49 protein-coding genes (1 of these 49 running past the window's edge) are annotated in these 56562 nt (G+C 72.6%); 19 read left to right on the forward strand and 30 right to left on the reverse strand.

The genetic code is table 11. The features are described 5' to 3' along the window. Positions 1-69: 69 nt before the first annotated feature. On the forward strand, positions 70-735 hold the full coding sequence (locus ABD241_RS17730) for a hypothetical protein (RefSeq protein ID WP_344065799.1): 666 nt from the start codon (positions 70-72) through the stop codon (positions 733-735). A 44-nt stretch (positions 736-779) separates the two neighbouring features. Here the strand turns inward: ABD241_RS17730 and ABD241_RS17735 are convergent, their stop codons facing one another. The 9 genes from ABD241_RS17735 to ABD241_RS17775 form a co-directional block, all read right to left on the reverse strand. Further along, positions 780-1118 carry a VOC family protein gene (locus tag ABD241_RS17735; protein ID WP_344065804.1) on the reverse strand — a complete coding sequence of 113 codons (339 nt, stop codon included), beginning with the start codon at positions 1116-1118 and terminating at the stop codon, positions 780-782. A 57-nt stretch (positions 1119-1175) separates the two neighbouring features. Further along, on the reverse strand, positions 1176-3578 hold the full coding sequence (locus tag ABD241_RS17740; RefSeq protein WP_344065807.1) for a heavy metal translocating P-type ATPase: 2403 nt from the start codon (positions 3576-3578) through the stop codon (positions 1176-1178). Continuing rightward, the gene (locus tag ABD241_RS17745) at positions 3575-3796 is read right to left on the reverse strand and encodes a heavy-metal-associated domain-containing protein (protein ID WP_344065809.1); all 222 of its coding nucleotides are present in this window, start codon (positions 3794-3796) and stop codon (positions 3575-3577) included. Before ABD241_RS17745 ends, ABD241_RS17740 begins: the two co-directional genes overlap by 4 nt. A 63-nt stretch (positions 3797-3859) precedes the next feature. After that, complete coding sequence (locus ABD241_RS17750) at positions 3860-4141, reverse strand: metal-sensing transcriptional repressor (protein WP_142181852.1); 282 nt, start codon at positions 4139-4141, stop codon at positions 3860-3862. Between the two features lie 51 nt (positions 4142-4192). Continuing rightward, on the reverse strand, positions 4193-4618 hold the full coding sequence (locus ABD241_RS17755; protein ID WP_344065816.1) for an MmcQ/YjbR family DNA-binding protein: 426 nt from the start codon (positions 4616-4618) through the stop codon (positions 4193-4195). Between the two features lie 42 nt (positions 4619-4660). Then, positions 4661-6073: an adenylosuccinate lyase gene (purB, locus tag ABD241_RS17760; protein ID WP_344065819.1), complete on the reverse strand. Its 1413-nt coding sequence runs from the start codon at positions 6071-6073 to the stop codon at positions 4661-4663. A 95-nt stretch (positions 6074-6168) separates the two neighbouring features. Further along, a complete protein-coding gene (locus ABD241_RS17765; protein ID WP_344065822.1) occupies positions 6169-6960 on the reverse strand; it encodes a VOC family protein in 792 nt (263 codons plus the stop codon). Between the two features lie 58 nt (positions 6961-7018). Beyond that, the gene (locus tag ABD241_RS17770; RefSeq protein ID WP_344065825.1) at positions 7019-7789 is read right to left on the reverse strand and encodes a VOC family protein; all 771 of its coding nucleotides are present in this window, start codon (positions 7787-7789) and stop codon (positions 7019-7021) included. Positions 7790-7814: 25 nt separating this feature from the next. Then, a complete protein-coding gene (locus ABD241_RS17775; protein ID WP_344065828.1) occupies positions 7815-8360 on the reverse strand; it encodes a low molecular weight protein-tyrosine-phosphatase in 546 nt (181 codons plus the stop codon). A 118-nt stretch (positions 8361-8478) separates the two neighbouring features. Here ABD241_RS17775 and ABD241_RS17780 point away from each other — a divergent pair, with 118 nt between their 5' ends. The 3 genes from ABD241_RS17780 (at position 8479) to ABD241_RS17790 (ending at position 11070) form a co-directional block, all read left to right on the forward strand. Next, positions 8479-8886, forward strand: coding sequence for a YybH family protein (locus ABD241_RS17780; protein WP_344065831.1), 408 nt, complete (start codon positions 8479-8481; stop codon positions 8884-8886). Between the two features lie 9 nt (positions 8887-8895). Continuing rightward, positions 8896-10248, forward strand: coding sequence for an MFS transporter (locus ABD241_RS17785; RefSeq protein ID WP_344065833.1), 1353 nt, complete (start codon positions 8896-8898; stop codon positions 10246-10248). Positions 10249-10314: 66 nt separating this feature from the next. Beyond that, complete coding sequence (locus ABD241_RS17790) at positions 10315-11070, forward strand: class I SAM-dependent methyltransferase (protein WP_344065836.1); 756 nt, start codon at positions 10315-10317, stop codon at positions 11068-11070. A gap of 63 nt (positions 11071-11133) precedes the next feature. Here ABD241_RS17790 and galE read toward each other — a convergent pair whose 3' ends face one another. From galE to ABD241_RS17825, 7 genes are read right to left on the reverse strand one after another with little or no spacing between them, the layout of a single operon-like run. Beyond that, positions 11134-12150 (reverse strand): UDP-glucose 4-epimerase GalE, encoded by a 1017-nt coding sequence (galE, locus tag ABD241_RS17795; protein ID WP_344065839.1) that lies wholly within the window; start codon positions 12148-12150, stop codon positions 11134-11136. Positions 12151-12194: 44 nt separating this feature from the next. Further along, on the reverse strand, positions 12195-13091 hold the full coding sequence (locus ABD241_RS17800) for a M56 family metallopeptidase (protein ID WP_344065842.1): 897 nt from the start codon (positions 13089-13091) through the stop codon (positions 12195-12197). 47 nt (positions 13092-13138) lie between these two features. Next, positions 13139-13549: a BlaI/MecI/CopY family transcriptional regulator gene (locus ABD241_RS17805; RefSeq protein ID WP_344065844.1), complete on the reverse strand. Its 411-nt coding sequence runs from the start codon at positions 13547-13549 to the stop codon at positions 13139-13141. A 12-nt stretch (positions 13550-13561) separates the two neighbouring features. After that, a complete protein-coding gene (cydC, locus tag ABD241_RS17810; RefSeq protein WP_344065846.1) occupies positions 13562-15430 on the reverse strand; it encodes a thiol reductant ABC exporter subunit CydC in 1869 nt (622 codons plus the stop codon). After that, entirely contained in the window at positions 15427-17091 is a 1665-nt protein-coding gene (gene cydD / locus ABD241_RS17815) for a thiol reductant ABC exporter subunit CydD (protein ID WP_344065850.1), read from the reverse strand. The genes cydC and cydD overlap by 4 nt, the downstream gene beginning before the upstream one ends. 51 nt (positions 17092-17142) lie before the next feature. Then, entirely contained in the window at positions 17143-18192 is a 1050-nt protein-coding gene (cydB, locus tag ABD241_RS17820) for a cytochrome d ubiquinol oxidase subunit II (protein WP_344065853.1), read from the reverse strand. Positions 18193-18208: 16 nt separating this feature from the next. Then, complete coding sequence (locus ABD241_RS17825) at positions 18209-19687, reverse strand: cytochrome ubiquinol oxidase subunit I (RefSeq protein ID WP_344065856.1); 1479 nt, start codon at positions 19685-19687, stop codon at positions 18209-18211. A 167-nt stretch (positions 19688-19854) separates the two neighbouring features. On the opposite strand from ABD241_RS17825, the gene ABD241_RS17830 reads away from it, so the two are divergent. After that, entirely contained in the window at positions 19855-20223 is a 369-nt protein-coding gene (locus tag ABD241_RS17830; RefSeq protein WP_344065859.1) for a GntR family transcriptional regulator, read from the forward strand. Positions 20224-20347: 124 nt separating this feature from the next. Here the strand turns inward: ABD241_RS17830 and paaK are convergent, their stop codons facing one another. The 5 genes from paaK to ABD241_RS17855 form a co-directional block, all read right to left on the reverse strand. Further along, the gene (gene paaK, locus ABD241_RS17835; protein ID WP_344065862.1) at positions 20348-21661 is read right to left on the reverse strand and encodes a phenylacetate--CoA ligase PaaK; all 1314 of its coding nucleotides are present in this window, start codon (positions 21659-21661) and stop codon (positions 20348-20350) included. A 109-nt stretch (positions 21662-21770) separates the two neighbouring features. Beyond that, positions 21771-22649, reverse strand: coding sequence for an amino acid ABC transporter ATP-binding protein (locus ABD241_RS17840; protein WP_425580823.1), 879 nt, complete (start codon positions 22647-22649; stop codon positions 21771-21773). Continuing rightward, positions 22649-23641: an amino acid ABC transporter permease gene (locus tag ABD241_RS17845; RefSeq protein ID WP_344065865.1), complete on the reverse strand. Its 993-nt coding sequence runs from the start codon at positions 23639-23641 to the stop codon at positions 22649-22651. The genes ABD241_RS17840 and ABD241_RS17845 overlap by 1 nt, the downstream gene beginning before the upstream one ends. Further along, complete coding sequence (locus ABD241_RS17850; RefSeq protein ID WP_344065868.1) at positions 23638-24549, reverse strand: ABC transporter substrate-binding protein; 912 nt, start codon at positions 24547-24549, stop codon at positions 23638-23640. Before ABD241_RS17850 ends, ABD241_RS17845 begins: the two co-directional genes overlap by 4 nt. A 249-nt stretch (positions 24550-24798) precedes the next feature. Next, positions 24799-25932 (reverse strand): ScyD/ScyE family protein, encoded by a 1134-nt coding sequence (locus tag ABD241_RS17855; protein WP_344065871.1) that lies wholly within the window; start codon positions 25930-25932, stop codon positions 24799-24801. Positions 25933-26328: 396 nt separating this feature from the next. Between ABD241_RS17855 and ABD241_RS17860 the strand changes: the two genes are divergently transcribed. Then, positions 26329-27978 (forward strand): DEAD/DEAH box helicase, encoded by a 1650-nt coding sequence (locus ABD241_RS17860; protein WP_344065873.1) that lies wholly within the window; start codon positions 26329-26331, stop codon positions 27976-27978. Between the two features lie 416 nt (positions 27979-28394). Here ABD241_RS17860 and paaI read toward each other — a convergent pair whose 3' ends face one another. Together paaI and ABD241_RS17870 are read right to left on the reverse strand one after the other, a co-directional pair. Then, positions 28395-28850 (reverse strand): hydroxyphenylacetyl-CoA thioesterase PaaI, encoded by a 456-nt coding sequence (gene paaI, locus ABD241_RS17865; RefSeq protein WP_344065876.1) that lies wholly within the window; start codon positions 28848-28850, stop codon positions 28395-28397. Continuing rightward, positions 28847-30127, reverse strand: coding sequence for a 3-hydroxyacyl-CoA dehydrogenase NAD-binding domain-containing protein (locus tag ABD241_RS17870; RefSeq protein ID WP_344065879.1), 1281 nt, complete (start codon positions 30125-30127; stop codon positions 28847-28849). Before ABD241_RS17870 ends, paaI begins: the two co-directional genes overlap by 4 nt. 103 nt (positions 30128-30230) lie before the next feature. On the opposite strand from ABD241_RS17870, the gene paaN reads away from it, so the two are divergent. Then, positions 30231-31955 carry a phenylacetic acid degradation protein PaaN gene (paaN, locus tag ABD241_RS17875; protein ID WP_344065882.1) on the forward strand — a complete coding sequence of 575 codons (1725 nt, stop codon included), beginning with the start codon at positions 30231-30233 and terminating at the stop codon, positions 31953-31955. A gap of 8 nt (positions 31956-31963) precedes the next feature. Next, positions 31964-33271: an MFS transporter gene (locus tag ABD241_RS17880; protein ID WP_344065885.1), complete on the forward strand. Its 1308-nt coding sequence runs from the start codon at positions 31964-31966 to the stop codon at positions 33269-33271. 88 nt (positions 33272-33359) lie between these two features. On the opposite strand, the gene ABD241_RS17885 is transcribed toward ABD241_RS17880, so the two are convergent. From ABD241_RS17885 to ABD241_RS17900, 4 genes are all read right to left on the reverse strand, one after another. Beyond that, on the reverse strand, positions 33360-36353 hold the full coding sequence (locus tag ABD241_RS17885; protein WP_344065888.1) for an AAA family ATPase: 2994 nt from the start codon (positions 36351-36353) through the stop codon (positions 33360-33362). 1 nt (position 36354) lies between these two features. Beyond that, the gene (locus ABD241_RS17890) at positions 36355-37551 is read right to left on the reverse strand and encodes an exonuclease SbcCD subunit D (RefSeq protein WP_344065891.1); all 1197 of its coding nucleotides are present in this window, start codon (positions 37549-37551) and stop codon (positions 36355-36357) included. Positions 37552-37688: 137 nt separating this feature from the next. Then, a complete protein-coding gene (locus tag ABD241_RS17895) occupies positions 37689-38066 on the reverse strand; it encodes a phage holin family protein (protein ID WP_344065894.1) in 378 nt (125 codons plus the stop codon). Between the two features lie 4 nt (positions 38067-38070). Then, on the reverse strand, positions 38071-39159 hold the full coding sequence (locus ABD241_RS17900) for an ATP-dependent 6-phosphofructokinase (protein WP_142181903.1): 1089 nt from the start codon (positions 39157-39159) through the stop codon (positions 38071-38073). Positions 39160-39437: 278 nt separating this feature from the next. On the opposite strand from ABD241_RS17900, the gene hisC reads away from it, so the two are divergent. The 7 genes from hisC (at position 39438) to ABD241_RS17935 (ending at position 48272) form a co-directional block, all read left to right on the forward strand. Beyond that, positions 39438-40475, forward strand: coding sequence for a histidinol-phosphate transaminase (gene hisC, locus ABD241_RS17905; protein WP_425580846.1), 1038 nt, complete (start codon positions 39438-39440; stop codon positions 40473-40475). A gap of 41 nt (positions 40476-40516) precedes the next feature. Further along, positions 40517-42013, forward strand: a complete 1497-nt coding sequence (locus ABD241_RS17910) for a hypothetical protein (protein ID WP_344065900.1) — start codon at positions 40517-40519, stop codon at positions 42011-42013. A 190-nt stretch (positions 42014-42203) separates the two neighbouring features. After that, on the forward strand, positions 42204-42773 hold the full coding sequence (locus ABD241_RS17915) for a hypothetical protein (protein ID WP_344065903.1): 570 nt from the start codon (positions 42204-42206) through the stop codon (positions 42771-42773). A 122-nt stretch (positions 42774-42895) separates the two neighbouring features. Beyond that, complete coding sequence (locus ABD241_RS17920) at positions 42896-44320, forward strand: AAA family ATPase (protein ID WP_344065906.1); 1425 nt, start codon at positions 42896-42898, stop codon at positions 44318-44320. A gap of 302 nt (positions 44321-44622) precedes the next feature. Further along, the gene (gene pdhA / locus ABD241_RS17925) at positions 44623-45777 is read left to right on the forward strand and encodes a pyruvate dehydrogenase (acetyl-transferring) E1 component subunit alpha (protein ID WP_344065909.1); all 1155 of its coding nucleotides are present in this window, start codon (positions 44623-44625) and stop codon (positions 45775-45777) included. Continuing rightward, on the forward strand, positions 45777-46769 hold the full coding sequence (locus tag ABD241_RS17930; protein ID WP_344065912.1) for an alpha-ketoacid dehydrogenase subunit beta: 993 nt from the start codon (positions 45777-45779) through the stop codon (positions 46767-46769). Before pdhA ends, ABD241_RS17930 begins: the two co-directional genes overlap by 1 nt. Positions 46770-46787: 18 nt before the next feature. After that, a complete protein-coding gene (locus tag ABD241_RS17935; protein WP_344065915.1) occupies positions 46788-48272 on the forward strand; it encodes a dihydrolipoamide acetyltransferase family protein in 1485 nt (494 codons plus the stop codon). 141 nt (positions 48273-48413) lie between these two features. Here ABD241_RS17935 and ABD241_RS17940 read toward each other — a convergent pair whose 3' ends face one another. Both ABD241_RS17940 and ABD241_RS17945 read right to left on the reverse strand, forming a co-directional pair. Beyond that, on the reverse strand, positions 48414-49235 hold the full coding sequence (locus ABD241_RS17940; protein WP_344065918.1) for an oxidoreductase: 822 nt from the start codon (positions 49233-49235) through the stop codon (positions 48414-48416). Between the two features lie 296 nt (positions 49236-49531). Next, positions 49532-51646 carry an MDR family MFS transporter gene (locus ABD241_RS17945; RefSeq protein ID WP_344065921.1) on the reverse strand — a complete coding sequence of 705 codons (2115 nt, stop codon included), beginning with the start codon at positions 51644-51646 and terminating at the stop codon, positions 49532-49534. A 75-nt stretch (positions 51647-51721) separates the two neighbouring features. Between ABD241_RS17945 and ABD241_RS17950 the strand changes: the two genes are divergently transcribed. Next, positions 51722-52330 (forward strand): TetR family transcriptional regulator, encoded by a 609-nt coding sequence (locus tag ABD241_RS17950; RefSeq protein WP_142181926.1) that lies wholly within the window; start codon positions 51722-51724, stop codon positions 52328-52330. Between the two features lie 65 nt (positions 52331-52395). Here the strand turns inward: ABD241_RS17950 and ABD241_RS17955 are convergent, their stop codons facing one another. Beyond that, the gene (locus tag ABD241_RS17955; protein ID WP_344065927.1) at positions 52396-52758 is read right to left on the reverse strand and encodes a TraR/DksA family transcriptional regulator; all 363 of its coding nucleotides are present in this window, start codon (positions 52756-52758) and stop codon (positions 52396-52398) included. Between the two features lie 116 nt (positions 52759-52874). Between ABD241_RS17955 and ABD241_RS17960 the strand changes: the two genes are divergently transcribed. From ABD241_RS17960 to ABD241_RS17970, 3 genes are all read left to right on the forward strand, one after another. Then, positions 52875-54359 carry a hypothetical protein gene (locus ABD241_RS17960; RefSeq protein WP_344065929.1) on the forward strand — a complete coding sequence of 495 codons (1485 nt, stop codon included), beginning with the start codon at positions 52875-52877 and terminating at the stop codon, positions 54357-54359. Between the two features lie 81 nt (positions 54360-54440). Continuing rightward, positions 54441-55721 carry an Nramp family divalent metal transporter gene (locus ABD241_RS17965; protein ID WP_344065932.1) on the forward strand — a complete coding sequence of 427 codons (1281 nt, stop codon included), beginning with the start codon at positions 54441-54443 and terminating at the stop codon, positions 55719-55721. 95 nt (positions 55722-55816) lie between these two features. Continuing rightward, positions 55817-56562 carry the 5' portion of an acyl-CoA dehydrogenase family protein gene (locus ABD241_RS17970; RefSeq protein ID WP_344065935.1) on the forward strand. Its footprint extends 403 nt past the window's final position, so the window shows 746 of its 1149 coding nt (coding positions 1-746); it begins with the start codon at positions 55817-55819; its stop codon lies off the right edge, out of view.

The following is a 56562-nucleotide window of genomic DNA, read 5'->3' on the forward strand; positions in this document are numbered from 1 at the left end:
TGCCGTCCCGCGCGGACTCGTGGCTGCCTCCTGCGCCGCTCACGGGCGCCCCCGGGTTAGGGTGCCGAGATGCCGCATGACCCGGTGCAGGGACGGGACCGCAGGGGCAGGACGCCGACGCTCGACCTGGAGACGCTGCCGCGCGACGTGCGCTCCGCGGTGGAGGCGATGGTCGCCGGGACGGAGGTGACGCTCCGTGCCGGTGGGCGCGAGCTCGGTGTACTCGCCTTCCGGCCGAGCGTGCTCGAGGGAACGGTCGTGGCCTCACCTCAGGCCGGAGCGGAACCGACTGGCACCGGGCGGGTTCCCGACGGGGTGACCGTCGTGGCCACGGCGACGAAGCTGTCCGACGCGGCGCGTCGCCGGCTCTCCGACGAGCTGGGCCCCGACTACATCGTTCTCGACCTGCTCAAGGCGCCACCGACGGCCGACGTGCTGCTGACCCATCCCGTGAGTCCCCAGCTGCTCGGGTCGCTGCGCGGCATGTTCCCCGACGCACGCATCATCGTCACCGAGATCGAGGACGAGGAGCTCGGGGTGAGCCAGCCCGGACCGGTGAGCCGCCTGCTCGACGCCGGTGCCTGCGCGTACCTGCCGCCGCGACCGCTGCGTGAGGTGGCCGCGAGCATGCACGCCTACCTCACCGGTTCGGGAGCCCCCCAGCTCACGGCAGGTGACGGCGTCACCGACCCGGCCGGTCTTCTCCCGGCGGCCCCCGCTGACCGGGCACGCTGAGGACACCACCCTCACAAAGTGGCCGCCGACGGCCGACCTCGGGGTCACGCCTCGACGCAGAACTCGTTGCCCTCCGGGTCGGCCAGCACCACGACGTCGCCGTCCGCGCCGGTCACGGTCGCGCCCAGCGCGACGAGCCGCTGCACCTCGGTCTCGACCGGCCCGACCGCCCGGAGGTCGAAGTGCTGGCGGTTCTTGGCCGTCTTCGGCTCGGGGACGGGTTGGAACCACAGGGTCGGACCGCCCCAGCCGGCCGGCTCGACCCAGGCACGGCGCTCCGTGCTGTCCTCGTCGACGCTGGAGCCGAGGGCCGCCGCCCAGAAGGCCGCCAGCGCGAGGGGGTCGGAGCAGTCGAACGTCACGGACTTGACGAAGGAGACCATGGCGGGGACCTACCCGCGGGCGCGGGTCTCCCGACCGGAGAGCCGCCGAGGCGTGGGTCAGCGCCCGCTGCGCCCCCAGCGCTTGAGGCGCAGGGAGTTGCTGACGACGAGCACCGACGACAGGGCCATGGTGGCCCCGGCGATCATCGGGTTGAGCAGCCCGAACGCCGCGAGCGGGATGGCGGCGGTGTTGTAGCCGAACGCCCAGGCGAGGTTCTGCTTGATGATGCGCAGGGTCTCGCGCGAGAGGCCGATGGCGTCACCGACGGCGTCGAGGTCCGAGCGCACGAGCACGATGTCCGCCGAGTCCATGGCGACGTCGGTGCCCGAGCCCATCGCGAGGCCGAGGTCGGCCTGGGCGAGCGCGGCGGCGTCGTTGACGCCGTCGCCGACCATGGCGACGACGCGGCCGGACTGCTGCAGCTGCGTGACGACCTCGTGCTTCTGTGCCGGCATCACCTCGGCGCGCACGTTCGCCTCGTCGATGCCGACCTGCTCGGCGACGCTGCGGGCGTTGGACAGGCTGTCGCCCGTGAGCAGGTAGGGCGTGAGCCCGAGTGCACGCAGACGCTCGATGGCGGCCTTGGACGAGTCGCGCACGGTGTCCTCCACCGTGAGGGCGGCCTGGGCCACACCGTCCCAGCCGACGAAGACGGTCGTGCCTGCGTTGTCGCGGGCGTGCTCGAGCAGCTCGGGGTCGACGCTCTCGAAGAGGACCGCCTTGCCGACCGTGACCTCGGTGTCCTTGATGCGGGCGGTCGCGCCCTCACCCGGGTTCGCCTCGAAGTCGTGGATGCGGGGGAGCTCGAGCCTGGCCAGCCGGGCGCCCTCGACGACGGCGCGCGCGATCGGGTGCTCGCTGCCCTGCTCGACGGCCGCCGCCGCGGTGAGCGCAGCCTTCTTCGACAGCTTGCCGCGCACCATGATGCTGCGCAGCCGCAGCTCGCCGGTCGTGATGGTGCCGGTCTTGTCGAGGACGACGGTGTCGACGCGGCGGGTGTCCTCGAGCACCTGCGGACCCTTGATCAGGGTGCCGAGCTGGGCGCCCCGGCCCGTGCCGACGAGCAGCGCCGTGGGAGTGGCGAGGCCGAGGGCGCAGGGGCAGGCGATGATCAGGACGGTGACGGCGACGGCGAGCGCAGTGCCCACGTCGTGGCCCGTCGCGAGCCAGCCCACGAAGGTGACGACGGCGAGGACGAGCACGGCGGGCACGAAGACCGCCGAGACCCGGTCGGCCAGCCGCTGCACGTCGGCCTTGCCGGTCTGCGCGCTCTCGACGAGTCGCTGGATGCCCGCCAACATGGTGTCGGCCCCGACCCTGCGGGCCTCGACGACGATGCGTCCGGTGCTGTTGACCGAGCCGCCCGTGACCTCGTCACCCGCGGAGACGTCTACCGGGGTCGACTCGCCGGTGACGAGGCTCGCGTCGACGGCGCTCGAGCCCTCGAGGACCACCCCGTCGGTGGCGACCTTCTCACCCGGTCTCACGATGAAGTGGTCGCCGACCACGAGCTCGTCCACGGGGATACGGACCTCGCCGGTGACCCTCGTCTGCGGGTCGATGCGCAGCACCGACACGTCCTTGGCGCCGAGGTCGAGCAGGGAGCGCAGGGCGTCCCGTCCCGAGTCCTTGGCACGTGCCTCGAGGAAGCGGCCGGTGAGCAGGAACGTCGTCACGACGGCGGCGACCTCGAAGTAGAGGTGCATCCCGCCCTGGAACAGCTCGACGACGGAGTAGCCCCACGCGGCCAGTACTCCCAGGGACACGAGGGTGTCCATGGTGGAGGCGAGGTGTCGCGCGTTGACCGCGGCCGCGCGGTGGAAGGGCCACGCGCACCAGAAGACGACGGGGGTGGCCAGGACGAACTGGAGCCACGGGCTGGCGCCGAACTCGGGCAGAACCATGGCCAGGAGCAGCACCGGGATCGTCAGTGCGACGGCGGTGACGAGCCGGGGCTTGAGGACGTTCTGGGCCGGGGTGTGGTCGAGGTGGCTCTCGCCGTGACCGGCGCCGTGGTCCTGACCGTGGTCGTGGTCCGCACCCGAGGGGTGCGCGCCCCGCGCCGCGGTCCGTTCCTTGCGCCGCTCCAGCTCCTGGGCGCGCAGCTTCTCGAGCAACGCCCCGGCCCCCGGCTTGGCCGAGCTACCCGAGCCGCCCGAGCTGCCCGAGCCGCCCGAGGCGCCGGAGCTGCTGGGGCCGCCCGAGCCGTCGATGACGGTGGCGCCGTAGCCGGTCTTCTTCACCTCGGCGAGGATCTGATCGACCGTGACCGGCGCCGTGAAGGAGACCAGCGCCTTCTCCGTCGCGAGGTTGACGGTGGCCGACTCGACCCCGGCGACCTTGGAGAGCTTGCGCTCGATCCGGGCCGAGCACGAGGCGCAGGTCATGCCGGTGATGGCGAGGCGCACCTCGTCGGGGGTCCGCTCGCCGGTCGTCACCGGTGCCTGGCCGGTGCTCATCGGAGGCTGTAGCCCGCCTCGGCGACGGCGGACGCGACGGCGGCCGGGTCGAGGGGGGCCTCGCTGGTGATGGTGACGGGCGAGTCCTCGCCCGGGTGCAGGTCGACCGCGACCGCGACGACGCCCGGCAGGGAGGAGAGCTCCTCACTGACGGCGGCGGTGCAGTGACCGCACGTCATACCGGCGACGGTGATCTCGGTCTGGGTCGTCTCGCTCATCGGGTGCCTCCTCGGGCGTCGGGGTTCTGGGGGGTCTGGGTGGCGGGCCTCAGGGGCGGTGGCTCAGCTGCGCACGAGCCGGGCGATGGCGTCGGACGCCTCGCGGACCTTCTGGGCCGCAGCCTCGTCGGACTCGCGCGCGGCGTCGACGACGCAGTGGGCGACGTGGTCCTCGAGCAGGCCGAGGCTCACCGCCTGCAGGGCCTTCGTGATGGCGCTGACCTGCGTCAGGATGTCGATGCAGTAGGTGTCGGTGTCGACCATCTTCTGCACGCCGCGGACCTGGCCCTCGATGCGGCGCAGCCGCTTCAGGTAGTCGTCCTTGCTGCCGGTGTATCCAGCCATGGCACCTCCTCGTCGTCGACAGCAGCATACCCCCACAGGGTATTTCCACAACTACCGGGAAGGGTGGTCGCCGGCCCTCGCGAGCCACTCCTTCGCGAGTCGCCGCGGCGCCCTCTGCAGCCAGGCGTCGGTCACGACCTCACGCAGCTCCTCCGCGGTCAGCCGGCCGAGGTCGCGCTCGAGGAGGAGCACTGCGTCGTAGCCGTTCCAGTGCGGCGTCGTGAACCAGGGCGAGTCGGGGTCACCGACCATCGCCTCCTTGTCCTCGGCTGTGCACCGGAACACGAGGACGTCGTCGTACGGCTCCCCGGTCCGGGGGTCGTACGCGTCCTTCCGGGGTCCGCGGGCGAAGGCGAAGGCCTTGCCGCGCACGGAGAAGGCGGGCCGCCCCCCGGTCTCCGGCTCACGCACCACCTCGGGCAGCGCGAGGGCCGCCTCCTCGATGTCGGCGAGCGTGGCCGGGCGTGGGCGGGACATGGCCCCCCACGCTACCGGCGCAACCCGTCGCGGCGGATGCCGTCAGCCCAGGTAGTCCTCGACGAGCCGGCTCGCGAGGGCGGTGTAGGTCTGCGGCGTCAGGGCCACGAACCGGGCCTCGACGTCGGCCGGCAGGCCCAGGCCGCGGACGAACTCGCGCAGGTCGTCGCCGTCGATGCGTCGGCCCCGGGTCAGCTCCTTGAGGCGCTCGTAGGGCTCCTCCATGCCGGGGACGCCCTGGGCGCCGAGAGCCCGCATCGCCGACTGGATCGGCTCGCCGAGCACCTCCCAGTTGGCCTCGAGGTCGGCCGCCATCCGCTCGGGCACGGCGTCGAGCCCGGCGAGGCCGCGCGAGACGTTGTCGAGCGCGAGGAGGCTGTGGCCGAACGCCGTGCCGATGTTGCGCTGCATGCTCGAGTCGGTGAGGTCGCGCTGGAGGCGGCTCTGCACGAGCGTGCCGCCGAGCACGTCGAGCAGGGCGTTGCTCACCTCGAGGTTGGCCTCGGCGTTCTCGAAGCGGATCGGGTTGACCTTGTGCGGCATCGTGCTCGACCCGACGGTGCCCTGGCCGCGCACCTGGGCGAAGTAGCCCATCGAGATATAGGTCCACACGTCGGTGCAGAGGTTGTGCAGGATGCGGTTGAAGCGCGCGACGTCCGCATAGAGCTCGGCCTGCCAGTCGTGGCTCTCGATCTGCGTCGTCAGCGGGTTCCACGTCAGGCCCAGGCCCTCGACGAACGCGCGCGACACGGCAGGCCAGTCGACGTCGGGCAGGGCGAGCGCGTGCGCGCCGTACGTGCCGGTGGCGCCGTTGAACTTGCCGAGGTACTCCTGCCTCTCGATGCGGCGCAGCTGCCGGCCGAGGCGGTGCGCGAGGACGGCGAGCTCCTTGCCCATCGTCGTCGGCGTCGCCGGCTGGCCGTGGGTGTGCGCGAGCAGCGGCACGTCCTTGAGCTCGCGGGCCATGTCGGAGACCTGGGCGACGAGTGCCTGCGCCTTGGGCAGCCACACCTGCTCGACCGCGCCCTTGACCATGAGGGCGTAGGAGAGGTTGTTGATGTCCTCGCTCGTGCAGCCGAAGTGGATGAGCTCGGCGAGGCCCTTGTCCTCCTCGGCCGGGGCGATGACGGTCAGACGCTTCTTGAGGAAGTACTCGACCGCCTTGACGTCGTGGACCGTGACCCGCTCGATCTCGCCGAGCTCGGCGACCTCGTCGGTGCCGAAGTCGTCGACGACCTTCCGCAGCGCGGCCACCTCCCGGTCGCTCAGCTTGCGCACGCCGGGCACGACGCCATTGCTCGTCTGGTGCACGAGCCACTCGATCTCCACGTGCACCCGCTGCCGGTTGAGGGCCGCCTCCGAGAGGTGGTCGACGAGCGGCGCGACGGCGCCGCGGTAGCGCCCGTCGAGCGCCCCGAGCGCGATGGGCGGGGTTGCGTCAGCAAGCGATGCCATGGCGCCATCCTCCCAGAGCACAGCCAGTGCTTCGTATGCCGTCCGGCGCGGTGGCGACGCCCACGTCGAGCCGGGCGGGCGGCATACGCCCTCGGTCAGCCAGCGGGAGCGGCGGCCGGCTGCAGGAGGGAGAACGTCTCGCCCTGCGGCCCGGCGACCACCGCCACCCGCCCGTAGCGGCTGTCGAAGGGCTGCTGCACGACCGTGCCACCCAGGCGCGCGACCTGCTCGGACGCCGCGTCGCAGTCGGCGACGGCGAAGTACGCCATCCAGTGCGACCGCACGTCAGCGGGCGCCTGCGCCGGGATGGCGCCGATGCCCGCGACGGGCCGGTCGCCGTCGAGCGTCGCGACGGCGTAGGAGAACCCCGCGTCGCCGATCTCCTGCAGCCGGTAGCCGAGGACGCCGGAGTAGAAGGCCTTGCTCGCCGCGTAGTCGCGGCTCATCGACTCGGCCCAGACGAGCGTGCCGGGCTCGTCGACGAGGTCCGCGCCGGTGTGCTCCCGGGCCTGCCACAGGCCGTACGCGGCCCCGGCCGGGTCGGCGCCCACGGCGATCCGCCCGACCTCGAGCACGTCCATCGGCTCGAGGAAGAAGACGCCGCCGGCGGTGCGGGCGCGCTCGGCGGTCTCGTCGACGTCGTCGGTGGCGAGGTAGACGGTCCAGGCGTTGGCCTGGCTCGGGTCGTCCGGGTTCTTGGCCATCGCCCCCGCGACGGCGTGACCGTCCTTGCGCGCCATGACGTAGCCGCCGGCCTCGGGCGGCAGGTCCTCGAACGTCCAGCCGAAGAGGCTGCCGTAGAAGTCGCGGGCGCGGTCGAGGTCGTCGACCATGACGTCGGCCCAGCACGGCGTGCCGGGTTCGAAGCTCTCCTCGTGGACGGGCATCGGTCCTCCTGATGGTGAGCCGGCGGCGCCGACGCGATGGGTGGTGGGGTGTCGTGGGTCAGTCGAGGTCGGGGACCAGGAGCGAGAAGACCTCGCCCTCCGGCCCGGCGAGCACCGCGCCGAAGCCGTACGGCCCGTCGAACGGCTCCTGCAGCACGACCCCGCCGAGGTCGACGGCACGCGCGACGTCGGAGACCAGGTCGTGCGTGGCGAACGAGACGACCCAGTGCGACGGGATCTCGGGCGGCCACTCACCGTCGATCTCGGCGAGGCCGTATGCCGGGTTGCCGTCCTCGGTGCGGGCCGTCGCCCACCGCGGGCCGCCGGGCTCGGTCTCGTCGGTGAACGCGTGGCCGAAGACCCGCAGGTGGAAGGCCTGCACGGCGTCGTAGTCGCGGGTCAGCAGCTCGTTCCACGTCAGCGAGCCGGGCTCGTCGAGGACGCCGCTGCCGAGCAGGTCGGCCGGCTCCCACACCCCGAAGTGCGACCCGCCGGGGTCGACCGCGATGAGCGTGCGCGCCAGCGCGCCGATCGCGACCGGCCGCCCCAGGGTGCGGCCGCCGTAGGCGTTGATGGCCCGGGCGGCGACCGCGAGGTCGCCGACGCGAAGGTAGGTCGTCCACTGGCTGGGGACGGGAGCGTTCGAGGGGCGGCGGCTCAGGCCCGCGACCGGCTGCCCGTCGAGCAGCGCCATCGTGTAGCCGCCGGTGGCCGGGTCGCCGACCAGCCACTGCCAGCCGAACAGACCGCCGTAGAACGCCTTGGCCCGTGCCACATCACTGGCGAGCAGGTCGACCCAGCACGGGGAGCCGTAGGGGTAGTCGGGCACGGTGACGTCGAGGCCTCACATCGGGTCAGGGCCGTTCCCAGTCCACCCTGTCGCGAAGGCGGCCGGCCAGCCGGCCGTCCAGCTGGTCCCTGACGTGCGAAAGGATGCCACGGCAGGCGGCCTCCACCTCCGCGAAACACCGGGCGAAGTGGGCGTCGTCGCCGTACCAGGGGTCGTCGGTCTCGAGCGTCCCGGCGGCGAGGGCCTCGGGGTCGAACTCGCGGACCAGTCTGATCTTGGTGCGGTCGTCGGGGGTCCGAGCCAGGCGGCGCAGGGTCCGCACGTGCCCGGCGTCGGAGGCGAGCACGAGGTCGACGTCGTCGAACTCCTCCGGGTCGAACTCCCGGGCCCGGTGCCGGGAGGCGTCGTAGCCGTGCGCGGCGAGGACGGCGACGGTGCGGGGGTCGGCCTGCTCGCCGACGTGCCAGTCGCCGGTGCCGCTCGAGGAGACCCGCACGTGGTCCCCGAGGCCGGCATCCTCGACCATGCTCTGCAGGATGATGTGCCCCATCGGGGACCTGCAGATGTTGCCGCTGCACACGAAGGTGACGTGGAATGGGCGCGGCGACATGATCTCCATTCAACACCCCATATCGGGCAGCGAGACCGGAAGCGCAGAACTGATACGGGTGGATTGTCGGGGCCGACCGTCGGGTCGGTTGTCGGTGGTCGCTGCCACGGTGTGCGGCATGACGACGACACAGCCGCTGACCGTCGGGGCGGGCTCCCCGGAGGACCTCGAGCCGGCCTTCGCCGCAGCCGTGCGCGCCGGCGACCTCGACGGCATCGTGGGGCTGTATGCCGCCGACGCCGTCGTGAGCCTGCCGCGCGGTCGCGAGGCCGCCGGCCACGCCGCGATCCGCGAGGCCTTCGCCGCAGCGCTGGCCGCCGGTGCCTTGGAGGTGGGCGCCGCGAGGGTCCGGGCAGTCGTCAACGGCGACCTCGCCATGACCACGGCGGCCCTCGGCGACGGCAGGGTCCACACCCAGGTGGCACGCCGCACCGCCGCCGGCCGCTGGCTGTGGGTGCGCGACGGTTCGCGGCTGCGTGAGACCGACGCCTGCCTCCCCGCGCTCGCGCGTGACCTCGTGGCGTAGTTTCACTCCGTGACCGACGCATCCTCAGCCCCCGGCGTCGCTGTCGGTGAGGCCGAGACGGCGCGTCGCTCGCACTTCGTCGACCTGACGCCGCTGCGCCGGAGCCCGGCCTTCGCCCGGCTCTGGGCCGGCAACACCCTCGCCGGCATCGGCACCTTCGTCACCAACACGGCCGTCGGGCTGCACATCTACGACCTGACGCACTCGACCTTCATGGTCTCGCTCGTCGCCTGGTTCTCGCTGCTGCCGATGGTCGTCGCCGGCCTCTACGGTGGCGCGATCGCCGACCGCTTCGACCGCCGCTCGGTGGCTCTGGCCGCGAGCACCGTGGCGTGGGGCTCCACCGTGACCCTGGCGACCATCGCCTGGGCGCAGGTCCACGTGGTCTGGGCCTTCTACGTCATCACCACGGTCAACGCCGTCGCGGCCACGATCGCCTCGGCCACGCGCCAGGCCATCACGCCGCGGCTGCTGCCACCGGAGCTTCTCCCCAAGGCGGCCGCCCTGATGGGCATCTCCGGCGGGGTCATGGTGACGGTCGGGCCGGGGGTCGCCGGCGTGCTCGTCGCGCGCGCCGGCTACGCGTGGACCTACACCGTCGACGTCGTGCTCTTCTTCGCCGGGTTCTTCGGGCTCTGGACGCTGCCGCGCATCCGGCCCGAGGGGGAGGTGCCGGCCACCGGAGGGTTCCGGTCGGTCGTCGACGGCCTCGCCCACCTGCGACGCGCACCCAACGTGCGGATGAGCTTCGTCGTCGACATCATCGCGATGACCTTCGGGCAGCCCATGGTGCTGTTTCCCGCCGTGGGGGCGGTCGTCATCGGTGGCGGCCCGGTCACGGCCGGCATCCTGCTGGCCGCCTTCGCCGTCGGCGGCATCGTCTCGAGCCTCTTCTCCGGGCGCGTCACCGGGCTGCGCCGGCAGGGGCTCGCCATCCGCAACGCCATCGTCTCCTACGGCCTGGGCATCCTCGGCTTCGGCGTGGTGCTGGCCGTGACCGAGCTCGGCGGCCACGCCGTCGAGTCCATGGACTTCGCGGCGGTCAACCGCTGGGCACTCGCCCTCGCGGCCCTCTTCCTCGCCGTCGCCGGCGGGTCCGACAACATCAGCGCCATCTTCCGTCAGGCGATCCTGCAGTCGGCCGTGCCCGACCACCTGCGCGGCCGCACCCAGGGGGTCTTCACCGTCGTCGTGACCGGCGGCCCCCGGCTGGGTCAGATGTTCGCCGGCACGCTGGCGACCGTCGCCGCCACCTGGGTGCCCTCCGTCGTGGGCGGTGCGCTGGTCGTGGTCCTCGTCGTGGTCACCGTGGCACGGGTCCCGTCGTTCCGTGACTACGACGCCCTGGACCCGCAGCCGTGACCCGTCCGGGTCCTCCGGCGGGAGCCTGCGAGGATGCGGGACGTGAGCTCGACGAGGTGGTCAGGCGTGGGAGACGCGTACGCACGGTCCTTCGCATCGCTCTGCGAGGGCACGGTCGAGCTGCTCCTCGACCGGACGCGCGGCACGGACCACCTCGACGTCGGCTGCGGGGCCGGCACGCTCGCCCGGGCCGCCGCTGAGCGCGGCCGCCGGGTCCTGGCCGTGGACCCCGACACCGACATGACCGGGCTGACCCGCGCGGCGACGGAGGGACTCGACGTCAGGGTCGCCGAGGCGTCGCTGCCGGCGCTCGGCCTGCCGGACGCTGCGTACGACGCCGTCACGGCGAACTTCGTGGTCAACCACGTGCCCGACCCGAGGGCCGCGGTGCGCGAGCTGGCCCGCGTCGCGCGGCCCGGCGCGCCGGTGGCCGTGACCTCGTGGACCAACGGGCCGACGCTGCAGGCCCGGCTGTTCCGCGACTCCTTCGCCGCCGCGGGCGCGGTCGCCGTCCCCGGCCAGCGCCTGCCGGCGCACCTCGACTACGAACGGTCCGTCGACGGCGTCGCGGGCCTGCTCACCGAGGCGGGCCTCACCGTCACCGCGTCCGGAGAGCACCGCTGGGACTGGCGCGTGTCCTGGGAGGACCTCTGGGCCGGCATCAGCGGCGGCGTCGGGGGAGTCGGCGAGACCTACCTCGCACAGACCGACGAGGTGCGCGCCGACCTCGAGCGCGAGCTGCGCGCCCGCTGCGCCGAGCACGAGACCGGTGGGGTGGTCACGATGCCGAGCGTCGCGGCGTGGGCGGTCGCGGCGCGGTGAGGCTGGGCGCGGCCCACCGGCGCTGACCGCCGAGGCACGCCCGGTGCGCCGCCTCGGGCCCGGTCAGGCGTCGGGGTAGCCCTGCGGGTTGGCGCTCTGCCACCGCCACGTGTCGACGCACATGTCGTCGACCGTGCGGGTCGCACGCCAGCCCAGCTCCTGGTTGGCCTTGGTGGGGTCGGCGAACGAGACGGCGACGTCACCGGCACGACGCGGCACCACCCGGTAGGGCAGCTCGCGACCCACGGCCCGCTCGAAGGCGTGGAGCATCTCGAGCACCGTGGTGCCCTGCCCGGTCCCGAGGTTCCACACCCCGACCGGCTCGTCCATCGTCTCGAGCCTCGCGAGGGCCGCGAGGTGCCCGGCCGCGAGGTCCTCGACGTGGATGTAGTCGCGAGCGCCCGTGCCGTCCTTGGTCGGGTAGTCGTCGCCGTAGACCTGGAGGTACTCGCGGCGGCCGACCGCGACCTGGGAGATGTAGGGCACGAGGTTGTTCGGGATGCCCTGGGGGTCCTCGCCCATCGTGCCGCTGGCATGGGCTCCGACCGGGTTGAAGTAGCGCAGCAGGGCGAAGCGCATCCGCGGGTGTGCCTGCGCGACGTCCCGCAGGATCTGCTCCTGCATCACCTTGGTCCAGCCGTAGGGGTTCGTCGCGGACGTCGGGCGGTCCTCGGTGGCCGCCTCCTGGTCGGTGCCGTAGACCGTCGCGGACGAGCTGAAGACGAGCTTGTCGACCCCGTGGCGCTGCATCGCCCGCACGAGCGAGAAGGTCGAGCCGAGGTTGTTCTCGTAGTACTCGAGCGGCTTCTCGACGCTCTCCCCGACGGCCTTGAGCCCGGCGAAGTGGATGACGGCGTCGATCTTCTCGTGCGTGAAGAGCTGTTCGGTCTTGTCGCGGTCGGTCAGGTCGAAGGCATGGACCGGCACGTGGGTGCCGGTGAGGGCCTCGAGGCGGTTGACGACCGTCGGCTTGCTGTTGGCGAAGTTGTCGACGATGAGCACGTCGTGCCCCGCCGCGACGAGCTGGACGACGGTGTGGGAGCCGATGTAGCCGGCTCCACCGCTCACGAGTACGCGCATGGCGCCACCCTACCCACCCTCACGAGGGCGCCCGAGGAGGCCGGTCAGACGACGCTGAGCCCGGCGATCGCGATGCCGTAGAGCGCGAGCGGCAGGGCGACGAGGAGGCCCGAGACGGCATACATGCCGGCCGCGACGACAGGGACGGGGAGCCCGGCGATGTGCTGCGCGTCGAGCAGCCCGATGCGGGCGGTCGCGACCCGGGTGCCGCCGCCCATCGCCATCGAGCCGGTGGGCCTCGACCCGCCGGCCATGGCGACGATGGCCCGCCCGGTGCTGACGGGTCCGGCGCGGCGCACGGCGGCGCGGTCGGCCAGGACCTCGATGAGCAGGTGCACCTCGACCAGTGCGGCGTCGCACCGGAGGAACCCTGGCATCGCCTCGTGCACGACGGTGAAGAACTCCATGACGAGGTCGTGCCGGGCGGCGAGGTGTGCCCGTTCGTGAGCGAGGACGGCGGACAGCTCGTCGGGCTGCAGGCGCTCGAGGGTGCCCTGGGTCAGGACGACGCGACGGCGTACGCCGGGGACGCAGTAGGCCGTCGGGGTGGTGTGCTCGAGCACGCGCATGTGCCGGTCGGGCCCCTCGCCGGGGACGCCGAGCAGGTCGACGAGGTCCCGGTGGCGACGACGCGCCGAGCGCAGGCCCCGGCCGACGCGGTCGGCCGACAGCAGCAGCCGCACGGCCACCATGCCGCTGAGCGCGGCGGCGACGACGAGCACCGGCCACTGCTCGGCCAGGCGCACCTGCCGACCGACCACCGCGGGGATGGCGGCCGGCGCTGCCAGCAGGGCGGCGAGCACGGCCGCGACAGCGCTCGACTGCCAGAGCACGAGCGCTGCCCGAGGGGCGCGTCGCAGCGCCGTCGCGCGGGCGAGCGCGCGCGGCACGGGCCACGCGAGCACGACGGCGAGGACGACCAAGGACGCGACGATCAGCACGGGATCAGTGTGGAGGGCCGGTGAGGTCCGTGGAGGCGGTTCGCGTGTCAGCCGGCGAGGTCGGGGCGGCGTGCCTCGAGCTCGGCGAGCGCGGCCTTGAGCTCGTCGATCTCCTCGGGGGTCGACTCGTCGAGGAAGTGCAGCAGCGCCGTGCGGCGCTTGTCGCCGGCGAGCTCGCCGAGGGTGTGGTGCAGCGACTCGGAGGTGAGCTCGGCCCGGGTGGAGGCGGCGGTGTAGCGCCAGGCACGGCCGTCGCGCTCGCGCTTGACGAGGTCCTTCTTGGCCATCCGGTCGAGGACCGTCATGAGGGTCGTGTAGGCGAGGCCGCGCTCGACGCCGATGGCGTCGTGGACCTCGCGGACGGTGCGGCCCTCGGGGTGGGCCTCGGCGGTGGTCCAGAGCTCTTCCATGACGGCGCGCTCGAGGTCGCCGAGTCGGTTGCGGGGAGTCGTGGGCATGGCAGTTCCTATCTACCGACGAGGAGGGTCGGGGTGGTGCGTGTCGGGGCGGGGGTGGTCCGCTCCAGGGGCCGTCGGCGCGACCGCGGTCAGGGACATCGTGCCCGACGGACGGCGGATCTCGAAGACCCGGTCGAAGAGGTCGGCGCCGTCGTCGCGGTGGGTGACCATGACGACCGTCGGGCCGGGGCTGTCGGGGGTGTCACCCGCGTCGCCGGCCGTGTCGTCGGGCGGGTGGGTCAGGTCCCGGACCACCGCCCGCGCCGTGGGCGGGTCGAGGTGGGCGACCGGCTCGTCGAGGAGCACGACAGGCCGTGCGCTCGCGTGCGCGCGGGCGATGCCCAGCCGTGCCCGCTCGCCGCCGGAGAGGCCGCGGCCGCCGGCGCCGAGGGTCGTGTCGAGGCCGTCGGGCAGCCCCTCGAGCAGGTCGGCGAGCCCCGCAGCGCGCACCGCCCGCTCGAGCTCGGCGTCGTCGGCGTCCGGGCGGGCGAGTGACAGGTTGTTGCGCAGCGTCGTGGCGAAGACGTGGGTCTCGTCGTCGACCACCGCGATGCGCGAGCGGGCCTCCTCGAGCGGCTGGTCGAGCACGTCGGCGCCGCCGAGGCGGTAGCTGCCCCCGGTCGGGTCGAGGTGCCGGGCGAGGACCGCGAGCAGCGTCGACTTGCCGCTGCCGTTCGGGCCGGTGATCGCGAGCCGGCTGCCGGCGGGGACGTCGAGGTCGGTCGGGGCGAGGTCGGTGCGTCCGCCGGTCCACGACGCCGTCAGGGCCCGGGTCTCGATGTCGCTGCCGAGGACGTCACCGCTTGCGTATGCCGTCTGCTCGGGACTGGCACCGCCGGTGCCCTCGTGCGCGTGGCCCGAATCGTGGCCGGAGGCGTCGGCCACGGCCGGCGCGAGGTCCAGCAGGGCGGCGAGCCGGCGCTCGCTGCCGCGGGCGCGAGCCAGGGCCCGCATGGCGTCGACGAGTGGGGTGATCGCCTCGGACACCGCGACCGGTGTGAGGACGAGCAGCGCCTTGACCGGCGTCGAGACCGTGAGTCCCTGGGCGATGGAGGCGGTCAGGGCGACGGCCGTGCCGACGGCGACCAGGAAGAGCGATGCGGCCGCGGCGCGCCCGGCGCTGATCCGGCGGGTCGCCCGGTCGAGCGCGGCGTGCGCGTCGTCGAGCCAGCTAAGGGCCGTGTCCCACCCGCCGACGGCGCGCAGCTCGGAGGCCTGGCTGGCCATGAGCTCGCTGACGCGCGTCACCTCGGCGCGGGCGCTGAGCAGGTCGGGCAGGGACCGCGCCTCGAGCCGGGCCGCGAGGGCGCTGACGAGGCAGACGGCGACGCCGAGCCCGAGCATGACGAGCCCGACCGGGAGGGCGAGCGCCATGGTGAGGGCGATGACGATGCCGCCGGCGACGGCGGTCGAGATGACGGGCACCGTGACCCGCACCTGCGCGTCGACGACGTCGGTGAGGTCGTCGACGACGCCGGTCAGCACGTCCGAGCGGCGGCGGCGCCCGAGCCGAGCGGGCGTGAGCGGGATGAGCGCCTCGTAGGCGGTGGTGCGGCGCTCGGCGAGCATCGCCAGAGCGGCGTCGTGGCTGGTGAGGCGCTCCCAGTAGCGGAAGAGCGGCCGGGCCATGCCGAAGGCTCGCACGGCGACGATGGCGGTCAGCAGGGTGAGGATCACCGGGCGCTCCGCGGCGCGGACGATGAGCCAGCCGGAGGTCGCCGTGAGGGCCATGCCGCAGGCGGTGGCGACGCCGCCGAGCAGGCCGCCGCGCACGGTCCCGGCGGAGGGCCACCAGACGCGTCGCCGGATGACGCCGGTTCGAGGTGAGGGCGAGGTGTGCTGCGGCTGCGGCGTCCCCTCGAACGCGGTCGTGGCACTCATCGGTCGGTCCCCTCTCGGACGGTTCGAGGTGATCCCGAGTGGGTCCCTTGCATCGGGATCACCTCGAACCGCGAGTCGGCGGCGAGATCGGGGGCGGCGAGGACGAGGTGGTGGTCGGCGTGGGCGAGCAGCTCGTCCCGGTGGGTGACGGCGATGACGACCCGGCGCTCCGCCAGCTCGGCGACGAGCGCGGCCACCTGCTCGGCGCCCTCCGGGTCGAGGTGGGCGGTGGGCTCGTCGAGGAGCAGCACGGTCTCCGGGGCGAGCCAGGCCCGGGCGAGGGCGAGGCGCTGTCGCTGGCCCGCGGACAGGCCGAAGCCGTCGTCGCCCAGGTCGGCCGAGAGCCCACCGGGCAGCGCGGCCACGACCCCGTCGACCTCGACCGCCCGCAGGGCCTCCCACAGCTGGTCGTCGGTGGCCGGGTGGCCGATGGTCAGGGCGGCGCGCACCGATCCGGTGGCGAGGAACGGCCGTTGCGTCACGTAGTGCGAGGCGGGTGCCTCGACGGTGCCGGAGGTCGCGCGGCGCAGCCCAGCCACGAGGTCGAGCAGCGTCGACTTGCCGACGCCTGAGGGGCCGGTGACCACGGTGAGCCCGGGACCGGTCACGAGGTCGAGCTCACGGATGACGGGAGCGGGTGACCCGGCATACGCGTAGGTGACGCCGGCGAGGCGCACCTCGCCGAGGCACTCGCTCATGCCTGCGTTCGCGGAGGTGGTGGCGGGGGAGGGTTCGAGCTGGGCGAGGATGGCGTCGAGGGCCACGGCGCCGTCGGCCGCCGCGTGGTACTCGGCGCCCACCCGGCGCACCGGCCAGTAGGCCTCGGGGGCGAGCAGGATCGCGACGAGCCCGGGGCCCAGCGCCATCGAGCCGGTCGAGAGGCGCAGGCCCACGGTGACCGCGACGATGGCGACCGAGATCGTCGCGAGCAGCTCGAGCGCCGCGGACGAGAGGAACGCGATGCGCAGCGTCTCCATCGTGGCGCGCCGGTGCCGGTCGCTGACCTCGCGGACCGTCGCGGCCTGGCGCCGGGCCCGGCCGTAGGTGACGAGGGTCGGCAGGCCGCGGACCACGTCGAGGAAGTGTCCCGAGAGCGCTGCCAGGGCGGTCCACCGGCGCTCGGTGGAGGTGGCCGTCGCCTTGCCGATGAGCGCGGCGAAGACCGGCAGCAGCGGCAGGGTCAGCACGACGACGACGGCGCTCGGCCAGTCGACGACGACGAGCGTGCCGATGGCGAGGGCGGGCACGACGGCGGCGGTCACGAGGGTCGGCAGGTAGCGGGCGGCATACGGCTCCACCGCTGCGGTGCCGGCGGTGGCGAGGGAGACGGCGGCGCCGGGCTCGAGGCGCGAGTCGGCGTCGGTGCTGCCCCACTGGCGCAGCAGCGCCGCCCGCAGCGCGGACGACACCGAGACGCCCGACCAGGCGGCGACCCGCTCGGTGACGGCCGCGAGCACGGCGCGTACGCCGAAGAGCCCGAGCAGCCAGCCGAGCGCGGTGCCGAGGTCCGAGCCGTCGACGACGCCGACGACGACCGCCGACAGCGCGAAGGCGGTGGCGATCGTCGCGACCCCGGTGGCGATGCCGGTCGCGGCCAGGACGGCGACCGGCCTCCGGGCGGCGGGTACCGCCCGGAGGAGTCGCGGGTCGAAGGGCTTCACGTGAGTCGGGCTCTCTTCACGGTCGTCGGGCGTCGAGGGCGCGCATCGCGCTCACTGCGGCACGGTCTCGAGCGGGGCGTCCTCGGGGATGTGCTTGACCGTCAGGCGCTTGCGGAACACCCAGTACGTCCAGCCCTGGTAGACCAGCACGATCGGCGTGAAGACGAGCGCCACGATGGTCATGACCTTGAGCGTGTAGTCGGTGCTCGACGCGTTGGCGACCGTGAGGTTCCAGGCCGGGTTGGTCGAGCTCGGCATGACGTTGGGGAACAGCACCAGGAAGTACGTCGCGACGGCCATGGCGATGGTCACGGCGGTCCCGATGAAGGCCCAGCCCTCACGCCCGGCTCGGTTGGCGGCGAGCCCGCCCAGGAGCGCGGCCGCAGCGACGACGGTCGTGACCCAGGAGGCGAGCTTGCCGTCGGTCAGGCCGATCCAGAGGAGCAGCGCCACGGCCAGCACGGCCGCGATGACACCGACGCGCTCGGCGATCTGCCTGGCCTCCAGGCGGATCTTCCCGTCGGTCTTGAGCGCGACGAAGATCGCGCCGTGCGTGAGGAACAGCGCCACGAAGACGAGGCCGCCGAGCAGGCCGGCCGGGTTGAGCAGCGTGAACAGGTTGCCGGTGTACTCCTTGGCCGCGTTGATGGGCACGCCGCGGACGATGTTGGTCAGCGCGACCCCCCAGAGCAGGGCGGGCACGAGCGAGCCCCAGAAGATCGCCTGGTCCCAGCGGGCCTTCCACCGCGCCTCCGGCCGCTTGTGGCGGTACTCGAAGCCGAGGTTGCGCACGATGAGCGCGACGAGGATGAGCAGCAGCGGCAGGTAGAACCCGCTGAACAGCGTCGCGTACCAGTGCGGGAAGGCCGCGAAGGTGGCGCCGCCGGCCGTGAGCACCCACACCTCGTTGCCGTCCCAGACCGGCCCGATGGTGTTGAGCAGGACGCGACGGCGCTTCTCGGCGTCGGCCGCGTCGGACGCGTACCGCTTGCCACCGAGGACCGGCAGGAGCATCCCGACCCCGAAGTCGAAGCCCTCGAGGACGAGGTACCCGGTCCACAGGACTCCGAGGACGATGAACCAGAAGGTTGCGAGATCCATTGCAGCCCAGTCCTTCTCAGTAGGCGAAGACGAGGGGTGCGTCCTCGTCCCGGTCGGCGGGGTCCTGCGGCTGCTCGAAGGGCTCGGCGCCCTTGCGGACGTAGTGCAGGAAGAGCTTGATCTCGACCACGGCGAGCGCGCCGTAGAGGAGGGTGAAGACGACCATCGAGGTGATGACCTCGCCCATGGAGACGCTCGGCGAGACACCGGACGCGGTCGTCATCAGGCCGAAGACGATCCACGGCTGGCGCCCGACCTCGGTGAAGATCCACCCGAAGCTGTTGGCGAAGACGGGAAGGAGCGGAGCGGCCACGGCGGCATACGTGAGCCACCGAGCGGTCGGGTGCGCGTCCTTGCGGGTCATCCACAGCACGGCCAGCGCGATGAGCGCGGTGGCGATCCCGAGGCCGATCATGAGCCGGAAGGTCCAGTACGTCGTCGGGATGTTGGGCACGTACGCCGTCGCGGCGTCGGCCACGAGCTTGTTGCCGCTCGCGCCGTAGGTCTGGGCGTACTGCGCCTTGAGGTCGTTGATGCCCTTGACCGCGCCGTTGACGTTGCCGGTGGCGAGGAAGCTGAGCAGGCCCGGGATCTCGATGAGCGCGTTCGCGTGCGAGCCGTCGAGCGAGCCGACGGTCAGCACCGAGAAGGGTGCTCCCTGACCGGCCGGCACGGAGCCGTAGAGCGCCTCGGCGGCAGCCATCTTCATCGGCTGCACCTCGGTCATGATCTTGCCCTGCGCGTCGCCCGAGACGACGACGCCGACAGCCGCGACGAGCGTGAGGACGGCGCCGATGCGCGTCGCCCGGCGGTACATCGGGGCGTCCGTCCGCGCGATCTCCAGCGCGTCGTCGTGGGCGCGCCTGGCCTCCCGGCGCATGAGCCACAGCGCCACGCCCATGATGACGCCGGCGCCGGTCATGTAGGCCGAGAAGATGACGTGCGGGAACGTGACGAGCTGGACCTTGTTGGTCAGCACGGCCCAGAAGTCGGTCAGCTCCGCGCGGCCGATCACCGGGTTGAACCGGTAGCCGACCGGGTGCTGCATGAACGAGTTCGCGGCGAGGATGAAGTACGCCGAGAGCACCGTCCCGATGTGCACCAGCCACATCGTCGTGGCGTGCAGCTTCTCCGGCAGGCGTCCCCAGCCGAAGATCCACAGACCCAGGAAGGTCGACTCGAGGAAGAAGGCGAGCAGCGCCTCGATCGCCAGCGGTGCGCCGAAGATGTCACCGACGAAGCGCGAGTAGTCGCTCCAGTTCATCCCGAACTGGAACTCCTGCACGATGCCGGTCACGAGCCCGAGCGCGAAGTTGATGAGGAAGAGCTTGCCGAAGAACTTCGCCAGCCTCATCCACTGCGGGTTGTGCGTCCGCACCCACGCGGTGTGGAAGACAGCGACGACGAGGGACATGCCGATCGTGATCGGCACGAAGAGGAAGTGGTACACGGTGGTGATGGCGAACTGCCACCGTGCCAGGTCCGTTGCATCCATGTTGGCTCCGCGAGGGTCGCGCCAAAACTACATTACGTAGTAGATGCTAGCGGGCGCTCGAACCGGGAACCGTCAGGGTGTGCAGGGTTGGGGCGTGACGCCGGTCACGCGGGATGTCGGGCGTGAGCGCCGTTGACACGGCCCCTCGTCGCTGCCTTACTTCCCGGGTGACCGAACTGGACGTCGCCGTCGACCCCACCTCGCCCGAGCCGCCCTTCGAGCAGGTGCGCGCCCAGGTGGAGGCGCTGATCCGCGGTGGCCGGCTCGTGCCCGGCGACCGGCTGCCGACCGTCCGGGGTCTCGCCACCGACCTCGGTCTCGCGGCGAACACGGTGGCGCGGGCCTACAAGGAGCTCGAGGCGGCGGGTCTCGTCGAGACCCGAAGGCGCGCCGGCACGGTCGTGGCCTCGGGGGAGCACGCCGCCGAGGCGGCGCTGGCGGCCCTGGCGGCCCGCTACGTCGCGGCGGCGCGGGAGGCCGGCGTCGCCGACGCCGCAGCCCTCGAGATCGTCAGCCGCGCCCAGCGCCGCGTCTGAAACGAGGCAGGGCCCGCCGAACGCACGAAGTCGGCGATCCGGGTGGGTCCCTCGCTGGGCCGGTTCACGGGCGGACCACTTGGTGTGTCGAGAGGCGCGGTCCGGGACACCCGGCCGGTCGCGCTCAGGCCTTCGGACGCTCGTCGACGATGCGGCGGGCCTTGCCGATGGAGCGCTCGATCGAGCCGGGCTCGCGGACCTCGACGCGGGCCGTCGTGCCGATGTGGGTCTTGATCGCGTGCTGCAGGGTGCGCGCGATGTCGTCGGCCGCCCCCGGCTCCAGGCGCGAGAGCGGCTCCACGAGCACCGTCAGCTCGACCATCCGGCCGGGCTGCGTCAGGACGCACTGGAAGTAGGGCGACAGGCGCGGCTCGGCGAGCACGTGCTCCTCGATCTGCGTCGGGAAGACGTTGACGCCGCGGATGATCATCATGTCGTCGGTGCGGCCGGTGACCTTCTCGATGCGCCGCATCGACGGCACGGCGGTGCCGGGCAGCAAGCGGGTGAGGTCGCGGGTGCGGTAGCGGATGACCGGCATGGCCTCCTTGGTCAGCGACGTGAGCACCAGCTCGCCGACCTCACCGTCGGGCAGCACCTCCTCGGTCACCGGGTCGATGACCTCGGGGTAGAAGTGGTCCTCCCACAGGTGCAGCCCGTCCTTGGTCGTCGCCGCCTCCTGCGCGACGCCGGGACCCATGATCTCGGACAGCCCGTAGATGTCGACGGCGTCCATGCCGGTGCGGCGCTCGATCTCCTGGCGCATCGACTCGGTCCACGGCTCGGCCCCGAAGATCCCGACCTCGAGGCTCGTGTCGGCCGGGTCGATGCCCTCGCGCTCCATCTGGTCGAGCAGGCTGAGGAAGTAGCTCGGCGTCACCATGATGACCCGCGGCCGGAAGTCCCGGATGAGCTGGACCTGCCGCTCGGTCATGCCGCCGCTGACGGGCACCACGGTCGCGCCGAGCCGCTCGACGCCGTAGTGGGCGCCGAGACCGCCGGTGAAGAGGCCGTAGCCGTAGGCGACGTGGACGATGTCGCCCGGGTGGCCGCCCGCGAGGCGGATCGAGCGGGCCATGAGGTCGGCCCACGTGTCGATGTCGCGCTTGGTGTAGCCGACCACCGTGGGGCGGCCGGTGGTCCCGGAGCTGGCGTGGACGCGTACGACCTGCTCTCGGGGGACCGCGAACATCCCGAAGGGGTAGTTGTCGCGCAGGTCGGCCTTGGTGGTGAACGGCAGGCGGCTGACGTCCTCGAGCGAGCGGAGGTCGTCGGGGTGGAAACCCTTGCCCTCGAACGCTGTCCGGTAGTGCGGCACGTTGTCGTATGCCGCCCGCACCGTCCGCTGGAGCCGCTCGAGCTGGGTGCCCCGCAGCTCGTCCAGCCCGACGGTCGGGATCTCGTGGTCGGGCAGGGAGGGGCGGGGTGACTCCGTCGTCATGGGCCCATTGTGCCCATCCGTGACCTGGTGCACTCCCGTGTGCCCGTGAACGTCGAGTGGGCACCGTCCCCGGGGGGAAGGTGCCCACCTGGCGTGGACGGAGGGAGGCTCAGGCGTCGGGGACCGCAGGGGCCTCGGCGTCGGACGCGGCCTCCTCGTCCTCGGTGCGCATCCGCTGGAGGAACGACCTGGTCCGCTCGTGCTTCGGGTTGACGATGACGTCGCGGGGCTTGCCCTCCTCGACGACGATGCCGCCGTCCATGAAGACGACGTGGTCGGCGACGTCCCGGGCGAAGCCCATCTCGTGCGTGACGACGATCATCGTCATGCCCTGGTTGGCCAGCTCGCGCATGACGCGAAGCACCTCGCCGACGAGCTCCGGGTCGAGGGCCGAGGTCGGCTCGTCGAAGAGCATGAGCTTCGGGTCCATCGCGAGGGCCCGCGCGATGGCGACCCGCTGTTGCTGGCCGCCGGAGAGCTGGGCAGGGTAGGAGTCGGGCTTGTCACCGAGACCGACCTGCTCGAGCAGCTCGAGCGCCCGGGCCTTGGCCTCCTTCTTGCCGACGCCCTTGACCTGGATCGGCGCCTCCATGACGTTCTGCACGGCTGTCATGTGCGGGAAGAGGTTGAAGCGCTGGAACACCATGCCGATGTCACGGCGCTGCGCGGCGACCTGCTTGTCGGTGAGGTGGTGCAGGTGCCCGCCGTCCTCGCGGAAGCCGACGAGGTCGCCGTCGACCCAGATGCGGCCGCCGTCGATCTCCTCCAGCTGGTTGATGCAGCGCAGGAAGGTCGTCTTGCCCGAGCCGGAGGGCCCGAGCAGGACGACCACCTCACCGCGGTGCACGTCGAGGTCGATGCCCTTGAGCACCTCGACGCCGTGGAAGCTCTTCATCACGTTGACCGCCCGGACGAGCGGCAGCTCCTCGCCGGTGCGGGAGCGCTCGTGCGGCTGGGCCTGCGGGCTCGTGGTGGTGGTCTCTGACATCAGGCGCCTCCTGCCCCTGCCGGCCGTGCGAACCGCTTGTTGCTCGGGGTGCCGAAGCCGCGCCCGAACCGCTTCTCCAGGAAGTACTGCCCGACCATGAGCACCGACCCGACGATGAGGTACCACGCCGTGACGGCGACGAACGCCGGCATGATGAGCAGCGTCCGGGTGCCGATGGCGCTGGTCTGGTAGAAGAGCTCGGTGATGACGGGGATCGCCGAGAGCAGCGAGGTGTCCTTCACCATCGCGATCGTCTCGTTGCCGGTCGGCGGCACGATGACGCGCATCGCCTGGGGCAGCACGATGCGCCGCATGGCCTTGCCCCGGTCCATGCCGAGGGCCGCGGCCGCCTCGGCCTGGCCCTTGTCGACCGAGAGGATGCCCGCGCGGGCGATCTCTGCCATGTAGGCGGCCTCGGACAGGCCCAGGCCGATGATGCCGGCGATGAGCGTGCTCGAGAACTGGTTGACGTTGAGCGTGAAGAAGGTGAAGTTGCTCGACAGCCCCATGAACGAGGCGACCTGCTGCCCGAACGGCACCCCGAAGTCGATCTTGTTGTAGAGGAAGCCGAGGCCGCTGCCGATCATCGCGAGCAGCACGAGGCGGGGGATGCCGCGGAAGAACCACGTGTAGACGAACGAGACGCCGCGCAGGATGGGGTTCTGGGACAGGCGGAGGACGGCGATGATGATGCCGCCCACGATGCCGATCACCATCGAGCCGACGGTGCCGATGATCGTGCCCTTCCAGAGCCCCTCGAGCACGGGGGTCTGCTGCATGATCTCGAGGGCCTTGGGGAAGTTCCAGCGCTCGTTGGTCAGGAACGAGCTGACCAGCATGCCGATGAGCACGAGGATCACGGCGAGCGCGACCCACCGTCCCGGGTGCCGCACCGGCTTGGCGTCGATGATGCCCGGTCGCTCCGTGTCCGCACTGGTGGCGCCGCCTGGCGTCACTCCTGTCGTCGTCGTGCCGGCCACGGGATCACTCACGGGTTGACGGCGAAGTTGTCGATGGCGCCCTTCTCGACCGCGTACTTCTTCAAGGCCGCGTCGTAGGTGCCGTCGGCCTTGGTGGCCTTGAGCGCCTCGACGAGGAGGTTGGCGAAGTCGGTCTGGTCCTTGGGCACGACGTAGCCGTAGGGGGCGGAGTCGTAGATGTCACCGAGCGGCTCGAGCTGGCCGGTCTGCTTGATGGCGTAGAGGCCGACGGGCGAGTCGGCGAGCATCGCGACGGTCTTGCCGCTGGCGACGTCGGCCGTCACCTGGTCCTGCCCCGTCTGGATCACCTGCGTGATCGCGGGCTTGCCTGCGTCGGTGCACTTCTTGCTCCGCGCGGCGAGGTCGTCGGCCTGGACGGTGCCCTTCTGGGCGCCGACGCTCTTGCCGCAGACATCGTCGATGTTGACCTTCTCCGGGTTGCCCTTGGCGACGACCCACAGGGTGCCGGCCTTGTAGTAGCTCACCATGTTGACCTGCTTCTTGCGGTCGGGGTTGATGGTGAAGCTCGAGACCCCCATGTCGTACTTGCCGCTGGTGACGCCGAGGATGATCGTGGGGAAGCCGGCCGGGACGTACTCGGTCTTGAGGCCGAGCTTGGCCGCGACGGCGTTGAACAGGTCGATGTCGAAGCCCTCGACGGTCTTGCCGTCGGTCGCCAGCATCTCGTTGGGCGCATACGTCGGGTCGGTGCCGACGACGATCTTGCCGGCGGACTTCAGCTTGGCCGGGACCTTCGCCGCCAGGGCCTGGTCGACGCCGCCGCCCGCGGACGTCCCCGACGCGGCGGGGGTGCTGCCTGCTCCCGGCGAGGAGTTGGACATCGAGTTCGAGCCGCACGCAGACAGCGCGAGGCCCGCGACGGCGACGCCGGTGGCGGCGATGAGGGACATGCGACGCATGGGAGGTCCTTCCAGGACAGGCGCAGTGTTCAATCGATCAGGCGCAAGCATGCGCCGCTGATTGAGGGATCCTTTCACTTTTCGCTGAACGTTCGCACGGATGCGACCGAACCGTTAGCCGGGACACGGTGCACGCCGGACAGCGCCGGACACGCCGGACACGCTTGGCCGACAGGCGCCCCGGGCCGGATCGCCAGGGGCGCCTGTCGTCCACCCTCGGTCGGCGGTGGACGTATGCCGCGGGTCAGGTCAGAGGTGGTACCTCGTGATGCTGCCCGGGGCCTTGACCGTCGGCGCGCCCGGGCCGAAGGAGATGTCCGCCAGAGTGCCGACGTAGAGCCAGTCGCCCTGGACCTCGACCGAGAGCGGGCGGGCGGTGGTCACGACGGTGGACCGGTGCCCGTGGTTGAGCCTCGTGACCTTGCCGGCGAACAGCTCGGCGACGTAGACGGCGCCGTCGTCACCGAGAGCGAGGTTGGTGGCGCCCAGGAAGCCGGTGGCAACCCGGTTGGTCGAGTGCTTCCACGGGTTGACTGTGTAGACCGAGCCGCGCGCCCCGAGGCTCGGGTCCTCCGGACCGCCGGGAAGCGTCGAGACCCAGAGCCGGCCGTCCTCGCCGCGTTGCACGTCCGTGGGGACCGCCTCGAAGTTGAACCTCGCCCCGGCGAGGCACGAGGGTCCGCCGAGGGCGGCGACCTGCTTGGCCGTGAGGGTCACCGGCTGGGGCGGCAGGACGGCGATCGTCGAGACGTGTCCCCGGCTGTCGACACGGAGGATGTCGTTGCCCCCCGCATCGGCCACGGCCCACGCCCCGTCGCCGAGGTAGGCGACGGCATACGGGTGGGAGTCGACCTGTCCTCGGTACGTCGCGGGGACTCCGCCCATCTTCATGAAGTACGCATCGAGCTCGCCCGGTGCGCAGCTCTTCCCGCCGGCGACCACGCCGTAGGTGTAGCGCTTGTCGGGGTTGACTCTCTTCTCGTATCCGCTGAGGTCGGCGACGACGTCGGGCCGTCCCTTGCTCCGGATCGTCAGCGAGGTGGCGCTGTGGTCGTCGTTCGACGAGGTGAAGGCATAGGTGTTGCCTCCGCGGATCACGGCGATGCCGGCGACCTCCGACTGCGGTCCCTTCGTGACGACGGTGTCGGTCCCCTTCGAGATCTTGTTGACGGTTCCGAGGAAACCGTCGGTGTACCAGACGTCCTGCCCCGAGATCGACATCCCGAAGGGCGCGATGACCTTGTTGTTGAGCACCTTCGGCGAGTGCGCCGGTCCGTCCCCGGAGGCGTGGGCGGAGGCGCTGGATGCCGTCACGGCGCTGAGCGCGACGGCCGTCGTGCAGGAGGCTACGACCGCGGTGATGGTGTGCAGCTTGCTCGTCATGAGTGTCCTTTGTGTCTTGTCCCTTGAGAGCGCCGGTTCGGTGCGCTCTCGCGGCGTCGCGGCGACGTCGACCTTTCGACGCTACGGACCGGGGTGAGGACCGTCACAGGATTACGCGAACTGGCGAGGCGGTTGACGGCGTATGACCGGGAACGCTCGGAAAGTCCTTGCGCCCACCCCCGCGCCCACCCCCGGCCGGGGGGTGTGTACGCGTCGGGCGCCGAAGCCGGGTACCATGGTCATCAGCGGCCCGCCCAGTTCTGCCTCGGGTCGCTTCTTCTTGGCCTGGCGCAGTCTCGCCGGCCCCGTCGATTCGCTCTTGCGCCGCGACCCCTCACCGCTGAGGCCCCTCGCGCCGGGCAGAACGACCTCTTCCACTTATTGGAGTGCCTGCCTGTGTCCACTGACACGAACTTCGCCGTTCTCGGCGTCCCTGCCAGCGTCGTCTCGATCCTCGACGGCCTCGGCATCACCACCCCCACGCCCATCCAGGCAGCGACGCTGCCCGACTCCATGGCCGGGCGCGACGTCCTCGGTCGTGGACGCACCGGCTCCGGCAAGACGTACGCGTTCCTGCTCCCGCTGCTGACCCGGCTGTCGGAGTCGGGGCGGCGTCGCCAGCCTCGGCGTCCCCGTGCGCTGATCCTCGCGCCGACGCGTGAGCTCGCGACGCAGATCGACGCGGCCCTGGCGCCGCTCGCCCAGCCGCTCGGCCTCACGTCGCTCACGATCTTCGGGGGCGTCGGCCAGAACCCCCAGGTCCAGGGCCTTCGAGCCGGTGTCGACGTCGTCGTCGCCTGCCCGGGGCGGCTCGAGGACCTCATGCAGCAGGGCCACGTCTTCCTCGACGACATCGAGATCACGGTCCTCGACGAGGCCGACCACATGGCCGACCTCGGCTTCCTGCCCGGCGTGCGCCGGATCATGGAGAAGACGCCCCAGAAGGGCCAGCGATTGCTCTTCTCGGCGACGCTCGACGGCGCGATCAACGTGCTCGTCAAGCGCTTCCTCACCAATCCCGTGACGCACGAGGCCGATTCGGCCCAGTCGCCGGTCTCGACGATGAGCCACCACGTGCTCCACGTCGACAACGGCTCGCACCTGCCGGTCATCCTCGACCTCACCGCGGCCCCCGGTCGCAAGGTCGTCTTCACGCGCACCAAGCACCGGGCCAAGAAGCTCGCCAAGCAGCTCAACGCCTCGGGAGTTCCGGCCGTCGAGCTGCACGGCAACCTCAGCCAGGGTGCCCGCACGCGCAACATGGACGACTTCCACTCGGGCCGGGCCCAGACGCTCGTCGCGACCGACATCGCGGCCCGCGGCATCCACGTCGACGACGTCGCGCTCGTGATCCACGCCGACCCGCCGGTCGAGCACAAGGCGTACCTCCACCGCTCGGGCCGCACCGCCCGCGCCGGCAACGACGGCACGGTCGTCACGATGATGCTCGACGAGCAGGTGCGCGACGTGCGCGACCTGACGCGCAAGGCCGGCATCAAGCCGACCACGACGCGCGTGCAGCTCGGCCACCCGCTGCTCACGGAGCTGGCCCCCGGTGAGCGGTCGTATGCCGGTGGCCTCGTCCGCGAGGAGGCTCCGGCCCGCGGTGGCTCGCGTGCCGGCTCCGGCAGTGCGTCGGGCAGCGCGTCCGGCGGCGGTGCGGGCGGCGGCTCCGGTCGCGGCCGTGGCCGTGGTCGTGGCCGTGGCAGCAGCAGCAGCGGCGCCGGTGGCTCCGGTCGGCCGGCTCCCGAGAGCGGACGCGGCCCGAGCGAGGGTGGCCGCGGTCGTGGTCGTGGTGACCAGGGCTCCGACGCGCAGGGCGGTGGCGCCCGCGGCGCCGGTCGCTCCGGCGGACGCGGCGCGGGCCGCGGCCGCGCCGGTCAGGGCGGCGAGGGCCAGACCGGCGGTCGCCGGTCCGGCGGCGCCGGCAGTGGTGGCGGCTCCGGCCGCCGTGGCGGCTCCACCACCGTCTACTCGACGAGCAGCGGCGGAAGCGCCGCGGCGTTCTCCGCTGGCACCCGCGCCGGCAGCCGCCGCTCCCGCTGACCCCAACCCCTCAACCGTCGAGAGGCCACGTGTGGCCGCCCCTCAACCGTCGAGAGGCCACGTGTGGCCGCCCCTCAACCGTCGAGAGGCCACGTGTGGCCGCCTCGTAAAGGTCGAGAGGCCACGTGTGGCCGCCTCGTAAAGGTCGAGGGGCCAACTCTCGTCGCGAGGTTTGGCCTCTCGACGGTGGGCACCTGACCACGCGTGGCCTTTCGACGGTGGGCACCTGACCACGCGTGGCCTTTCGACGGTGTGCACCCGACCACAGGTGGCCTCTCGACGGTGTGTACCTGACCACGCGTGGCCTTTCGACGGTGTGCACCCGACCACAGGTGGCCTTTCGACGGTGCGCACCCGACCACTCGTGGCCTTTCGACGGTGTGCACCCGACCACAGCTGGCCTTTCGACGGGTGGGTCAGGGGCGGGTGAGGGTGCGGCTGCGGCCGCGGAACTCGGCGATGATCTGGCCGTCGGACTCGCGCTTCACCGTGACGTCGGTGATCCCGCTGCGGCCGAACGCCGAGCGGACCTGTCCCTCGGCCACGAGCACGTCACCGAGCCGGCCCGGCGCGGTGAACGAGATGTCGGCCCCGGCTGCCACCGTGAGGCGCCCCCGCGAGTTGCAGGCGAGCGCGAAGCACGAGTCGGCCAGGGTGAAGATGTAGCCGCCGTGACAGATGGCGTGCCCGTTGACCATGTCGTCGCGGATCGCCATCCGCACCACGGCGTGGTCCTGCTCGACGAGGACGGCCGCCATGCCGAGGCGGCGGGAGGCCTCGTCGTCGGCCCACATCTGCCGGGCGAAGGCGACACCGGCCCCCGGGTCGTCGCCCTCGCCACCCGTGCCGTCCGCCACCGAGGTCTCGCTCACGTGAGGCTCCCGTCGGTCAGGGCGGGACTCGGCCGGTAGCGGCCGCCCGGGTAGGCCGCGTCGAGCTCGGCGACCCACCGCGCCACGCGGTCGAACCCGAGCTCCCGTCCCCAGGCGATCGGGCCCTTCGGGTAGCGGGTGCCGAGCCGCATCGCGGTGTCGACGTCGTCGGCACTCGCCTCGCCCCGAGCCACGAGGTCGACGGCCTCGTTGACGAGCATCGCCAGGGTCCGGGCCAGTGGGTCCGTGGCGACCGGGCCCCCGACGAGGCGCTCCGCCAGCTCGAGGTCGGGCTGCGCACCCTCGACCGAGCCGTCGGCGGCGTACGCGTAGACGCCCCGGCCCGACTTCCGGCCGAGGCGGCCGGCCTCGACCAGCCCCCGCTGGAACTCCGTGGGCGCGTAGCGCTCGTCGCGGCCGGTCTGCTCCCACACGGAGGTGCCGACGGCGAGGTTCACGTCCTGGCCGATGAAGTCGGTCAGCTCGAGCGGGCCCATCGGGAAGCCACCACGCTCGCGCAGGATCCAGTCGACCGTCGCGGGATCGGCGATGCCGCTCTCGACGATGCGCTGCGCCTCTCCGTAGAAGGGCCGCGCGACCCGGTTGACGATGAAGCCGGGCGTCGAGCTGCACCGCACCGGCGTCTTGCCCCACGCGGCGACCAGCGCCACGGCGTGCTCGACGTAGGCCGGCGCGGTGCGCTCGCCGTGGACGACCTCGACGAGCGCCATGACGGGCGGCGGGTTGAAGAAGTGCAGCCCGAGCACGCGCTCGGGGTCGGCGACGTCGGCGGCGATGTCGTCGATGTCGATGCTCGAGGTGTTCGTCGCGAGCACCGTCGTCGAGGGCTGCAGATCGGCCAGCTCGGCGAAGATGCCGCGTTTGAGCCCGAGGTCCTCGGGCACGGCCTCGATGACCAGGCCGCAGTTCGGCAGGTCCCGCAGCGACTGAGCGGCGGTGATGCGGGCGAGCACCGCCGTGGCGTGGTCGGCCGGCATCCGGCCCTTGTCGACGAGCCGGGAGAGCGCGCCCCCGACCTTCTCGACGGCGGCTGCGGCCGCACCCGGCGCCACGTCGACGAGGGTCACCGCGTGCCCGGCGGTGGCCGCGACCTGGGCGATGCCGGCGCCCATGGCCCCGGCGCCGATGACGCCGACGGGTCCGAAGGCCGACGCCGCTCTCATCGCATCGTCGTGCCGCGCGGCCTCCTCGTCGGTGTGCCCGTCCGTGCGCTCGGCGGCTCGTGACCCGCCGGGTTCCCTGACGTCCGTGTCCATGCCCGCCATCCTGCCTGCTGCCCGCGCGGGTGTGCGCGGTGGGCGACGGGGAGCCTGCGCCACGGCATACGGCAGCGGCGCGTCCGGGGCTTAGCATCGTCGCGTGACTGCACCGGCAACGACGCCCACCCACCCCCTGCTCGACGCGCACGCGGGAGTCCTCGACGAGATCCGTCAGGCCCTGGCGAGTCGCTCCTGGTACTCCCGCTACCCCGAGTCCCCGAGCCCCCGCGTCTACGGCGAGTCGGCCGCCGCCGAGGGCCTGAAGGCCCACGAGGCGCACCTCGGGAGGCCGTATGCCGCCCTGTCGAGCCAGCCCACCGACGGCACCTTCGTGGGCAGCGAGGTCTCGCCCTACGGCCCAGAGCTCGGCGTCACCTACCCGGCACTGGACCTCGACGCGGGCCTGGCGGCGGCGCGCGCCGCGATCCCGGCCTGGCGCGACGCCGGTCCCCAGGTGCGGGCCGCGGTGTGCGTCGAGGTCGTCGACCGCATCAACAAGCGCAGCTTCGAGCTGGCCAACGCCGTCATGCACACGTCGGGCCAGCCGTTCGTCATGTCGTTCCAGGCCGGCGGGCCGCACGCCCAGGACCGGGCGGTCGAGGCGATCGCGGCCGGCCTCGTCGAGCAGGAGCGCGTGCCGGAGTCGGTCGTGTGGGAGAAGCCCGGGCGTGACCGCGAGGGCAAGCCGGCGCCGACCCGGATGCAGAAGGACTACCGCATCGTGCCGCGCGGCGTGGCGCTCGTCATCGGCTGCAACACCTTCCCGACGTGGAACGCCTACCCCGGCATCTTCGCCTCGCTCGTCACCGGCAACCCGGTCGTGATCAAGCCGCACCCGCGCGCCGTGCTGCCGCTCGCCATCTCGGTCGAGGTCGCGCGTGAGGTGCTCGCCGAGGCCGGCTTCGACCCGGCGCTCGTGCAGCTGGCGGCCGAGGCGGACGGGCAGGGCCTGGCCAGGACGCTCGCCGAGCGCGACGAGGTCGCGATCATCGACTACACCGGCGGCCCTGCCTTCGGCGCCTGGCTCGAGGAGTCGGCGGCGGCGCACGGCAAGCTCGTCTACACCGAGAAGGCCGGCCTCAACTCGATCGTCGTCGACTCCACCGACGACCTGAGGGGGACGTTGGGCAACCTCGCCTTCAGCCTCACCCTCTACTCCGGGCAGATGTGCACGGCGCCGCAGAACCTCTACGTCCCCGAGGGCGGCATCGACACCGACGAGGGGCACCTGTCCTTCGACGAGTTCGGCGACCGCCTCGCCGCTGCTGTGGGCCGGCTCACCGGCGACGACGCAAAGGCGGTCGAGCTGCTCGGCGCGACGGTCAACGACCAGGTGCGCGGCAACGCCGACGCGCTGGCCACCATCGCCGAGGACGCAGGCGGCCGGGTCGTCCTCGACTCGCGCCGTGTGTCGCACCCCGGCTGGCCTGACGCCGTCGTGCGCGCACCCGGCCTCGTCGCCGTCGACGTGGCCCGCGAGGACGTCTACACCCGGGAGTGCTTCGGCCCGGTCGGCTTCCTCATCAGGACCGCGTCGACCGAGCAGTCGCTCGCGCAGCTCGCCGACACGGTGCGCGAGCACGGCGCCATGACAGCCGCTGTCTACTCGACGAGCGAGGACGTGCTAGAGGCGGCCAGGGAGGCCGCCGCCGCGGGCGGGGTAGCGCTGTCCGAGAACCTCACGGGGCAGATCTTCGTCAACCAGACGGCCGCCTTCTCCGACTTCCACGGCACGGGGGCCAACCCCGCCGCGAACGCCGCCTACACCGACGCGGCCTTCGTCGCGAACCGCTTCCGCGTCATCACGTCGCGCCGTCACGTGTGAGCCGGATGATGACCCCCGCTCCTGGCGCCGTGGAGCGGGCCACCGTCCAGCGCAAGGTCGTGCGCACGCTGGTCCTGTCGCAGGTCCTCGGCGGCGTGGGCATGGCCAGCGGCATCGCCGTCGGCGCCCTGCTCGCCGAGGACCTGAGCGGCACGGAGGCGCTGGCCGGCTTCGGCACGACCTCGCAGGTGCTCGGCACGGCGTTGCTGACGATCCCGGTCGCGCGGGCGACGGCCGCCAGGGGCCGCCGCGTCGGGCTGCGGCTGGGGCTCTCGGTCGCCTTCGTCGGCGCGGGCCTCGTGCTCGCCGCCGCCGTGGTGCGGTCGTTCCCGCTCTTCGTCGTCGGGATGTTCCTCTTCGGCGGGGGCACGACCGCCAACAACCAGACGAGGTATGCCGCCGCCGACCTCGCGAGCCCCGCCCACCGTGGGCGTGACCTCTCCATCGTGGTGTGGGCCACGACGATCGGCTCCGTCGCCGGCCCGAACCTCGTGGGGCCGGGCAAGGCCCTGGCCCAGGCCGTCGGGCTGCCCGAGCTCGCGGGCACCTTCGTCTTCTCGCTCGTCGGGTTCATGCTGGCGTGGCTCGTGGTCGACCGGCTGCTGCGGCCCGACCCGCTGCTGACCGCGCGGGCGTTCGACGCCGCCGACCTCGAGGAAAGCAGGCTCGCCGGCGGCGTCCACGAGGCACCGAACCACGACGGCTCGATGCGGCGCGGCCTGGCGGTCGTCCGCGCCAACCCCGCCGCGCTCCGGGCGATGCTCGTCATGGCCCTGGGCCACCTCGTCATGGTGAGCGTCATGGTGATGACGCCGATCCACATGCAGCACGGTCACGCCGAGCTCGAGGTGATCGGCTTCGTCATCTCGGTGCACATCCTCGGCATGTACGCCCTGTCGCCGCTCGTCGGCTCGGCCGTCGACCGGTGGGGCGCCCCGCCCGTGGCGATGACCGGTGGTGTCGTGCTGACCCTGGCCGCGTCGCTCGCGGCCCGGTCGCAGGCCGGCTGGTCGGGCCTGTTGCTCGTGGCGCTCTTCCTGCTCGGGGTCGGCTGGTCGTGCACGCTCGTCTCGGGCTCGACGCTGCTGACCGCGGTCGTGACGACCGACGAACGCCCGGCGGCGCAGGGGTTGGCCGACGTGCTGATGGGGCTCGCCGGTGCCGCCGGCGGGGTGGTCGCCGGGATCGTCGTCGGCTCCCTCGGCTACGCCGACCTCGCGGCCGGCGCGGCGCTGGTCGGCGTCGTCATCGTCGTGGTCGGCGCGGCCCGGCGTCGCGTGCGCCGCAAGCCTCGGCTCGGCACGGACGCCGGCTGAGATCCTCGCGGACGCCGGCCCGCTCGGCGCGCCCTCGCGGTCGGCGCGGCCGGCGGCTGGCTCCGCACCGACTCCGGCTGCCGCACGCTCAGGCGGTGATGCGCAGCGTGCTGGTGCGGTCGGGCTTGACCACGACCTCGATGCGGTCGGCGACGCGGGACTTCAGCTCGCTGACGTGGCTGACGATGCCGACGGTCCGGCCACCCTCGCGCAGGCCCTCGAGGGTGTGCATGACGTCGTCGAGGACGTCGGGGTCGAGGGTGCCGAAGCCCTCGTCGACGAAGAGGGTGCCGAGGTCGACGCCGCCGGACTCGGCGCGGACGACCTCGGCCAGGGCCAGGGCGAGGGACAGGGAGACGTAGAAGGTCTCGCCGCCGGAGAGGGTGCCGACCTCGCGGACCTGGTTGGTGTGCATGTCGTGGACCCGCACGCCGAGACCCGACTTGGCGTTGCCCTTCTTGGCGTCGGTGTGCTCGAGGGTGTAGCGGCCGCCCGAGAACCGGGCGAGCTCGGTGTTGGCGGCCGAGAGCACCTCGGTGAAGCGGCGGATGAGGACGTACTTGGCCAGGTCGAGGTTGAGCTGGTTGTCGCCGTTGCCGGCGACGAGCTGGCCCACACGGACGGCGTCGGCGGTCTCGGCGATGACCGCGGCGTTGCGGGCGAGCGCCTCGCGGATGTCGGACACCCGGCTCTTGGTGCGTGCCACCTGGTCGCGCAGACTGCCGTGCTCGTTGCTGGCCGCCTCCATGTCCTTCTTGGCGGCGGCGGCCAGGGCCTCGAGCTGGTCGATGTCGTCGAAGAGCGCGTCGAGCTGCACGTCGGCCAGCTCGGGACCGCTCAGCCCCGCACGCACCTGGGTGCAGGCGCGCTCGAACTCGGCGATCTCGCGCGTCTTGGCGCTGATCCACTCGGTGCCGCGGTTGGCCGCCATCCACTCCTCGACGTCGGCGAAGCCGAACTGTGCCAGGTCGGCGTCGCGCGCGGCGGTGTCCTCGGCCACGGCCGCGGCGGCGACGTCACGCTGGCCGAGCGCCTCGACGAGGTCGTCGATACGGGCGGCGGTCGTGACGAGGACGTCGCGCCGCGCCGCGACGCTCGGGTGACCGTCGCGGGCCTGCTCGACGAGCCGCATCTCCTCGGCGGTGCGGGTGTCGAGGTCGACGACCGACTGCTCCGTGCGGGCGAGCTCGGCGCCGAGCCGGCTCGCCTCCGCGGTGAGGTCGTCGACGCGGGCGCGCAGCTCGGCCACCCGGGCCACGACGGCCCCGACGTCGGATCTGGCCCGCACGGACTCCGCGAGGTCGCGGGCCGCGGTCTCGGCCCGGCTGCGCGCGGTGGAGACGTCGAGCCCGTCGCAGCGGGCCGCCAGCTCGCGGACCTCCGAGCGCAGCGTCGCCAGCGCGTCGGTGGTGCGGGCGGCCCGGTCACGCAGGCCGGTGACCCGAAGCTCCTCGGCCTCGATCTGCTCGGGTGTGACGGCGTCGAGTGTGGGACGGGCGGGGGACGGGTGCTCGACGGAGCCGCACACCGGGCACGGGTCGCCGTCGGCGAGGGAGAGCCCGAGCTCGCCGGCGATGCCCTCGATGCGCGCCCGTCGCAGTGCAGCGAGCGACGTCTCGGCCGTGGCCACGGCCGACAGTGCCTCGGCGGCAGCAGCCTCCGCGCCCGGCACGCGCGTCGCTGCCGCCTCGTGCGCCACGGCGGCCTCGAGCCGGTCTCGCGCACGCTCGCCCTCGCTCGTGCGCCCGTCGAGCAGGGCCGCGACCCGCCGAGCCTCGGTCAGCGCCGCCTCGTGCGTCGCGATCGTCTGGGGGAGGGCCTGCAGCTCGGTCGTCACGACTCCCGCCGACTGGCGGAGTCGCCCGAGCCGGTCGCGCAGCTGCGCCAGCTCGGCGACGCGGCCGGCAAGAGCACCCTCGAGCGCGATGGCGCCGGTGAGGGAGCCGACCACCTCGCGGGCCTGGGCCGCGGCCTCGCGCAGGGCGGCTGGGCCACGGTCGCGCAGCGCCGGGTCGACGACTTCGCGAGCCCGGCGCAGCCTCGTCTCGGCAGCGCGCAGGTGCGCCTCGGACTGGGCCAGGGTGCGCACGGCCCCGGCGACCGGCTGGGCCTGGTTGGCCCGCTCGACCTCGGCGCGCAGCTCGGCGAAGCGCACGGCCTGCTTGCCGAGGTCGTGCTCCTGCTGCTGCAGCTGCTGGAGGCGCTCGCGGCGCTGCATGCGCAGCCGGGCGTCGCCCACCATGTCGGCCATCTGCTTGTGGGTCTCGATGGCCTCGCGGCTCGCCTTGCGCGCGTGCCGCTCGCGGGTGGTCAGCTCGTCGACGACCTGCGCCAGCTCGGCCTCGAGGGCCTCGGGGGAGGTGCGGCTGAGCGACTCGAGCGCCTCACGGCGCTCGGCCTCGAGCCCGGCCGAGACGGCGAGGGCGTGCACGGCCATCCGGATCTCGTCGACGGCCGACTGGCGCCGGGCCTGGGCGAGGCGTCCGGCCTCGACGACCTGCTCCTGGACGCGGCGGAAGAAGGCGGTACCGAAGACCTTCTCGAGGAGCTTGCCCTTGTCCTCGGAGCGGGCCCGCAGGAAGGTGGCGAACTCGCCCTGCGGCAGGATCACGGTCTGCACGAACTGGTCGCGGGTCAGGCCCACGGCGCGGGTGATCTCGTCGTCGCAGTCGCCGATGTTGGTCGAGAGCAGCTCGCCGCCCTCGAGGTCGTCGGGGGTCTGCAGCCGCCACAGCTTGATCGTCGGCTGCTGCACGGTGGTGCCGGCGCCTCGGGACTTCGGTCGCTCGAAGCGCGGCGTGCGCTGCACGCGGTAGATGCCCGACTGGGTCTCGAAGACGAGGACGACGACGGGCACGGCGCGCGGGTCGGCGTGGTGGGAGTGGATGCGCTCGACGTCGGCGGAGGCCTGGGCCACCTTGCCGTAGAGGGCGAAGGTGATGGCGTCGATGATCGTCGACTTGCCCGCTCCGGTGGGGCCCTCGAGCAGGAAGAGCCCGGCGCGCCCGACGGTGGTGAAGTCGATGACCTCGGTGCCGGCATACGGTCCGATGGCCGTCATGGACAGGTGGTGCAGCTGCACGTCACGCCACCTCCTGCGCCTCGGCCAGGTGCTGGGCCCTGACCGCGGACTCGTAGCCGGCCTCGAAGACGTCGACCTCGCCGGTGCTGGCCTCGGTCTTGGTGACGTAGGCGATGAAGTCGGCGCCGAGCTCTCTCGCGTCGCGCTCGCTCACCGCGGTCGTGCCGGCTCGGCCGCGCTCGACGGCACCCTCGGGCTCGTGGAAGACCTGCAGGGCGTGGGGGAACCGGGACTTGAGGCGGTCCATCAGGGAGTCGGGCCGCACCCGATCGGTGACGGTGACCCGGACCCAGCACTCCTCGGCACCCGCGAAGTGGGGCGACTCGAGCAGCTCCTCGAGGCGTCCGCGCAGCGTGGCCATGGCCCGCGGCTGGGCGATCTCGACCGGGGTGACGCGGGCCGGGCCCGAGTCGTCGAGGTCGACGAGGAGCACGACCTTGGTGTGGTCCTGCTCGGAGAAGGAGTAGCGCAGCGGCGAGCCGGAGTAGCGCACGACCGAGCCCTCCGCCGACTCCGGCGCCTGCGGGCCGTGGAGGTGGCCGAGCGCGGCGTAGTCGATGCCGGCGAAGACGGTGCCGGCCACGCGGTCGACGCCGCCGACCATGATCGACCGCTCCGAGTCGCTCGGCTCGGCACCGGCGACGAACGCGTGCGCGAGCACGACCGAGCGCACCCCCGGCCGCTCGGCGAGGTCGGCCCGGATGCGCTCGCACGCGGCGCCCACGACCGCCTGGTGCGACCGCGGCAGCGGCGCGCCCCCGCCCGCCAGCGCGACGCGCGCGTGGTCGGGGTCGAGGTAGGGGATGCCGTAGACGGCGGCCCGCACCCCGTCGGTGCCCTCGAGGAGCACCGGCAGGTCGAGCTGGCCGAGGTCGGTGACCATGCGGATGCTGTCGCGGAAGAGGCCGGCGCCGTAGCCGAGGCGGATGGCCGAGTCGTGGTTGCCCGACGTGACGACCACCGTGGTCACCGCGGACAGGCGCGACAGCGTCCACTCGAATAGCTGCACCGACTCCACCGGCGGGACGCCCCGGTCGTAGACGTCACCTGCGATGAGCACGGCATCGACGGGGATGCCGTCGGGTGGGTCCTCGACGAGCTCGCAGATGCGCTCGAGCACGGCCGTCTGCGCCTCGTGGAGGTTCACGCCGTGGAGCGTGCGCCCGAGGTGCCAGTCGGAGGTGTGGAGCAACCGCATGCCACGACGGTAGGACGAGGCGCCGACAGCGCCACAGCCGACACCCCGACGAGGCTGGAGCGGGCGCCGCCCGCTGCGGTATGCCGTGAGCCCGCCTTCCGCGCGGAAGGCGGGCTCACGGCCCCAGCCGAGGCCGCTCAGTCGGTCTTGATGAAGCTCAGCAGCATCGAGACGAAGGTGACGATGAGCGCGCCGAAGATCGCGTCCCAGAAGAAGTGCTCCACGTGGAAGGCGAGGTCTAGCTTGCCCGCCAGCCACGACGTCAGCTCGAGCACCAGGGCATTGACGATGAAGACGAACAGCCCGAGCGTCAGGATGATCAGCGGCAGCGAGATCAGCTTGAGGAGCGGCTTGATGAAGACGTTCACGATGCCGAAGATCAGCGCCACGATGATGACGGTCTTGAGGACCTGAGCGGTCGACCCACCGCCGAAGGTGATGCCCGGGATGGCCCACGCCGCCACCCAGAGGGCGACGGCGTTGATGACCGTCTGCAACGCGAAGTTGATGAGCATGCGCTCAGTGTTCCACGCGGGCAGCCGAATCCACGGGAAGGCCGGGGTGCTCGTCGCCGGGGATGCGCGGCTGGAACATGTCGTTGAGGCGCAGCAGGTCCGGCTCGACCGTCTTGAGTGAGCTGATGGCGTCGCCGATCGGCACGCGCTCGATGCGACCCCGCTGCAGCGCGACCATCTGGCCCCATGCGCCGTCGAGCGCGGCCTCGACGGCGGCGACGCCGAAGCGGGTCCCGAGCACCCGGTCGAACGCGACGGGGGAGCCGCCGCGCTGGATGTGGCCGAGCGCGGTCATGCGGCTCTCGATGCCGGTGCGGCCCTGGATCTCGCGCGCCAGGAGCGAGCCGATGCCGCCGAGGATCTGGTGGCCGTACTTGTCGACCTCGGGCGCCGGGATGACGAAGCTCCCGGGTCGCGGCAGGGCGCCCTCCGCCACGACGACGATCGTGGCGAACCGCCCCTTCTTGTGCCGGTGGACGATCCGCTCGCACACCTCCTCGATGTCGAACGGGTCCTCGGGCACGAGGGTGATCGCGGCGCCGCCGGCGAGGCCCGACCAGGTGGCGATGTGGCCGACGTGGCGGCCCATCACCTCGACGACGAGGACGCGGTGGTGCGACTCGGCGGTGGTGTGGAGCCGGTCGATGGCGTCGGTGCAGATCTGCACGGCCGTCTGGAAGCCGAACGTCATCTCGGTCAGGGAGATGTCGTTGTCGATCGTCTTCGGCACGCCGACGACGGGAAAACCGTTCTCGTGCAGGCGGTTCAGCACACCCATCGAGCCCTCACCGCCGATGCCGATGATGGCGTCGAGGCCGTGCCGGTCGTAGGCCTTGCGGACCCGCTTGAGCCCGTCCTCGTGCGCGAAGGGCTGGTCGCGGCTCGTGCCGAGGATCGTGCCGCCGAGGGGCAGGATGCCCCGGCACCGGTCGACGTCGAGGATCTCGTAGTCGTTGTCCATGACTCCGCGCCAGGCGTTGCGGAAGCCGATGACGGTGCTGTCGTAGGTGACCTCGGCGGCGCGGGTCGCGCCCCGGATGACGGCGTTGAGGCCGGGACAGTCCCCGCCCCCGGTGAGGATGCCGATGCGCATGATCTGACTTTCGAGAGAGTGGGCAGGCAGAAGGTGTCGAGGCGGCTCTGACGCGACGATGTGAGCCTAGCCACACGGTGGGGTCTGCGTCAGTGAAGTGTCCATGGGCCGGTCGTGCGCATGGACACTGCCTCTACAGTGCGGGTATGAGCGACACCGCCGACGCCACGGCCGACAACCTCCCCGACAGCGTGACCGAGGACGCGACCCCGCGCGAGTCGTATGCCGTCCCGCAGGCCGGCGAGGCCACCGTCCGCCTCCGTGACGTCCTGGCGCAGATGCCCGACTACAAGCCCGGCAAGCCCGCGTCGGCGCCGGCGGGCGTGACGGCATACAAGCTCTCCTCCAACGAGAACCCCTACGGTCCGCTCCCGTCGGTGCTCGCGGCGATCGAGGACGCGGCGACGACGGTGAACCGCTACCCCGACATGGCGGTGACGGCGCTGACCGAGAGGCTGGCCAAGGCGCTCGACGTGCCGGCCGAGTGCCTCGCGACGGGCACCGGCTCGGTGGCGGTGCTCGCCCAGATCGTCAACGCGGCCTGCGACGCCGGCGACGAGGTCGTCTTCGCGTGGCGCTCCTTCGAGGCCTACCCGATCGTCACGCTGCTGGCCGGCGCCCAGCCCGTGATGGTCGGCCTCGACGACCAGGCCCGTCACCGCCTCGACGCGATGCTCGCCGCCATCACGGAGCGCACCCGCGTCGTCCTCGTCTGCACCCCGAACAACCCGACCGGGCCGTGCGTCCACCAGGCCGAGCTCGAGGCGTTCCTCGACCGCGTCCCGCGGGACGTCATCGTCGTGGTGGACGAGGCGTACGTCGAGTTCGTCCGCGACCCCGAGGCGGTGCGGGGGCTGGAGGTCTGGCGGGACCGCCCCAACGTCGTGGTCCTGCGCACCTTCTCCAAGGCGTACGGCCTCGCCGGCCTGCGCGTCGGGTATGCCGTCGCGCACCCGCCGGTCGCCGCTGCCCTGCGCAAGACGGCCACGCCCTTCGGCGTGAACTCGGTCGCGCAGGTGGCCGCCATCGCCTCGCTCGACGCCTTCGACGAGCTCGAGGAGCGCGTCGAGAGCCTTGTCGCCGAGCGCGAGCGGGTGGCTCAGGCGCTCGCCGACCAGGGGTGGCAGCTGCCGCGCTCGGACGCGAACTTCGTCTGGTTCCCGCTGGGCGCCGAGTCGACGGCGTTCTCGCAGGCCTGTGGCGAGGCCGGGCTGACCGTCCGGCAGTACGGCGACGACGGCGTGCGGGTCACGATCGGCGAGGTCGAGGCCAACTCACGCCTCATCGAGGTGGCGGGGCGCTTCGGGCCCCGCTGACACACCAGGGCCGCGCGAGGGTGCGCGGCGGGGGAGGGCGCATGGCGCTGCAGCGCGAACGGGTCCCGGCCGGCGCGGCCGCGCTCCTCGCCGTGCTCCTCACGGTGCCGTCGGTGCTCGCGCCGACGTGGCACCTGACGACGCTCGACAGCCAGCGGGGCGTGGTCCTCTTCGACCAGCAGTTCTGGAGCTGGGGCCGCTCGCAGGTCCTCGGTGCCGGTGGCGTGGTGGTGCAGGACCTGTGGGATCCTCTCGGGCTCGTCGTCCTGGTCACGCTCCTCCTGCTCGCGGCGGGGGCTGCCGTCGCCTGGCTGCTGCTTCGGGCGGCGTGGGTCCCGGTCGTCGCGCCGCTCGCGTGGGCGGCCCTGCTCGGGCACCTGGTGACGTCGAGTGCGCAGCGGCACGGCCGTCCGGTTCGCGACGACGTGCACGGGCTGGCGGCCTCCGGCGCCTCCACGGTCGTGGGCTGGCTCGAGTCCACTGCAGCGCTCGTGGGGGTCGTGGCGGTCGCGCTCGTCGTCCTGTCGCTGACCGGCGTACGTATGCCGTCCGCCTGGGTCGCGCGGGTCCGCGCACTCGGGAGGCCGGACGACGCCGACGGCCCGGTGAGGGTCGCGGCGCCGGGGGCCCGGTCGGGCGCACGCGCGGCGGCGTCGGCGTCGTGGCGCTCGGTCGACCTGCCGGTTGCGGCGCCGCGTGAAGCGGCTGAGGAGCAGTCGGTGCCCGAGCCCGGGGCCGAGCAGCCGGCGCCCGGGCCGGTTGCGGATGGTGCTGTCTCGGACGGCGCGGTCGGCGGTCGGGAGGCGCTGCTGGTGCGACGTGCCGGGGCGACGCTCGGAGCCGTGGGGGTGCTGCTCGCGGCGACCACCGCGGTCTGGCCGACGACGGTCGTGGCGGTGCGCGCCCCCGAGGTCGGGGACTTCACCAAGGGCTACGAGCAGCGCATCTGGTCCTGGGGACGGCAGGTGGTCTACTCCTCCGACGGCGTGCTGCTCGACGCGTACGGCGGCCCGAACCCCGTGGCTCGGCTCGTGCTGCTCGTCGCCGTGCTCGCCTGCGCGGCGGCGGGGCTGGCGTGGTGGCTGCGAAGGCCGGGGCGTCTCGGGGAGCTGACGGCGGCTGCCGGGCTCGCGTTGGCTCTCGCGACGGTGGGTGGCTCGCTCGTCGAGCGCCTGTCGTTCGACGAGCGGTCGATCGGCCTGCAACCCGGGCTGGTGCGTTGGACGACCCCCACGGGCCGGCTCGAGGTCGCCGCGGTCGTCGTCCTCGCGCTGGCCCTCGTGCTCGTGGCCGCGACGGTGCTGCCCGGACCGGCCGGCGCGCTCGCCGGCCGCCTGTCCGCCGCCTCGACCCGGCTGGCCGGGCCGAGACGGAGCAGGTCGTCGGCCGGGGTGCTCACGCCCGGTCCCAGCGGCGTCACCGAGCGGCCGACGACCCAGCGTGCCGCGAGGCTGCGGGATGCCACGCCGACGGGCACGACGCGTACGACCTCGGTCGGGTTCAGCGACGACGACGACGAGGGGCGGGGCCGGGGCTGAGCGTGGCCGTGCAGCCTCAAGGTTTCGGGGCGGCACGGCTGGCGCAACCCCGCGGAGCGCCGCGCCACCCGCGTAGGGGCCACGCGACCGCGAACGGCTCCTGTGGTGGGCGGAACGGCCTAGGGTCTGGCCATGGAGACGAGCCTCGGGCTGCGCGCCGGTTCTTCCGGCGCCCACGACGCCGGGCAGCGTGCCTGACGTGCGGCGCCTGGTGGCACCGCTGCTCGCCGCCGGGGCGGTGCTCGTCGTCGCGGCCCTGGTCTGGCCCACCCAGCGGATGGAGCTGGCCACTCAGCAGGGGACCGTCCCGCTGCTCGAGGTCTGGCTGTGGGGCCGGGTCCGGTCGCTCAGCGCGCAGTCGTCCACCGACCTCGCCGGCTCCTTCGGGACGCTCGCGGTGCTCGGCTTCTCCGCCGTGCTCGCGCTGGTCGCAGCGGGCCTCTGGCTGTGGGCCGTCCGGCGTCGCCGGACGAGGCGCCGTCCGGGAACCGTCGCGGCGGGGGCCGTCGGTGCGGCGCTGGCCGTGGCCGCGGTGGGGCTCACCATCATGACCGCGGGCCTCGGTTTCGGCTGGTACGCGCCCGGCGTGCCGACCGTCACGCGCACCGCCGTGGCCGTCTTCCCGCAGGTCGCCGTCGGCCTGTGGTTCGTGGCGCTCGTCCTCATGCTGGCGCTGCTCCTGCGCGGCCGTGGCGGCCCCGATGCGGCGCCGGACGGCTCGCCGAACGGCTCGCCGAACGGCTCGCCGGGCGGCGACTGACCTTCCCGTCCTGTCTCGGACCTCCGGGACGGTCCCGGATCGGCCTCGCACCGGCCTCGGACCGGCCTCGGACCGGCCGCGCACCGGCCGCGGCTGTCGGGGGCCCGTCCTATCGTCGGGGCATGCTCACCGCCGTCGCCGTGTCCGGCTACCGCTCGCTGCGCGACGTCGTGGTGCCGCTGCACGGGCTCGACGTCGTGACCGGCGCCAACGGCAGCGGCAAGTCCAGCCTCTACCGGTCGCTGCGGTTGCTCGCCGGGTGCGGGCGCGGTGACGTCGTGGGCACGCTGGCGCGCGAGGGCGGCCTCGAGTCCGCCCTCTGGGCCGGGCCGGCGACCTTGGGTGGGGCCCGTGCGCGGGGCCACGCCGTGCAGGGCACCCGGCGCAAGGGGCCGATCAGCCTGCAGCTGGGCTTCGCGTCCGACGAGTTCGGCTACCTCGTCGACCTCGGCCTGCCGCAGCAGTCGTCGGGCATGGACGCCGGCTCGCCCTCGGCCTTCCTGCGCGACCCCGAGATCAAGCGCGAGGTCGTGTGGTCGGGCCCGGTGATGCGACCGGGCTCGGTGCTCGTGCGCCGGCGCTGGAACGTCGTCGAGACCCGGTCGGGTCTCGATGCGGACGATGCCTGGGACGCCGGCTGGGGCGACGAGGGCGGTGCCGACGGCGCCGAGTGGGAGTCCGACCCCGTCGAGGAGTCGGGCCCGGGCCGCGGGGGACGCCGCGCCGCCTACCGCGACGACGGGGGACCGGGGGGCGCTGCCGGGTCGTCGGGCAGCTCCTCGGCCCGCGGCCGGGGTGCCACGCCCGGGTGGACGCAGCTGACCCGGTCCCTCTCCCCGTGGGAGAGCATGCTCACCGAGCTGGCCGACCCCGAACGGGCGCCCGAGCTGCTCCGGGTCCGGCGGATGATCCGGGGCTGGCGGTTCTACGACGGGTTCCGGGCCGACGCGGGCGCCCCGGCACGCACCCCGCAGGTCGGCACCCGCACCCCTGTCCTCGCCGACGACGGCCGCGACCTCGCCGCGGCCCTGCAGACCATCCGCGAGAACGGCCGCTCCGAGCTCGACCGCGCCGTGGCCGACGCCTTCGACGGGGCGATCCTCGACGTGACGGTCGAGGGCGGCCGCTTCGACGTCGCCCTGCACCAGCCGGGCATGCTCCGACCGCTGAGCAGCGCCGAGCTGTCCGACGGCACCCTGCGCTACCTGCTCCTCGTCGCGGCGCTGCTGACCACCGACCCGCCGCCGCTCATGGTCCTCAACGAGCCCGAGACCTCGCTGCACCCCGACCTGCTCGCGCCGCTGGCCCGGCTCGTCCGCGCGGCGGCGGAGCGCAGCCAGATCCTGCTCGTCTCCCACTCCGGGGCCCTGGTGCGCGAGCTCGGCGTCGCGGCCGGCGACGGGGACGCCGACGACGATGACGACGCCCCGGTCGGTCTCGGCTCATCGGCCCGCGGCATCACGCTCGTCAAGGACCTCGGCGAGACGGTGGTGCAGGGCCAGGGCCTGCTCACCACCCCGCCGTGGAACTGGGGCACCCGCCGCTGACCCCGCCGCTAACGCCGCCGCTGACGCCGCCGCTGACGCCGCCGTGGGTGCGGACCCGACGACACGGCATACGCCATCGGCACACCTCGCTGGGGGGGCCGGGACCCGGGAATCGGCACCTCACCTGCGGCGTCGTCCCGCATTGTGAGATTTGCAGGGCTCTCCGGTAAGTTCCGGGTCGAGGACCAAGCACGTGTCCGTCGTCACGAACGGCGGCCCTGCGCCCCCAGAAGCCGACGAGCGGGTGACCCCCGTCCGCGGGCCGAACGAGAAGGCCGGTCTCACCGGCGAAGGAGCCCCACGTGAGCGACAAGGTTGTCGCCGAGCTGCACCAGCCGACCCCCGCGGTCGGTGACGGCGGCCCGGACATGATCCAGCTGCTGACCCCGGAAGGGCAGCGCGTGTCCCACCCCGACTACGACAAGTACGTCGCGGACCTGACGCCCGAGGACCTGCGGAGCTTCTACCGCGATCTCGTCCTCATCCGCCGGCTCGACGCCGAGGGCTACGCCCTGCAGCGCCAGGGCGAGCTCGGCCTGTGGCCGAGCCTGCTCGGCCAGGAGGCCGCCCAGGTCGGCTCCGGCCGCGCGCTCAAGCCGCACGACTTCGTCTTCCCGACCTACCGCGAGCACGGCGTGGGCTTCGTCCGCGGTATGGACCCGCAGAGCTCGCTGCAGCTCTTCCGTGGCGTCAGCCAGGGCGGGTGGGACCCGAAGGAGAACAACTTCCACCTCTACACGATCGTCATCGGGGCCCAGGCGCTGCACGCCACCGGCTACGCGATGGGCGTGCGGATGGACGGCAACGTCGGCACCGGCGACCCCGAGCGCGACACCGCGGTCATCTGCTACTTCGGCGACGGCGCGTCCTCGCAGGGTGACGTCAACGAGGCGTTCGTCTACGCGGCGAGCTTCGACGCCCCGGTCGTCTTCTTCTGCCAGAACAACCAGTGGGCCATCTCCGAGCCTGTCGAGAAGCAGACCCGTATCCCGCTCTTCCAGCGCGCCGCGGGCTTCGGCTTCCCGGGCGTGCGCGTCGACGGCAACGACATCCTCGCGACGTATGCCGTGACGCAGCACTGCCTCGACGAGGCCCGCAACGGCAACGGCCCGCTGCTCGTCGAGGCCTACACCTACCGCATGGGTGCCCACACCACCGCCGACGACCCGACGAAGTACCGCGTGTCGGCCGAGGTCGAGGAGTGGAAGTTCCGCGACCCGATCCTGCGCCTCAAGACCTACCTCGCCCACGAGGGGATGGCCGACGACGCCTTCTTCACGGCCGTCGACGAGGAGGCCGACCGGTTCGCCGCCGAGCTGCGCGAGGGCTGCGTCACCATGGCGACGATGCCCGGCGAGACGATGTGGGACCACATCTACGCCGAGGACCACCCCGTCATGGAGGCGGAGCGTGCCGCCTACCTTGCCTACAAGGCGAGCTTCGAGGAGGCGAACTGATGGCCGCGCAGCTGGAGAAGGTCACGCTCGGCAAGAGCATCACCAACGGCCTGCGCAAGGCCATGGAGGCCGACCCCAAGGTCGTGCTCATCGGTGAGGACATCGGCAAGCTCGGTGGCGTCTTCCGCATCACCGAGGGCCTGCAGAAGGACTTCGGCGAGGACCGCGTCATCGACAGCCCGCTCGCCGAGTCCGGCATCGTCGGCACCGCGGTCGGCATGGCGCTGCGCGGCTACCGGCCCGTCTGCGAGATCCAGTTCGACGGCTTCGTCTACCCGGCCTTCGACCAGATCGTCAGCCAGGTCGCCAAGATGCACGCCCGCTCGCTCGGCACCGTCAAGATCCCGATGGTCATCCGCATCCCGTTCGGCGGCGGCATCGGCAGCCCCGAGCACCACTCCGAGAGCCCCGAGGCGTACTTCGCCCACACGGCGGGCCTGCGCGTCGTCGCGTGCAGCAACCCCGAGGACGCCCACTGGATGATCCAGCAGGCCGTCGCCTGCGACGACCCGGTGATCTTCTTCGAGCCGAAGCGGCGCTACCACGACCGCGCCGAGTACGACACCGCCGCCACGACCGCGCCCCGAGGGCTCTTCGAGGCCAACGTCGTCCGCGAGGGCACCGACGTGACGCTGCTCGGCTACGGCCCGGTCGTCAAGACGATGGTCGAGTCGGCCGCCGCTGCCGAGGCCGAGGGCACGAGCATCGAGGTCATCGACCTGCGCTCGCTCTCGCCGCTGCCGATCGACACCATCGTGAAGTCCGTGCGCAAGACCGGGCGGCTCGTCGTCGTCCACGAGGCGAGCAGCTTCCTCGGCATGGCGTCCGAGATCGCCGCCCAGGTCACCGAGCAGTGCTTCTACGAGCTCGAGGCCCCGGTCATCCGCGTCAACGGCGCCAACATCCCGTACCCGCCGAGCCGGATGGAGGAGGAGTTCCTCCCCGACCTCGACCGGATCCTCGACGGCGTCGACCGCGCACTCGCGTACTGACGAAAGGCGCTGGCACACATGGCAATCAAGACGTTCAACCTGCCCGACCCCGGTGAGGGCCTCGTCGAGGCCGAGATCGTCGAGTGGAAGGTCGCCCCCGGCGACACCGTCAAGGTCAACGACATGGTCCTCGAGATCGAGACGGCCAAGTCGCTCGTCGAGCTGCCCATCCCGTGGGCCGGCACCGTCAAGGAGCTGCTCGTCGAGGTCGGCCAGACCATCGACGTCGGCACCCCGATCATCTCGATCGACGACGGCCTGGGCGGCGACGAGGCTCCGGCGACGCCGTCGATCCCGGGCGAGAAGGCCGCGCCGGCAGAGGGCGCGGCGGGCGGTGGCGCCGGCGAGGCGATCCTCGTCGGCTACGGCGCCAAGGCCGGAGCCACGGCCCGTCGTCCGCGCAAGACGACTGCGGTCCCGGCCGCGGCCGGGGTGGTGAAGACCCCGACCGAGACCGAGCAGATCGCGGCTGCGGCACCCGTCGCGGAGCCGGCAACCCCTGCGGCCCGGGTCGAGTCCCCGGCCCCCGCAGTCCCGGCTGTCTCGGCGGTCTCGGGAGTGGGCGCTGCCGGTGGCCGTCCGAAGGCCAAGCCTCCGGTGCGCAAGCTCGCCAAGGACCTGGGCATCGACCTGGCTGCCGTCACCCCGACGGGGCCCGACGGCATCATCACCCGTGACGACGTCACCGGCCACGCGAGCGGAGCCGTCAACGGGTCCGTGCAGGCAGAGGCGCCGGCCGCCGCTGTCGCCGCACCGGCGGCCCCGCGTATGCCGTTCGGAACGGGTGAGCGCGAGGAGCGCGTCCCGATCAAGGGCGTCCGCAAGATGACGGCCCAGGCGATGGTGGGCTCGGCCTTCACCGCGCCGCACGTCACCGAGTGGGTCACGGTCGACGTCACCAAGACGATGGAGCTCGTCGACCGGCTCAAGGGCAGCCGCGAGTTCAGGGACGTCAAGGTCACGCCGCTGCTGGTCCTCGCCAAGGCGCTCGTCCTCGCCGTCAAGCGCAACCCGGGCATGAACGCCACGTGGGACGAGGCCAACCAGCAGATCGTCCAGAAGAACTACGTCAACCTCGGCATCGCCGCCGCGACCCCGCGTGGCCTGATCGTCCCGAACATCAAGGACGCGCACGCCCTGTCGATGCTCGAGATGGCGCAGGCGATCGGGCAGCTGACGGCGACGGCCCGCGAGGGTCGCACCCAGCCGGCCGAGATGTCCGGCGGCACGATGACGATCACCAACGTCGGCGTCTTCGGCGTCGACAGCGGCACGCCGATCATCAACCCGGGGGAGTCGGCGATCGTGTGCTTCGGCGCGATCCGCAAGCAGCCCTGGGTCCTCACCGACGCCGCCGGCAACGACGAGATCGCGATCCGGCACGTCACGCAGCTCGCGGTCAGCTTCGACCACCGCCTCATCGACGGCGAGCTCGGCTCGAGGTTCCTCAGCGACCTGGCCGCCATCATGGAGGACCCGGCCCAGGCGCTCGTCTGGGGCTGACCCGTCGAAAGGCCACGAACGGCCCACTGACACCAGTCGAAAGGCCAGCTCTCGTCGCGAGGGCTGGCCTTTCGACGTGTCGGGAGCGGCCAGTCGTGGCCTCTCGACGGTGCACGCAGTCGGGGCGGACCCCGCCCCCGGTCAGCGCGAGTAGGCGCGCTTCAGAACGACGTCCAGCGCCCGGTCGGGCAGCAGGCGCCGGGCCGTGACGATGGCGCGGGCGCCCCGGCCCGCGGGGTAGCGGGTCGCGGGGTTCGCGGCCTCCAACGCCTTGAGCACCTTCTCGGCGACGGCCTCGGGGCCGGAGCTCATCCGCGGGGTGTCGATCCGCTCGAACATGACGGCCATCCGGCGCGCGAGGTCCTCGTAGACCGTGCCGACGGAGTGCTCGACCATGTTGTCGCGCGCAATCGTGTTCCACTCCGAGATGATCGGGCCGGGCTCGACGATGACGACGTCGATGCCGAACGGCGCGAGCTCGACGCGCAGGCTGTCGCTGAAGCCCTCGACCGCGAACTTCGTCGCGTGGTACCACGCGCCCAGCGGCTCGTAGATCTTGCCGCCGATGCTCGATATGTTGACGATCCGACCCCGCCGACGGGTGCGCATGTGCGGGCTCACGAGCTGCGTCAGCCGCGCGAGCCCGAAGACGTTGACCTCGAACTGGCGGCGTGCCTCGTCGATCGGCACGTGCTCGACCGGACCGTAGGAGCCGTAGCCGGCGTTGTTGACCAGGGCGTCGATCTGCCCCTGCTCGGTGATGATCCGGTCGATGCCGGCCACCATCGAGGCGTCGTCGGTGACGTCCATGGCGAACGTGATGACCCCGCGCGCCTCGAGCGCGGCCATCCGCTCGACCCGGCGGGCGACGGCATACACCGTCCACCCGGACTCGACGAGGTGCAGGGCGATGGACTCACCGATGCCGGACGACGCGCCGGTGACGAGGGCAACCTTGGTCATGCCGTCACCGTATGCGGCCACGCCCGTCTCGCAAGCCCCGCTCCTCCCAGCCCTCCCGCCGCCACCCCCTCAACCGTCGAGAGGCCACGTGTGGCCGCCTACCGAACGTCGAAAGGCCACGTGTGGCCGCCCGCCGAACGCCAAGAGACCACTTCTCGGTGTCAGAAGTGGCCTCTCGACCATTGCGAGGCGGCCGTTCGTGGCCTTTCGACGGTGTCAAGGCGGCCGTTCGTGGCCTTTCGACGGTGTCAAGGCGGCCAGACGTGGCCTTTCGACGGTGTCGGCGGGGCGGCGGGTCAGCGCACCGCGGCCTCGGCCTGCTCGGCGAGCCGCGCCTTCTGACGGTCCACGAGGTAGGCGGCCGTCAGGTCGTCCCCGACGCTCGAGAGCAGCCGGATGTCGACGGCCTCGTGGCGCTGGGCGATGGTCGGCTCGACCGTGGTCAGCACCGTCCGGGCGTCGCGCTCGGCCACGGCGGTGGCCAGCTCGCGCTTGAGCGCCTCGTCGAGGACTCCGCCCTCGGCCCTGGCCCGGGCCGCGACCTCCACCGCGAACCGCTCGGTCTCGGCCGCCAGGGCCGGGTCCTCGGTCGTCAGCATCCGGGAGGTCCGGTGCAGCAGGGCCGCGCCGGCGTCGAGGTCACCGTCGCCCAGCCGGGCGACGGCGCGGGTCAGCAGCGGGCGGTCGCCGCGCAGCGCCGAGTCGGCGAGCAGGCCCAGGCGCAGGCCGAGCAGGCGCTCGTGGGTACGCGTGTTGCCGGCCTCGCGGCCCAGCGGCACCTTGAGCTCCTCGTCGGACGACTGCGAGAGCGTGTCGAGCAGCTCGGCCCCGGCCTCGTCGGCGGTGTGGACGGTGTCGCGCAGCGGCACCTCCTTGATGAAGAGGGTGACGACCAGCGCGAGCACGAACGGCACGAGGCCCCAGACGAACACGGTGTGCAGCGAGTCGGCGAGCCCCTGCTGGACGCCGCTGGCGATCTGCGGCGGCAGCTTCGCCAGGGCCGCGGGGTCCAGGACCGAGCCGGCGCTGATCTCCTGGCCGGAGGACTGCATCTGCTTGACCACCGACACCGGCAGGTGCGAGGCGATGTTCCCGGCGAGACCGCTCGTCATGATGGTGCCGAACACGGCCGTGCCCACGGTCGAGCCGACGTTGCGGAAGAACTGCGTCGACGCGGTGGCCACGCCGAGGTCCTTGCGCTGGGCCGAGTTCTGGATGATCAGGGTGAAGACCTGCAGCGCCATGCCGAGGCCCACGCCGAAGACGATCATCGACAGGGTCAGCTCGGCCTGGCTCGAGCCGTAGTGCAGCTGGGTGAGCAGCCAGAAGCCGACGCCCATGAGGAGGATGCCCGCGATGGTCTGCAGCTTGTAGCGGCCGGTCTTGGTGATGACGAGGCCGGCGACGATCGACAGGCCGATCATGGCCACCGACATCGGCATGAGGATCAGGCCCGAGTTGGTGGCCGAGGCCCCGAGCACGCCCTGCGCGTAGACGGGCAGGTAGATCATCGCGCCGAACATCATGACCGAGACCATGAAGGCCGCGATGTTGCTCAGGGTGAACAGCGAGCTCCTGAAGAGGCGCAGCGGCAGCACCGGCTCGACGGCCCGGCGCTCGATGGCGATGAAGGCGCCGAGCGCGACGATGCCCGCGGCATACATCCCGATGATGGCGGGGGAGCCCCAGTCGAGGGTCGTGCCGCCGAGCGAGGTGGGCACGAGCAGCAGGATGAGCGTCAGCGAGAGCACGCCGATGCCGGCCTTGTCGACGACGGTCTCGCGCGGGTTGTGCTCGAGGTGCAGGAAGCGGCTGATCCCGAAGAAGGCGAAGACGCCGACCGGCAGCGTGATGAAGAAGAGGTAGCGCCAGCCCCAGTTGTCGGTGACGAAGCCGCCGACGAGCGGGCCGAGGATCGAGGAGAGGCCGAAGACGCCACCCATGAGGCCCTGGTACTTGCCGCGCTGACGCGGCGGGATGATGTCGCCGATGATCGTCTGCGACAGCGGCATCAGGGTGCCCATGCCGGCGCCCTGGATGGCGCGGGCCCCGATCAGCCACCAGAAGTTCTGCGCGAAGCCCGACAGGATCGAGCCGGCCATGAAGACCACGAGGCCGCCGAGGTAGAACCCGCGCCGGCCGTAGAGGTCGCTCATCTTGCCGACGATCGGCACGGTGATCGCGCTGACGAGCATGGCGGCGGTGGCGAGCCACGAGTAGTGGTCGATGCCGCCGAGCTCGGCGACGATGCGCGGCATGGCCGGCCCCACGATCGTCTGGCTGATCGAGGCGACGAGCATGCCGAGCATGAGCGCGATGAAGATGTTGCGGGTCGAGGCGTCGAGGCCGGGCTTGGCGGCTGGACGGTCGACCCCGGCGGTGGCGGGGACGCGCAGGGATGACTGGGGCATGTCGAGCAGGGTACGCCGATTGTGCAGTCACTGCAAAATTGCAGCGACTGCACTTGGGTGTGGCACCATGGAGGCATGAGCACGGACCTGCTGCCCGACGAGGCGTGCGGCCTGCGTGAGCGCAAGAAGCGCGAGACCCGCCGCGCGCTCAACCTCGCCGCCCTCGACCTCGTCGAGGAGAAGGGCTTCGCCGCCGTCACCACCGAGGAGATCGCGGCCCGCGCGGGCGTCAGCGCCCGCACCTTCTTCAACTACTTCCCCTCCAAGGAGGCGGCCGTCATCGGCACCTCCGGCGAGGAGCTCGAGTCGTATGCCGCCGCGGTCGAGGAGGACGTCCCCGGCGAGTCGCCGCTCGAGTCCCTCCACCGCATCATCGCCGGGATGCTCGCGCCCGCGTCGGTCGACCCGGAGGTGCGGGCCAAGCGGCGCCGCATCCTGCTCGGCGAGCCGTCGCTGGCGCCGGCCCTCGTCGGCAACAACATCCGCATCGAGAACGCCCTGACGGCCGCGCTCGAGCGCCGGCTCGGCGTCGAGCCGGGTGCCTCGCTCGAGCCGCGGCTCACGGTCGCCCTCGCCATCGCCGCCGTGCGCGCCTGCATCGAGCACCAGCAGAACGGCGGCGCCGGGCAGCTGGAGCGCAACATCGACGCCGCCTTCGAGCGCGTCGCGACCGGCCTTCGCTGACGGCTGGCCCCGCCCGCCGCCCCGACCGCCGCCCCGACCGCCGCCCCGGTCGTCAGCGCTGACTATCAGGTCCGCAGCGCGGCCCCCGCGTGCGCGATGCAGGTGCGAGCGGCCGGCCTCGCGCGCAGCCGCCCGTCGGGGATCTCCTCGCCGCACACCTCGCACCTGCCGTAGGTGCCCTCCTCGATCCGCGACAGGGCCGCGTCGATCTCGGCCAGGTGCTGCTCCGCCTGCGTGATGAGGGCGGCGATCTGGGTGCGTTCGTACGCGATGGTCGAGCCCTCGGGGTCGTGCTCGTCGTCCCCGATGTTGGCCTCAGACGCCTCGACGACCTCGGCGAACTCGCGGCGCAGGCCGGCGATCCGCTCCACCTCGTTGGCCCGGTCCGACGCCAGCTCCGCCGCCAGTGCGGTCGTTCTCGTACTCATGTCGCCATCGTCCTCCGATCGCGCGGTTTCGGCGGGGACTCGTGCCACAACCCACCCCGTACCGGGCGTGACGTCGGCCTCACCGACCCGGGCCGCGGCTCGGGCAGGATGGGGCCATGAGCGACCCCAGCGGAGTGGTCTTCCCACTCGATCCGACGTCCGGACGCCGCAGCACGACCGCCACCGGGCGTGCCGTCGTCGCCGACGCGCTTCGCGGGGTCGACCGGGTGGGTGCCGCCTCCGCCGAGCGCGAGACCAACTGGCGCCAGGGCTACCTGCCGCACTTCCGCCGGCTCGTCGAGGCGGGGCTGACCTCGCCCGGGGCGGCGCACGACATCGCCCGGCGCGGTCTGGTCTCGCTGCACGAGCGGATGTGCTGGACCGGGAGCGATGGGGACCGGCCCCTCGCCGAGGCGTTCGCCGTCCGCGAGGAGCCCACCGACCGCGGGGAGCCCGCGGAGCCGCTCGGCTCGGAGACCGTCCGCGGCGAGGGGACGCCCGACCGGGTCCTGTCGGTGCCGTATGCCGGTGAGCGCCTCTCCGGGGACGACCTCCGCCGCCGCCTCGACCTCTGGGTGCAGGCCGGCGTCGTCGAGCCGACGTGCGCCGAGGCCGTCGGCCGGGTCGTCGACAACCCCGACTGGCTCGACCTGTCCGACCGCACCGTCGTCGTGCTGGGCGCCGCCGCCGAGATGGGCCCGCTGCGCTCCCTGCTGCGCTGGGGCGCCGACGTCGCGGCGGTCGACCTCCCACGACGCGACCTGTGGGACCGCCTGCTCGGCGAGACCCGGAGGCTCGCCGGGTCTCTCACGGTCCCCGCCCGCCCGGGCACCGACCCGCTTCACGCCCGCGCCGGCGGCGACCTCGTGCACGACCTCGGCGCCGTGACCGAATGGGTCGCGGGCCTCGAGGGGCCGCTCGTCCTCGGCAACTACGTCTACGCCGACGGCGAGACCAACGTCCGGGTGTCCACGGCCGTCGACGCCCTGACCCAGCAGGTCGTGCGGGCGAAGGGCACGGACCACGTCGCCCTTGCCTTCCTCGCCACCCCGACCGACGTCTTCGCCGTGCCCGGCGCGGCCGTCGAGCGCTCCGTCGACAGCTACGCGAACCGGCGCACCTCCAAGGTCCTGCGCGTCCCGCTCCGCACCGTCAGCGGCGGCCGCCTGCTGCGGCGCAACTACGTGCCCGGCCAGGACCCCGGCATCAACGACAGCGTGGTGCTCCAGCAGGGACCCAACTACCTGCTCGCCAAGCGGCTCCAGCGGTGGCGCGCGACGGCATACCGCGCCGACGGCGGGCTCGTGTCGTTCAAGGTCGCGCCGCCCACCCGGACGCGGTCGGTGCTGAAGAACCGGGCGCTCGCGGCCGCGTACGCCGGCGCGCACCGCTTCGGCGTCGAGGTCTTCGAGCCGGGCACCGCCAACACCCTCATGGCCGCGCTGCTCGTCCACGACCTGCGCACCGGCTCGCCGGCGCTGCCCGCCCCGTGGCAGGACGAGGCGTATGCCGCCGCGCACGGAGGGCTGTGGACGGCCGCCTACGACCCGCGCAGCGCCCTCGGGATCGCTGCACTGCTGGGGCTCGGCTCCGCCCGCTGACGACGGATGCGGACCGTCGCGAGCCGCCCCTATTTGCACGGCAGTTGGACGGGAGCTCCGCGAGGATCGATGCTGTCCTCCATGGGTGAGCGAGTGGCGCAGGAGCCGCGCGTCGACCGCCGGCCGCCGGAGCGCGGCCTCGGCGGCCCGCGCGTCGGCCCGCGCACGCTCGTCCCGGCGCTGCTGGCCGCGATCGCCTACGTCGACCCCGGCAACTTCGGCGTCAACATCACCTCCGGCTCCGAGCACGGCTACACGCTGGTGTGGGTCGTGGTGTTCGCGAGCTGCTCGGCGATGGTCATCCAGTACCTCGCCGCCAAGCTCGGCATGGCCACGGGCAAGAGCCTCGCCGAGCACAGCTCCGAGCGCTTCCCCGGCGTCGGGCGCCTGCTGCTGTGGGCCCAGGCCGAGCTCGTCGTCGTCATGACCGACCTCGCCGAGATCGTCGGCGGCGCGATCGCGCTGCGACTGCTCTTCGGGATGCCCATCGTGGCCGGGGCGGTCTGCGTGACGGCCTTCAGCCTCGTCGTGCTCGCGCTGAGGTTCCGCGGGCGCAGCCAGTTCGAGTCGGTCGTGCTCGTGCTGCTCGTCGTCGTCCTCGCCTCGCTGGCCTGGCAGGTGGGCGTCGCCGACGTCGACAGCGCGGCCCTGCTGCGCTCACTCCTGCCGAGCCCTCTCGACTCCTCGGCCGCGCTGCTGGCCGTCGGCATCGTCGGGGCGACGGTCATGCCGCACGCGCTGCACTTCCACTCCGCGGCCTCCCGCGGCCACGACGGCACCGCCGGTGCCGGCCCCGCGGCCGACGACGGGGCGCGCCAGCGGCAGCGGCTGCTCGCCGGGCGCCGCACCGTCCGCAGCGTCGTCATCGCGATGACCGTCGCCGGCGTCGCCAACGTCAGCCTCGTCGTCTTCTCCGCCGCCCTGCCGCCGGGCGCCGGCGCCAGCATCGAGAGCGCGTATGCCGCCCTGACCGCCCACGCGGGCCAGCTCGCCGCGACGATGCTCGCGGTCGCGCTGCTGGCCTCGGGCCTGGCGTCCACCCTGGTCGGTGTCCAGACCGGCGACGTCGTCATGCAGGGCTTCGGCCGCCGGCCCATCGCGCCGCTGCTGCGCCGGCTGCTGGCCGTCGTGCCGGCCCTGCTCCTGCTCTGGCTCGGCATCGAGCCGACCGACGCGCTGGTCTGGAGCCAGGTGGTCCTCTCGTTCGCCCTGCCCGGCACCCTCGTGCCGCTGCTGCTCTTCACCCGCGACCGCGGCGTCATGGGAGCCCTCGTCAACCACCGTGTGACCACGGCCGCCGCGGCCCTCATCACCGCGGTCATCGTGGGGCTCTGCGCCTACCTGGTGGCCACCGGCCTCTGAGCGCCGGCCGGACGGCATACGCCCTCGCGCCCCCGTCAGGAGCGTGTGGGAGAGTGGCGCACGAACCGCTGCGACGTCGCACGAGGAAGGTGGGCATGTCGGCTCGACTCGTCCCCCCGGGAGCCAGGGAGCTGCCCGCGCTGACCGAGCTGCGCCACGAGGTGCGCGCGTTCCTGGCCGAGCAGGTCGAGGCGGGTGCCTTCGTCCCGCACGTCGACACCTGGCTGACGCGGTGGGACCGCGACTTCACCCGCGAGCTCGGGAGGCGCGGCTGGCTCGGCATGGTCGTCCCCACCGATTACGGCGGCCAGGGACGCACCTACCTCGAGCGGTTCGTCATCACCGAGGAGCTGCTCGTCGTCGGCGCACCGGTGGCCGCGCACTGGATCGCCGAGCGCCAGATCGGGCCCTCGCTGCTGCGCTACGGCACCGAGGAGCAGAAGCAGGCGTTCCTGCCCGGCATCAGCCGCGGCGAGATCGTCTTCGGCATCGGCATGAGCGAGCCCGACTCGGGATCCGACCTCGCCAGCGTGCGCACCCGCGCCGAACGCGTCGAGGGCGGCTGGCGACTCACCGGCACGAAGGTGTGGACCTCCGGCGCCCACGAGGCCGATGCGTTCTTCGCGCTCGCCCGCTCGGCGCCGCTCGACCCGGCCCACCGGCACGAGGGCCTGAGCCAGTTCATCGTCGACCTGCGCGCGCCCGGGGTCACGATCCGGCCGATCATCTCGATGGGCGGCGACCACCACTTCAACGAGGTGCACCTCGACGGCGTCCTCATCCCCGACGACCGTGTCTTGGGCGAGGTGGGACAGGGCTGGGCGCAGGTCACCTCCGAGCT

Origin of the sequence: Terrabacter lapilli, assembly GCF_039531305.1 — a bacterium.
GTDB lineage: Bacteria > Actinomycetota > Actinomycetes > Actinomycetales > Dermatophilaceae > Terrabacter > Terrabacter lapilli.

Excerpts from the sequence above, each read along its gene's own strand:
- ABD241_RS17805 (WP_344065844.1), bottom strand. The coding sequence starts at position 13,549 with ATGCCCACGACTCCCCGCAACCGACTCGGCGACCTCGAGCGCGCCGTC.
- ABD241_RS17940 (WP_344065918.1), bottom strand. The coding sequence starts at position 49,235 with ATGACCAAGGTTGCCCTCGTCACCGGCGCGTCGTCCGGCATCGGTGAG.
- paaK (WP_344065862.1), bottom strand. The coding sequence starts at position 21,661 with ATGACGACGGAGTCACCCCGCCCCTCCCTGCCCGACCACGAGATCCCG.
- ABD241_RS17945 (WP_344065921.1), bottom strand. The coding sequence starts at position 51,646 with ATGCCCCAGTCATCCCTGCGCGTCCCCGCCACCGCCGGGGTCGACCGT.
- ABD241_RS17850 (WP_344065868.1), bottom strand. The coding sequence starts at position 24,549 with ATGCGTCGCATGTCCCTCATCGCCGCCACCGGCGTCGCCGTCGCGGGC.
- galE (WP_344065839.1), bottom strand. The coding sequence starts at position 12,150 with ATGCGCGTACTCGTGAGCGGTGGAGCCGGCTACATCGGCTCCCACACC.
- ABD241_RS17955 (WP_344065927.1), bottom strand. The coding sequence starts at position 52,758 with ATGAGTACGAGAACGACCGCACTGGCGGCGGAGCTGGCGTCGGACCGG.
- ABD241_RS17935 (WP_344065915.1), top strand. The coding sequence starts at position 46,788 with ATGGCAATCAAGACGTTCAACCTGCCCGACCCCGGTGAGGGCCTCGTC.
- ABD241_RS17900 (WP_142181903.1), bottom strand. The coding sequence starts at position 39,159 with ATGCGCATCGGCATCCTCACCGGGGGCGGGGACTGTCCCGGCCTCAAC.
- cydB (WP_344065853.1), bottom strand. The coding sequence starts at position 18,192 with ATGGATCTCGCAACCTTCTGGTTCATCGTCCTCGGAGTCCTGTGGACC.
- ABD241_RS17895 (WP_344065894.1), bottom strand. The coding sequence starts at position 38,066 with ATGCTCATCAACTTCGCGTTGCAGACGGTCATCAACGCCGTCGCCCTC.
- ABD241_RS17780 (WP_344065831.1), top strand. The coding sequence starts at position 8,479 with ATGACGACGACACAGCCGCTGACCGTCGGGGCGGGCTCCCCGGAGGAC.
- ABD241_RS17745 (WP_344065809.1), bottom strand. The coding sequence starts at position 3,796 with ATGAGCGAGACGACCCAGACCGAGATCACCGTCGCCGGTATGACGTGC.
- cydC (WP_344065846.1), bottom strand. The coding sequence starts at position 15,430 with ATGAGTGCCACGACCGCGTTCGAGGGGACGCCGCAGCCGCAGCACACC.
- ABD241_RS17890 (WP_344065891.1), bottom strand. The coding sequence starts at position 37,551 with ATGCGGTTGCTCCACACCTCCGACTGGCACCTCGGGCGCACGCTCCAC.
- ABD241_RS17735 (WP_344065804.1), bottom strand. The coding sequence starts at position 1,118 with ATGGTCTCCTTCGTCAAGTCCGTGACGTTCGACTGCTCCGACCCCCTC.
- ABD241_RS17730 (WP_344065799.1), top strand. The coding sequence starts at position 70 with ATGCCGCATGACCCGGTGCAGGGACGGGACCGCAGGGGCAGGACGCCG.
- ABD241_RS17870 (WP_344065879.1), bottom strand. The coding sequence starts at position 30,127 with ATGGACACGGACGTCAGGGAACCCGGCGGGTCACGAGCCGCCGAGCGC.
- ABD241_RS17920 (WP_344065906.1), top strand. The coding sequence starts at position 42,896 with ATGCTCACCGCCGTCGCCGTGTCCGGCTACCGCTCGCTGCGCGACGTC.
- ABD241_RS17930 (WP_344065912.1), top strand. The coding sequence starts at position 45,777 with ATGGCCGCGCAGCTGGAGAAGGTCACGCTCGGCAAGAGCATCACCAAC.
- ABD241_RS17910 (WP_344065900.1), top strand. The coding sequence starts at position 40,517 with ATGGCGCTGCAGCGCGAACGGGTCCCGGCCGGCGCGGCCGCGCTCCTC.
- purB (WP_344065819.1), bottom strand. The coding sequence starts at position 6,073 with ATGGCATCGCTTGCTGACGCAACCCCGCCCATCGCGCTCGGGGCGCTC.
- ABD241_RS17775 (WP_344065828.1), bottom strand. The coding sequence starts at position 8,360 with ATGTCGCCGCGCCCATTCCACGTCACCTTCGTGTGCAGCGGCAACATC.
- ABD241_RS17740 (WP_344065807.1), bottom strand. The coding sequence starts at position 3,578 with ATGAGCACCGGCCAGGCACCGGTGACGACCGGCGAGCGGACCCCCGAC.
- hisC (WP_425580846.1), top strand. The coding sequence starts at position 39,438 with ATGCCCGACTACAAGCCCGGCAAGCCCGCGTCGGCGCCGGCGGGCGTG.
- ABD241_RS17965 (WP_344065932.1), top strand. The coding sequence starts at position 54,441 with ATGGGTGAGCGAGTGGCGCAGGAGCCGCGCGTCGACCGCCGGCCGCCG.
- ABD241_RS17950 (WP_142181926.1), top strand. The coding sequence starts at position 51,722 with ATGAGCACGGACCTGCTGCCCGACGAGGCGTGCGGCCTGCGTGAGCGC.
- ABD241_RS17840 (WP_425580823.1), bottom strand. The coding sequence starts at position 22,649 with ATGTCAGAGACCACCACCACGAGCCCGCAGGCCCAGCCGCACGAGCGC.
- ABD241_RS17750 (WP_142181852.1), bottom strand. The coding sequence starts at position 4,141 with ATGGCTGGATACACCGGCAGCAAGGACGACTACCTGAAGCGGCTGCGC.
- ABD241_RS17855 (WP_344065871.1), bottom strand. The coding sequence starts at position 25,932 with ATGACGAGCAAGCTGCACACCATCACCGCGGTCGTAGCCTCCTGCACG.
- ABD241_RS17880 (WP_344065885.1), top strand. The coding sequence starts at position 31,964 with ATGACCCCCGCTCCTGGCGCCGTGGAGCGGGCCACCGTCCAGCGCAAG.
- ABD241_RS17960 (WP_344065929.1), top strand. The coding sequence starts at position 52,875 with ATGAGCGACCCCAGCGGAGTGGTCTTCCCACTCGATCCGACGTCCGGA.
- ABD241_RS17755 (WP_344065816.1), bottom strand. The coding sequence starts at position 4,618 with ATGTCCCGCCCACGCCCGGCCACGCTCGCCGACATCGAGGAGGCGGCC.
- ABD241_RS17825 (WP_344065856.1), bottom strand. The coding sequence starts at position 19,687 with ATGGATGCAACGGACCTGGCACGGTGGCAGTTCGCCATCACCACCGTG.
- ABD241_RS17765 (WP_344065822.1), bottom strand. The coding sequence starts at position 6,960 with ATGCCCGTCCACGAGGAGAGCTTCGAACCCGGCACGCCGTGCTGGGCC.